The following is a 54341-nucleotide window of genomic DNA, read 5'->3' on the forward strand; positions in this document are numbered from 1 at the left end:
TCGGGGCTTTCCTGGCTGATCGCCCGGTACAGAGAAATCTCGTCCTGAGCAGCCCCGCCTAACAGATTGTAGACCGGCTGGCCGGTTGCCTTGCCCAGCAGGTCCCAGCAGGCGATATCAACCGGCGCCTTGGCATAGGGGTGGCCGCGCAAGGCCGCGTCCATCCGCCGGTTGATGCCGCCGATGTTGAGCGGATCCTGCCCGATCAGATGCGGCGCCAGCTCCTGCAGCCCGGCCCGCACACCCAGCGCAAAGGACGGCAGATAGGCCGAGCCCAGCGGGCAGCATTCAGCGTATCCGGTCAGCCCCTCATCGGTCTCAATGCCGATAACCGTGCTGTCGAAGACATCGATGTAATTGCCGTTGGACCAGCTGTAGCGGCCTTCCTTCAGCGGCAGGTCAACCTGCCAGACCTTGATCGCGGTGATTTTCATGGGCCGCTTCCTCACTTCACCTTTGACAGGAATTTCTGCAGATGCTCCGACTTCGGCGCGCCGAAAAGCTCTTCGGGCGGGCTGATTTCCTCCATGATGCCCTGGTGGAAAAACGCCACCCGGTCCGAGACTTCGCGGGCAAAGCCCATTTCATGGGTGACGCAGATCATAGTCATGCCCTCCTCAGCCAGCAGCCGCATGGTATCCAGCACTTCGCCCACCAGTTCCGGATCCAGCGCCGATGTGGCCTCGTCGAACAGCATGTAGCTGGGCTCCATCGCCAGGGCGCGGGCGATGGCCAGGCGTTGCTGCTGGCCGCCCGACAGGGCCAAGGGGTAATTGTTCAGCTTGTCGCCCAGGCCGACATGCACCAGCTGCTGCTCGGCAATCTCGCGTGCCCGGGCCTTGTCCAGCCCGCGCACGATGCGCGGCGCCAGCGCCACGTTTTCCAGCACCGTCAGATGCGGGAAGCTGTTCCACTGCTGGAACACCATGCCCAAATTCTGGCGCAGCGTGTTGATGTTGGTGCCCTTGGCATGCACGTCGGTGCCGTCCACCAGCACGCTGCCCTGCTGAATCGCCTCCAGCGCGTTGATGCAGTAAAGCAGCGTCGACTTGCCGGAGCCCGAGGCGCCGATGACACTCAGCACCTCGCCCTTTTCAACATCCAGGTTGATGCCTTTCAGCACATGCAGAGCGCCGAAATACTTATGCAGATCGCGGATTTCGATCATTGAGTCCACCTCTTTTCAAGCCGCGCGGCGTAGTGGGAAATCGGATATGACAGGGCAAAGTAGAACGCCCCTGCGATGGCCAGGATCAGGAAGGTTTCCTGGGTGCGGGTGATCAGGATCTGGCTGGCTTTGAGCAGCTCGACATAGCCCAGCACCGACACCAGGGCGCTGTCCTTCATGACGCCCAGTGCGACGCCGATCCAGGCCGGGAACACGGCACGCAGACCGATGGGCCAGACCACATACCGCATGTCCTGCCAGTAGCTCATGCCCAGGCTGCGGGCGGCGCGGCGCATCGGGCCGCCCACGGCCTCGATCCCAGCCTGCGCCACCGTGGCCACATTGGCCGAGGTGTAGACGACCAGCACAATCAGCCCGGCCTCAAACGGGTTCAGCCGCAGCCCGATCATCGGCGCAAAGTTGAAGAACAGCACCAGCTGGATGATCAGCGGCACCGAGCGGAACACATCCAGCACCGGCGCCAGAGTCAGCGCTCCTGCCCTGCGGCTAACGCTGAGCAGCCAGCCGAAGACAACGCCCATGGCACTGCCGAAGGTGATGGCCAGGATGGAAATCCACATAGATTTGAGTGCGGCTTCGCCGAGGAACCAGAGATCGTTCAGCGTGAAGCCGGAAAAGAAAGTTGCGGTAGGTTGCATGCCGGCCCTTCCTCAATATCTGAACAGGCGCACGGCCAGCAGCCGGGAAGCGCCCAGGATGAGCTTGACGATCACGTAGTAGATCACCGCGGTAACCGCGAAATACTCGAAGATCCGGAAGGTCTTGGAGGCAAAGAACTGGGTTTCGCCCGACAGTTCGCGGAACCCCACCAGCATGCCCAGCGACGAGATCAGCACCGCCCAGACCATCTGGTTGGTGATCGGCAGATAGACGATGCGCAGCACCTGCGGGATGACGATCCGGGTATAGGCCTGAAACGCCGTCATGCCGAGGCTGCGGGAGGCGCGGATCTGGGTCTCCGGCACGGCGCCGAAGCCGCCGCGGAAGTTTTCCGCCAGATAGCCTGCGTTGTTGAAGCTCAGCGCCAGGAGCACGATCATATACGGGCTCAGATGCAGCCCGAATGAGCCGAGCCCGAAGCCGAAGAAGAACAGCTGGAACAGCGCCGGCGTGTTGCGGGCCAGCTCGACCCAGGCCGAGGCCAGCCATTTGACCGGCCCGGTCATATGCAGCCGGATCAGCGCCAAGCCCAGCCCGATCACGATGCCGAAGACGATGGAGATGGCAGCGACCTGCAGGGTCAGCAGCGACGCCTCCAAGAGCTCGGGCAGCGCCTTGATCACCGGTTTCCAGTGAAAGTTGTAGTCCACGGGTCTACTCCCTTTGGAACCGCTCCCCGGCCCGATGGCGGACCGGGGAGCGCGGGTGCCGGATCAGTAGTAGACGCCGGGAATGCGCAGCTCGGGCGCTTCACCGCCGACATATTTGCCCCACAGCTCCTGGTAACGGCCGGAGCGCACCTGATGGGTCACAAACAGGTTGAGGTAGTTAAGCCAGGTGACATCGGTGCGCGGGCCGACAACCGAGGTGTAATCGGTACCCCAGGGCATCCGCGGGCCTGCCACCAGGCTGTCATACTGCTGGGTCACCGGCAGCACTGCAGTATTGGTTGTGATGCCCGCATCTGCCTTGCCCTGAGCCACCGCCAGAAAGACTTCGTTTTCGGACTGGTAGCCCTGGTAGTTGCCCTCTTCGCCCCATTCCTTGGCGATCTTCAGCCATTCCTGCTCGGGGACGGTGCCGACAGCCGCCGCCACCCGCTTGCCGCGCAGGTCCTCAAAACTTTGGATGCCGGTGTCGGCGCCAACCACGACCTGCGCATAGTAGATCGCATAAGGTACCGAGAAGCCCACGGTCTTGGCACGCGCCAGCGAATCCGAGGTGCCGCCGAACACCACATCGGCGCGGTTGGTGACGATCACCGGCAGCCGTTCGGCCCAGGTCACCGGAATGATTTCCGCCTCAACCTCCAGCGCTGCTGCCAGGTCAGTGCAATAATCGACGTCAAACCCGGCCGGGTTGTTGTTGGCATCGCGGTAGCCGATCGGAGGGAAATCCAGCACCACACCGCAGCGCAGCACGCCCTCGTCGATCACATCGTCCAGCTTGTCCGCTGCCGCGGCGCCGGCACCAAGCCACAGCGCTGCGGCGGCTGCAGTCAGGATCTTTGTTGCTTTGATCATTTCTCTTCTCCCTGTGTCCACCGGCGTTCCGGTGCAATGGGGGCCTGAGTATCAAGTTGAGCGCAATTTGTCGACATTTTAGTCGACAAATAAGTCGACAGGAAACCGGCAAAATTGGAAGGCGACCTCTTATGCGTTGATAAAAAACAAAAAAGCGCGCCCATTGGCGCGCCCTTACCTTGCTTCATTTCAGGAGATTCACCTCCGGCGGGTCTTAATATTCCACCGAATACCCGGTCATTTGCCGGCTGCCGAGGTAGCTGAGGAATCGCTGCTGCATCTCGATGGTGTGCTCGCGGGCATAGCGCTCGGCCCGCTCCGGATCCCGGGCTTCGATGGCGGCGATCAGATTGTCGTGGCCGCCCAGCAGCTCAACCGGCAGCACATCGCCGTAGGATTTGAAATACAGCCGCAGGAACCGGCGCCCGTCGTCCAGAAGCTGGGCATAGGCCTCTTCCAGGTACTTGTTGTTGGTGGCCTGGGCGATGGCGACATGGAAATCGCGGTTGCACAGGATCATGCCCAGCACATCATTGGCCTTCACCGCATCGACAAACCGCTGCTGTGCCTCTTTGATCAGCTCCAGCCCGCGGTCGCTGCGCACCTCTGCGGCCAGCCGCGAGGCGGCGCGCTGCACCAGGTCCAGCGTGTCGACATATTGCGGAAACTCCTGGATCCGCAGCTGGGCAACAATGGTGCCCTTGTTGGGCAGGGTCTGCAGCAGCGACTCCGACACCAGCCGCACCAAAGCCTCCCGCACCGGCGACCGCGACACCCCGAATCGCGTCGCCAAACGCGACTCATCCACCAGCTCTCCGGGCTGCATTTCCAGCGACAGGATTTCATCCCTGAGCGTCTCGTAAATCGTCAGGGCGCCAAAGCCGCGCGCATTTTTCCGTTTGTCTGTTGCCATTTATCCAACCCGCCTTTCGGCTTCACTATCCCATCTGACAGGTCTGAATTCAAGCTGGACATCCCTGGCCGTCTTTGTTGTATATTGTTTGTCGGCAAGTTTGCATACAAACCGCCGGCATGGCGAACAGGAGAAACAGAATGCGCTTCACCGGAATCTACACCCCGATCATCACCCCGTTCCTCGACGACGGATCGATTGATTGGGACGGCTACGCGGACGTCATCGAATGGCAGATCGAAAACGGCGTGGCCGGGATTATCGTGGGCGGCTCCACCGGCGAGTTTTACGCGCTGTCCAAGGAAGAGCGGATCCAGCAGTTCCGCTTTGCTGCTGAGCGGATCAACGGCCGGGTGGAGCTGATGGCCGGCGTCAACGACATCCGGGTCGAGGAATGCCTGGAGATTGTTGCAGCAGCGAAAGAGGCTGGCGCCCAGTCGCTGCTGGTGGCGGCACCGCCCTATTCGCTGCCCTCCGAGGCCGAGCTGGCGCATCATGTACTCAAGATCGCCGAAGCAGGGCTGCCGATCATGCTCTACAACTACCCGGGCCGCACCGGCGTTGAGATGGGCGAGGAGTTCCTGTCGATCGTGTCGCAAAACCCGCTGGTCTGCGCGATCAAGGAATCCAGCGGCGACTACAGCCGCCTGCCTTTTCTGGCCCGCAACTACCCCGGCATCGAACTGGTTGTCGGCGGCGAGGAGCAGGTGCTGGAGTTCGCCGCCTGGGGCGCCAAGGCCTGGGTCTGCGCCAGCGCCAATATCTTCCCGGCGGAATGCGTGAAGTTTATGGAAATCGCCGCCAGCGGCGCCGATCAGGCGCAGGCACGGCAGCTGATGGCCGCCTTCATGCCCCTGATGGGTATTCTCGAACAGGGCGGCAAGTTCCTGCAATGCGTCAAACACGGCTGCGCCGAACAGGGCCGCCCTTCTGGCATCGTGCGGCCGCCGCTGCTGCCGATGGACGACGCGCTGAAGCAGGAGATGAGCGGCATCACTGCCGCCACACGCCAGGACGTGAACGCAATCCTCAACGCAAAAGGCTGATCCCATGTCCGATCTTTTGACCAAGGAAGACTATCAGGCGGTGGCCGCGGGGCTCAGCCTGCCCACCGAAGCCTTCCTCAACGGCGCCTTCCGCAAGCCTAATGCAGGCAAGACCATGAAGACCGTCAACCCGGCCACCGGCCAGGTGCTGGCGCAGATCTCGGCCTGCGACGCATCCGATGTCGACGATGCGGTGGCCGCCGCCAAGGCCGCCTTCGAGGGCGGCAGCTGGTCGCAGCGCCATCCGGGTGAACGCAAGGCAGTGCTGCTGCAGCTGGCGCAGCTGATAGAGGACAATCAGACCGAACTGGCGGTGCTGGAAAGCCTGGAAAGCGGCAAACCGATCAGCGAATGCGTGCAGACCGATCTGCCGGAAACCATCAGCACCATTCGCTGGCACGCCGAGGCGATCGACAAGCTCTATGATCAGGTGTCGCCGGCCAACGCAGACGGTATCGGGCTGATCGTGCGCGAGCCGCTGGGGGTGGCGGGCTGTGTGCTGCCCTGGAACTTCCCGCTGATGATGCTGGCCTGGAAGATCGGCCCGGCGCTGGCGGGCGGCAACAGTGTGGTGGTGAAACCGGCCGAACAGACCTCTATGACTGCGCTGCGGGTGGCTGAACTGGCGCATCAGGCCGGCATCCCGGCGGGCGTGCTGAACGTGCTGCCGGGCCTCGGTCCGGATGTGGGCGAGCCGATGGGGCGCCATCCGGATATCCAGGCGCTTTCCTTCACCGGCTCGACCGAGGTCGGGCGGCTGTTCCTGGAGTTCTCGGCACAAAGCAACCTCAAGAAAGTGATCCTGGAATGCGGCGGTAAGAACCCCGCGGTGGTGCTGTCGGATGCCGGCAATCTGGACGCTGTGGCCGAACACGCGGTCTTTGCCGCGCTGTGGAACATGGGGCAGAACTGCACCGCCAACTCGCGGCTGATCGTGCACAAGGATCTGGCGGGCGAGCTGCTCGCCAAGGTGCAGGAGAAGCTGGCAGAGTGGCACACCGGCGATCCGCTGGAGCCTTCCAACCAGCTGGGCGCCATCATCTCGCAGGAGCAGTACGGCAAAATCCTTGGCTACATCCAATCGGCCAAGGATCAGGGCGCCGAACTGGCGGCCGGCGGCAAGGCCATCGAACGGGACGGCGGGTTGTTCATCGAGCCGACGCTGTTCACTGGTGTCACGCCGAGCATGACCATCGCCCAGGAAGAAATCTTTGGCCCGGTCTTTGCGATGATGGTTGTCGGCAGCGACGAGGAGGCCATCAAGCTGGCCAATGACACCTGCTACGGGCTGCAGGCCTCGCTTTACACGTCCAATGTGACCAAGGCGCATAAATACGGGCGGATGCTGCAGGCGGGCACGGTCTCGGTGAACTGCTACGGCGAAGGTGACATCACCACGCCCTTCGGCGGCTACAAGCTGTCGGGCTTCGGCGGCCGCGACAACTCGCTGATGGCGCATGACCAGTACACCGAGACCAAGACGCTGTGGATCGACATCAGCGCCGATCCGGCGGCCTGATCCTAAGACTGTACTGGCTGGCGGCCCTACGCTGCCAGCCGGCACCCCGAAAGATTGCACTGAACAGGCCCAGCCAAAAGGACGTCAGCATGCGCTGGAAAAAGACAATCACTATGGTCGAGGCTCATGCAGAGGGCGAAGTCGGCCGCATCGTCACCGGCGGCGTCCTGGACGTGCCCGGCCGGACCATGCTGGACAAGATGAACCACATCAACCAGGTGGACGACAGCCTGCGCCGCTTCCTGGTGAACGAGCCGCGTGGCTGCGCCCAGATGAGCACCAACCTGCTGCTGCCCAAAACCCACTCGGACGCCGACGCCGCCTATATGATCTTTCAGGGCGACAAGGCGCATGCGATGTCCGGCTCCAACAGCATCTGCCTGGTCACCGTGCTGCTGGAAACCGGCATGGTCGAGATGGTCGAGCCGGAAACCATTGTCACGCTGGAAACCCCCGCCGGGCTGGTGCGGGCGCGGGCCGCCTGCAAGGACGGCAAATGCGAGCGGGTGACCCTGGACATGCCGCCCTCTTACGCCGACCAGCTGGATGCGGTGGTCGAGGTTGAGGGGCTGGGCAAGGTCACCGTCGACATTGCTTTTGGCGGCATCTTCTACGGGCTGATCGATCCGGCGCAGTTCGGGTTGCGGATCACACCGGAGAACGCGCGCAAGCTGGTGGAGATCGGCTGCCGGGTACACCGGGCGATCAATGCCCAGCTGGAGGTGCGGCACCCGCAGCTCGAGGGGCTTGAGGGCATCTCCTACACGATGTTTGTCAGCCACGACGATGACGGCACCATGAAAGGCGCCACCATCCTACCGCCCGGGCGCATCGACCGTTCGCCCTGCGGCACCGGCAATTCGGCCCGGCTGGCCTGCATGCATGCGCGCGGCTTGGTCGCCGAGGGCTCCACCCATACCGCCCGCTCGGTCATCGACAGCACCTTTGAGGTGACCGTCACCGGCACAACCGAGGTCGCGGGCCGCCCGGCAATTCTGCCGCGTGTGTCCGGGCGCGGATGGGTGCATGGCATCCACCAGATCGGGCTGGATCCCTCCGACCCCTACCCGCTTGGCTATATGGTCGCCGACTGCTGGGGCGACGCCTTTGACTTGCTGAGCTGACCAGATGAGCACGAAATTCGAAACAGGCGCCTCCATCGCGGTGATCGGCGCCGGCATCGTTGGCGTGGCCAGCGCCTTTGACCTTGCCCGGCGCGGCTATGCGGTGACTGTGTTCGATCCGGCGCCGCCTGGCCAGGGCGGGCCGTCGTGGCGCAATGCCGGGCAGATCGGCGCCTCGGACCTGCAGCCGCTCAGCACCCCCGGCATTGCTCTGACCGGGTTGCGGATGATGCTGCGGAAAGACAGCCCGCTGAGCATCCCAGGCCTTGAGAAGCTGCGGCTGATGCCCTGGTTCTGGCGCTTCCTGGCCACCTCGCGCGGTGAAAACTACCGGAACGCCTGCTCGGCGATGAAAACGCTGGCGCGGCATGCCTTCGAGGACATGTCCGACATGCTGTCTGAGGCAGGCATCCTTGGCAAAATGCGCCGCTCCGGTGCCGGTTTCATCTATGACAGCGCCCAGAGCTTTGCCGCCAGCCAGCCCACCTGGGCGATGAAAGCCAAGGCCGGTTTTGCCGCATACCCGATGAACCGGCAGGACATTGCCGCCCGGTTGCCGGAGATGGATACGGCCTTCACCCACGGTATGCTCTCGGAAAACTGGGGCGATGTATCCGACCCGCTGGAGATCGTTCAGGATCTCGCCAAAGAGCTGCGCCGCCGCGGCGTTGCCTTCCGGGAGAACACTGTCACCGGGCTGACCCCAGCCGAAAAAGGGGTATCGGTGACGACCCCGGCGGGGATTGAGGTGTTCGACGGAGCGGTTGTCGCCGCGGGTATCGCCTCCCGGCAGTTCGCCAAGGCTTTGGGGGAGAAGCTGCCTCTGGTGGCCGAGCGCGGCTACAACCTGACCTTCCCAAACCCGGGCTTCAAACTGGAGTTGCCGCTGATCCTGCCGGACCGCGGCATCGCCATCACCCAGCTGGGCGAAGGGCTGCGGATCGGCGGCTGGGCGGAATATGCCGCCAATCCCGGCCGTCCGGAAAACAAGTCCTATTACCGGGCGCTGTCGCGGATCAGCTCGGAGATCTTCCCAGGCTTGAACCAAAGCGGCGCCATCGCCTGGATGGGCAACCGCCCCTCGCTGCCGGATTCGATACCGGTGATTTCGCGCTCCCTGCGCAGCACCCGCGTGTTCTACAATTGCGGGCACGGCCACTACGGGCTGTCCAATTCGGCCACCTCGGCCCGCATTCTGGGCACGTTGATCGCGGGCGCCGAGCAGCCGCCGGCCCATCGGGCTTTTACTCTCCGGCGCTTCAACTGACGCACCACAAAGCCACAGAAAGGGCCGCAGACCATGAGAATGGCAGGAAAGAATGCTGTCATGACCGCGGCGGGCGGCGGCACCGGCCGGGCCGCCGAGGGCGTAATCGTTTATGCCACCGATGTCGACTAGGCCGCTGGACAGCCAGCCGACCCGCGAAATGGCCATGCCCGAGGATATCGTGCCGATGATTGTCTACTTGGCCAGCGATGCATCCAAAATGGCCACCGGGCAGTTCTTCGTGGTTGATGGCGGGTGGATGATTTGATGGGTGGCGATCTGCGTATCGGGTTAATCGGGCTGGGCACCGTCTGAAACCGCACCCCGGTAGAGGCGCCTCTAGCCGAGGGCGCCACCGAATAACCCAGCGACGGCGAACTGGCCGCCACCAGTGGTGTGATCCTCCGCTGTCTGCCGGGTTCCGGCACCGTTGAGGGGGGCATGATGGAGGTCCTCAGCCCTGGAAAGACCCTGATCAATACCGGCACGTCTTTGCTGCAGCCGACCAAACAGTTGGCACAGGAGCTGGCTGGACGCAGCGTGGAATTCGCTGAAGCGCCTCTGACCGGCGGTATAGCGCAAGCTGCCGCCGGAAAGCTGGGCCATCATCCTGCGATTCCGCCAGTGCAAAGAAGTCACGCTGAATGTGATCAACAACCTGGGCGAGGATACCTCAGTCCACTGGCACGGGCAGATCCTGCCGTTCGGCCAGGACGGCACCCAAACAAAGCAGCATTCCCAGAAATGGAGCAACGGTTTGTGCGGGACGCGCCCCTTTCAGCACGTTGGAGACGTTTTGAGTGACATGCTCTTTCACATCAAAGTTGACCTTGACCGAAAACTCTCCCGGCAGGGGTGGTACCGGTCTGCCATGGGCACGCTGCCGGTCCCAGAAACATGCTTTCCACCTTGGCTGTTCAAGAAGCAGGCGCCGGAAACTGACATCGCCCTGCAGATCAGAGGAGGATGCACGTGCCAAAGCCTCATCAACCCGCGCTTCGGCAGCGGCCTGACTGTTTCGCAAATATTTCACGGCGCGAGCAAGCGAGTGCGTGGCTGGTTTCAGCGGACGGCGCGGTTCATCCCGCCATCCGACAGGATACTCTGGCCATTGATGTAACGCGCCCCATCGGATGCGAGGAAGACGCAGGCTTGTCCAATTTCTTCAAACGTGGCGGTGCGCTGCGCCGGAATGGATTTCCGTGCAAATTCGGACAGGTTTACGTTCTCGCAAAATCCGGGCAGCAGGTTGTTCATCCGGATATTGTGGCGGGCATAGCGGTCGCCATATAGCTTGGAGAAACTGTGCAATGCGCCGCGCAGCATGCTCATCGGGTAGGGCGCGCGCGGTTCAATTGTGTTCATTGACGAGATGTTCACAAAGGCTCCTCCGCCCTGTTTGATCAGGATCGGGGTGACAATGCGGGCAATCTTGACGACGTTCAGTACGTACATGTCCAGGCTTTCGTGCCACAGTTCGTCACTCAGTTCGAGCAGAGGGCCATCAAAGTCGGGGTCAAAGCCAACTGTTTTGATCGCCTCGGGCACAGAGCCGCCGTGCCCCATGTTGCTGACAATCGCGTCAATCCGGCCAAATTTACTCATCGTGCCGTCAACCATCGACTGCAGGTCGTCCGTGTCCAGTACCGAACCGCGCCGGCCGATGCCGCCCAGCTCTTCGGCCAGCTCGACGGACCGGTTGGAGGGCGACATCAGCGATACCTTGTATCCGGCCTTCGCCATCTCGATGGCACAGCCGCGGCCGATCCCCTGACCGGTGCCAGTCATCAATGCGACTTTCAGTTCGGACATTTTACTCTCCTTCGGCGGTTCCTGCCCACGCTGCGCGGGCCTTCCCCGCTGTTTCACGGTGCTTGGTGACGATACTGCCTTTTGCCGCCGGAAACCTATCGAGATTATGGAGTAAAGATGTTAGGTTTTCTCACATCATGGAAAATCTCAGACACCTGCGCGCCCTGCAAGCCTTTGACGAGACCGCGGCCCATTCCAGCCTGAGCAGGGCCGCAGATGCATTAAATGTCACGCATGGCGCCGTGAGCCGCCAGATCAAGCAGCTGGAACTGTACTTAGGCGTGGCCCTGTTCCACCGCCGTCCTAACGGGGTTGAATTGACCAAGGCCGGGGAGCGGCTGCATCAGTCCACAAGGCAGGCCTTCTCCGCTTTGCAGTTGGGTGTACTTGATGTGAAACGGTTGCATCGCAGACAGTCTCTCACGGTTTCCCTGTCGACTTCTCTGGCACTCAAGTGGCTGGTGCCCCGCTTGCCTTCCTTTTACAAAGCACATCCAGGCATTGCCTTGCTCCTGGACACCAATGACGCATTTACGGACTTTGATACCTCTGAAGTTGACGTTGCTCTGCGTTTCGGCGAGCCAGCATGGGAGGGCCTGTACCATGAGCAAATCGCACAGGAAGAGCTGATTGTCGTAGCCTCCCCTGCGCTTATCGGGGACACACCGTTGCCGATGCAGGCCGAGGCCATTTCCAACCTTCCCTTGTTGCACGACGCTTTCAATGTTGGCTGGGACAATTGGGCGGAGGAAGCCGGGATAAGCATGGATCAGATACAATCGCAGCAAACAAAATACGTTGACAGCGCGGTCTTGATTGAAGCCGCGCTGGATCGTCAAGGCGTAGCGCTTACCCGGCATCTGTTAGCGGCCCGGGACCTGGAGCGTGGGCGGCTGGTGCGGTTGGACAATTCCAGGGTCGCGCTGGACCGCGGACTGTTCTTTGTTTGCCGCCGCGGAGATCAGAACCGGGCAACGATCAGGATGTTTAAGAAATGGCTGCTTTCGATTTGAGCGGCCGGGGCTGGACGCACCATACTTATGTTGCTGAAACTGAATGCTATTCTGCAATGCTGGTCTGCCGGTGAGTAGTTTTTTGAGCCGTTGCAGTTTTTTAGGATTGGTGTAGGCATCCTCCGCTTTGCAACTCCTTCTATTTTCGCAAAGCGGCTGGGATGAAAAATCCTGACTGCCTTAGCATCGAAAGACCGGTTGGTCCCGCATAGGCATTGCTTGGGATGAAATGCTGCACCTGGTTGCCAATGGCGGCTTTGGCGATTGTTGTATGTTGTGACGAATGTCCGCAATGGGTCCGGATGCGCTGCTTAGCGCACCAATTTTCGAACAGTTGGGCCGCAACTTTGGCCATGTGTGTTTCATGCCGGCTGGAATGATTTACTGCCCGGCGCCACCCTCTCCTCATGCTAAAACGAGAACCAAACCCGGCTTGGCTGCCGATGCTCGGGGAAGTCGCCGCTTTGGTTAAACCTCAATTCGGAAGGGTCAGAACGCTGGTCAAGGTTGCGGTCGTTGCAAGCACGGCCAGTAGGATTGAGGCTTCAATTTCGATGGAGCGGGCGAGGCGGCTGCCGGCGTGCGCCTTGCCCTCCTGCAAAGCAGGAACAAGACGCAGCTTGTTCAAGGCCGCCAGGATCAGTACCGCGGAAATCAGCATCAGTTTGAGCAGCAGCATTTGGCCATAGCCTGTTGTCAGCAGCTGCTCCGGATGAGCCAGCAGCTGCCAGGCCATCAGCAGCCCGGCAAGGAACAGCCCCGGAACGATCACCATGGCGGCCTGTCCGAACCTGTGGCCGAGCAGTGCCGCGCGGTCCAGATGCTCAGGCCTGCGGGCCAGATCGCGCAGCGGGCTGAGAACGCCGAGCCAGAATGCGATGCCGGCGAGATGCAGGAACAGCAGCAGCTGCAGGCCCGGCTGCCCGGCCGCGGGAATATGGCCAATTCGGGTGAAGGACCAGAGCAGCAGCAACCCGCCGCTCAAGGAGATCCAGGGACCAGTTCGCTGGAAAAGCAGGCCCGTAAGAAGCAGCAAAGCGCCCGCAGCCCGGAAGACCAGCGCATTGCCGGCCGAGGTTTGCCAGAGCAGGCCCAGCATCTCGGGGTCGGCCATGCCGCCGGCGGTACCGGTCAGAGCGGCACCGCGCAGGGCAAAGCCAAACACTGCGGCTGCAAGGGCAGTTCCGGCCAGCACCGCGGTTTGCGCACGGATCCGGGCGTACAGCGGCTCGACCAGCCCCGGGTAGGCCATGCGGATCAGCACCAGACCTGTGGCCCAGGCCGCGCCAACGTACAGCATCAGCTTGACCAGCAGCGCGGCCGTCGCCCAGAAGTCCGGCATGTTCATTCCACCGTGAACTGGAACTCGCCCTGCATCGGATGCCCGTCAATGCCCAGCCCGCGCCATTCGATCCGGTAGGTGCCCTTTCCTGCGCCTTGGAAGGGGAAGCTGAAGCTGCGGGAAAAACTCTTCTGACCGCCGAGATCCAGTACCGCGGGGGCGCTGTCCTGATGGCTTGCTTCCACCCGGGTCAGGCGGATTTCATCTGCAAAATCAAAGGTGATTTCTGATGGCACCCCGGCGACCTGCGCACCGTCAGCGGGGGTCGTTGTGTCCACTTGGGAATGGGCAAGAGCAACAGAGGCAAAAGCGCTGAACGCCAGGCAGGCCGTGATGAGCTTCATTTAAGTGTCCCTTCAGTTAATCCCGTTCTCACGTTGAATAGCGCGAATGTAGCTGATTACCATGGCCACGTCGCCGCGGGTCAGCCCTTCGATACGGGGCATGTCGCCAAAAGGCCAGTGATGACTCCTGACACCTGTGGCGACGGCACGCTGAAAGGCCTCGTCGGCGTGATGTCCGGGCTCATAGATAACGTGGATCAGCGGCGGGCCCGAACCCTGGCGGCCGGTGGCGTTTTCACCATGGCAGGCGGTGCAAAAGCTGTCGAATATCCGTTTGCCGATGACTGCATTGCCGGTTAGCGGCGGCACTGAAACTTCGGTCATGGCGGCACCCGGATCGGGCGCTGGCGGGGCGCTGTCATCAGCCCTTTCGGGCCGCATGATGAGGAAGACAGCAGCAGCCAGCACTGCAGCGGCGGCGAGGACGGGAATTGTCCGGTTCATTGTTCTTTCCTTGTAAAGCAGAAGCGGGCCGCAGTCTGACGCGGCCATGCGGGTGGCAGCCGCCTGCGCGGGCGGCGGCGTCGGCTTTACAGATTGGGTGGGCGGTCACTGCGCTTTGGCGCGGCAGGCGTTGCCATTTGCGCGGCCTGCAAGTCCCATCCGCTGCGGGTCAGCGCAAGCGCGGTGCCCGCGGGCCCGGCCGGCAGGACGGCGGCAAAGCAGGCGAAGGGGTTGCAGCGGTCATGCTCCGGTGTGCCGGCATCGGGGTGCTTGCCGGCGGCTTGGGCATGGGCCGTGTGATCCATGTGGTGGGCTGGAGCCGCGGCGGTGTGGTCCGGGCAGCGGGCTCCGGCGCAGCCGCCGGGGAGCGCATTTGCAAGGCTGCCGAACACCAGCAAAAGAGCCAGCAGCGCCGTCATCAAAGTTGTCATCAGTGCAGAGGTTATTTGCCCGGGCAGTATCACGGCGGCAGCTTATGCCACATCTTGGGACGGGACAATGGCCGCCCGGGCCGCGGGGCTGGTACATTCCGATACAAAACACGCGCGGACCTTTGCAGCGGGGTGCGCTATGGTCTGAAGCCATGACCAATGTCCCTCATATTCTGATTGTCGATGACCATCGTGAAATCCGCACAGCGGTGACCCGTTATCTGGAGATAAACGGGATGCGGGCCACCGGCGTTAAGGATGCGGAAGAAATGGACGCGCTGCTGGTGTCGTCCAAGGTCGACCTGATCGTGCTGGACATCATGATGCCGGGCGAAGACGGGCTGTCGGCCTGCCGCCGGCTGTCGCGCGAGGGGCAGCCGCCGGTTCTGCTGCTAACCGCCCTGGGCGAGGAGGACAGCCGCATCACCGGGCTGGAAAGCGGGGCGGACGATTATCTAGCCAAGCCGTTCAACCCCCGGGAGCTCTTGGCGCGTATCCGCGCGATCCTGCGCCGCACCGCCGGGCAGGAGCCGCCTGCGGGCCGGTTTGCGGGGCAGCGGGTGCGCTTTGCGCACTGGGTGCTGGATTGCGACCGGCGCGCGCTGACCGGCGAGGACGGGCGGGAGACCGGCCTGACCGGGGCGGAGTTCAAACTGCTGGTCACCCTGCTCGAGCGCAACCGGCTGGTGCTGAGCCGCGATCAGCTGATGGAGCTGACGGCCGGGCGGCCTGCCACGCCGACCGACCGGACAATAGACAATCAGATCAGCCGCTTGCGGCGCAAGATAGAAAAGGATCCGCTGCGCCCGCGGCTCATTACAACGGTGCGCAACGCCGGCTATTGCCTGGCGGCCGATATCCAGGCGGCCGGCGAATGAAACCCTTTCCGCAGACCTTGCGCGCCCAATTGATGCTGCTGGTTCTTCTGGCCCTGGCTGCGGCGCAAGCGGTCAACCTGTTCTGGTTCGCGGATGAGCGCAGCCTGGCTGTCCGTGCGGCATTGGGGGCCGAAGCGGCAGAACGGGCTGCCAATGCAGCGCGGCTGCTGGAGGAGGCGCCGCCGTCGCTGCACCCGTCTATCATCCGCGCCGCCAGCACGCCGCTGGTCCGCTTCGATATTGCCGACGCGCCATCAGTGGATCACACGACGCATGATCAGCGGGGCGCCGCAGAAGCAAGGGTCCGGACCCTTCTCGGAGAGCGGTTCGGCGGCGAAGTCCGTGCTGAACTGCACGAGATCGACAGCGCGCAGCTGCCGCTGGCCTATCTGACCCCGGAAATGGCCGAGACCCACCGCGACATGATGCGGGGCCATATGCTGGCAATCGAGCTGAAATTCTCCATTGAGCTAAGCGACGGCCAATGGCTGAATGCGGGCACCCTGTTTGAACGGCCTCCGCTGCAATGGCCTGTGCATTCAGTTGCTACCTTCGTGCTTTCAGCCGGCTTCATCCTGACTGCGGTTTTCTGGTTCGTGCTGGCGCAAGTGGCCAGACCGCTCGGCAAGCTCGCCAGCGCGGCCGAGAAACTGGGACCGGAAGAAAAAATCGCTGTGCTGCCGGCTGCCGGGCCGCAGGAGGTCCGCGAGCTGGCCGCTGCCTTTGACCGGATGCAGGACCGGATCTCTGGGCTGGTGGCGGAGCGGACCAGAATGCTGGCGGCCCTGGGACATGATTTGCGTTCGCCGCTGACCGCGATGCGGGTGCGGGCCGAGCTGATCGACGAGGATGAAACCCGCACCAGCATGATCACGCTGATCGAAGAGATGCAGGAGATGGCGGAAACCACTCTGTCCTTTGCGCGCGGGCTGTCGGTCGCGGGCCGGGCCGAGGATTGTGAACTCGGGCAGTTCCTGGAGGATCTGCGTCGGGAAATGCCGGGGGGATTCCAGCTGGAGCATGGGGGCACGGTTTCAGTCTGCTTGCACCCGGCTGCGATGCGCCGGGCGCTGCGCAATGTTATCGAAAACGCGCAAAACTATGGCGGTGCGGCGCGGGTTTCTTATGTCCTGCAAGAGGGGCGCATAGTCATCACAGTTGCAGACGACGGCCCCGGCATAGCGGAGGCCGATCTCGAAGCGGTTTTTGAACCTTTTCTGCGGCTTGAAAGCTCGCGGTCCCGGGAAACCGGCGGCCACGGGCTGGGGCTGTCGATTGCCCGTACGATTTTGCGCGCGCATGGCGGGAATGTCTCGTTGCGCAACAGCGCTGACGGAGGTCTCTGCGCTGAGCTGACCCTGCCTCTGGGCAACCCCGGGCGCCCGGGCTGATTTGAGGGTGCGGGAATTTTAAGCTACGTGCGGGCTGCTGGAAAATCACTTGCGGCCCCGTCTGATCCCGCCAGGAAGATCAGTATCTCCCTGTAGCGGATCCGCGTATCTTCAAGCTGCTGATAGAAGCGGAACAGCTCTTTGAGCGGGGCCGAGAAATCCTTATGCGCCGCCAGCACCGCGATCAGGGCGCCCAGGGTGATGCGCTCCTCCAGCACGAAATATCCGCCAAGGGAGTAGAACAGGAACGGCGTCAGGGCGGTCAGAAAATTGTTCAGCGCCTTGGCCAGAAACTTCACCCGGTGGATCCGCCTGCGGATCGCCTCCAGCTGCCGCAGCGAGGCCGCCGTTGCCAGTACCTCGCCCGGGTGGTCCTGTACCGGGTCCAGCTGCCCTGCCAGGCCGCGGGCAAGGCGGCGCATCTCCTGAATACGTTCCCGGCTCAGCCGGTTCACGATCCGCTGCAAATAGGGCAGCAAAAACAGTTGCAGCGGCAAAATTGTCAAAGCTGCCGCACCCAGGATCGGGTCCTGGATGAACATGAACAGCAGAATCGTCAGCAGCGTCCCGCCCTGGGTCACCGGCAGCGCCAGCAGATCCGCTGCAAAGCCGCCAATCGGCTCCGCTTCCTGCCCTAGAATCTGGGGAAGTTCGCTTTTGCGGGCACCGCCGGCCTGTTTGCGCCAGTGGCGGTAAATCAGCAGCCGCAACCGTCTGAGGCAGCGTTCGGCAAGCCGCCCCTTCAGCACATTCAGCAGGTACTTCCCGGCGCCGTTCAGCGTGATCGCCAGCAGGAAAACACCACTCAGAACCGCCAAGTGCTGACCAGCGCTGAGATCGTAGCCCAGCAGGTTCAGAGGTGCGTGCGATTTGCTCAGAACGTTGTTCACAATCTGCTTAGGCAGTTCCAGCGAGAGGTACAAAACCGGCAGCAAGGACAGACTGAGGAGCAGCAGGTAAATCTGCTGGCGGCGGGTGGTCTGCAGGACCTGTGCAGTCAGATTGCGGTCAAGGCCCGCGACCTGCCTGCTCGCCGAAGTGCCCTTGCCGGATACAGAATGCGGCAGCCGCAAACGGAGCGCCCGGAACAGCAGGCGCCCGGCAGAGACGGCCAGCAGCGCCGGGGCCAGCAGCAAGACCAGGTGCATCGCCGGATGCACCCATTCCGGCGAGGTTTCGTCATAGCTGAAACCCAGCCAATTGGCGGCCTCATGTGCAAAGGAATGGTAGTGCGGAAAAGGATGCTCGGCGGGCATTGAAACCGGTCTGCTTTTTGGGAGAAAAAACGCGGCAGCCCCTTAGGAACTGCCGCGCCGCGGTGCTGCTGCCTGAGGGGGTAGGCAGCGGCACTCAGCAGATCATTGAACTGCAACCTGGCCGTACATGCCGGACTCATAATGCCCCGGGATCAGGCAGGCGAATTCGAAAGTGCCGCCATTGCTGAAGGTCCAGATGATTTCGCCGCGCTTGCCGGGGGCCAGGGTGACGGCGTTCGGCGTGTTGTGCATTTCCATCTGCTCCGACATGGCCTGCTTGTGCATGGCGTTGCGCTCTTGCGTGTCGAGGACGAATTCATGATCAAGCTCGCCCTTGTTCACCACCATGAAGCGGATGGTCTCGCCCTGTTTGAATTCCATCGCTGCGGGAGAGAAGATCATCTCGCCGTCATCGGTTTCTTTCATTGCCACTTTCACGGTGCGGGACACCTCGCTGCGGTTGCCAGGCTTGCCTGCCGCCATCTGTTCGCCGTGGGCGCCATGGCCGTCGCCGTGGCCCGAAACGCCGGCCAGAACTGGGGTGCCGGCCAGGGCGGCCAGCGCCGCGCAAAGGAAAAGTTTCTTCATTGGTATCTCCTTGATTTCGAGAGGGGAATTTGCCCTTCCGCCGCCGGAACCATGGCAGGAAAGGGAAGCGCCAGGCCGGGCTGTCCCGGCCTGGCGCCAGGGTTCAGAACATCAGACGGGTCCCGAAGACGACCGAGAACACACCGTTCTCTTCACCGCTGGCGCGCAGCAGATCCGCCGTGCCGCCAAAGGATTCCTCGTAATTGACGCCGATGTAGGGAGAGACCGCCCGGTCGATCAGGTCATAGCTGAGCCGTAGCCCAGCCTCGATCGTAGCGCCGCCGGCCGATTGGCCGTAGGCAAGGTCATCCTGCAGCGGCACCGTCAGCTCCAGGTTCGGGACCAGGATCAGGCGGTTGGTCAGCAGCGCCTCATACTCGCCCTCAAAACGGAAGAACGAATAGTCCGACAGGTACAGGTCGGCGTCGATCTCGAACCATTGCGGCGCCAGCCCCTTGAGGCCCAGCACCGCGTTGTAGCGGTCCGGCAGTTCGTCCGGCGTGCTGGCCTGCACCCCCACGACAGCGTCGAAAAAGGTGGAAACCGGGAACTGCAGCCGCAGCTGGTTCTCCAGGGCTTCAAATTCGCCGGAGCCCTGCTCCCGCTCGCCTTCGCTGCGCCAGACGAATTTCAGCTCGTCGGTGCCGATCATGGCGTCGAAGTCCCAGACAAAGGCGTCTTCGCCGTCGCTTTGCCGGTATTCCAGCTGCTCGGCCTGTAGGCCGTAGATCAGTTGCTCTGCTCCGGCGGGGGCGGACCACAGCGCCGCCACACCGGCCGCGGCGGCCGCCGAGATGCGTGTCTTGCTCATGTTTTTGTCTCTTTCTGATCTGGCACGGTCAAGCCGGGCCGCCTTCGATGATCACCTTGCGGAACATGCCCGCATCTGCGTGGTAGGAGAGGTGGCAATGGAAGGCCCACTGGCCGGTCACATCGACTTCGGTCTCGGTATAGACGGTGGTGCCCGGTGCCACGCTGATGGTGTGCTTGATCGGGTCGCGGCGGCCCTTGCCGGTGTCCACGATCGTCCACATGCCGTGCAGGTGCATCGGGTGCGCCATCATGGTTTCATTGACGAATTTGAACCGGACCCGCTCGCCGTACTTCAGCCTCAGCGGCTCGGCTTCCGAGAGCTTCTTGCCGTTGATTGACCAGATGTAGCGCTCCATGTTGCCGGTGAGGCGCAGCTCGATTTCCCGTGTCGCAGGCCGGTCTCTATAGAGCGGCCGGCGGGCGCTGAGGTCATCGTAGGACAGGAACTTGCCGCCGTTTGCCGCGCTTGGGGTAAGGCCGCTGCCCGCCGCATAGAACCCTTCCTGTTCGCCAGCCATCGCCATTTGATGCCCGCCGTGGTTCATCCCGGCCATGCCGCTGTCTTTGGATGCCTTGGCCCCGCCCATGCTGTGCTGACTGTGATCCATACCCGCCATCGGCTCTGCCTTCGCAGGCGCGGCCATATTGTGCTGGCTGTGGTCCATTCCTGCCATGGACTGGCTGTCCGAGGCGGCCTGCATCTGATGCTGGCTGTGATCCATGCCCGACATCATCATCACGCTGTCGGACGAGCCTGTGTCGCTGCGCATCACATGGCCTTCCATGCCCATGCCGCCCATCATGCCGGCCATATCGGCCATCGTCAGCCGCGGCTTGGGCCGCATCGCGGGGACCGGCCCGGCCAGGCCTTCGCGCGGCGCCAGGGTGCCGCGCACCATCGCGGTGCGGCCCATGGATTCCGCCAAAATGCTGTAGGCACGGCTTTCGCGGGGCTGGACAATCACGTCATAGGTCTCCGCCACCGCAATCCGCAGCTCATCCACGGTGACCGGCTTCACGTCATTGCCGTCAGCCTGAACCACGGTCATCTTCAGCCCCGGGATCCGCACATCGAAATAGGCCATCGCAGAGGAGTTGATCAGCCGCAGCCGGACTTTCTCGCCAGGCTTGAATAGCCCGGTCCAGTTCTGCGCCGTGCTCTGGCCGTTGATCATCGGGGTGAATCCTTGGACGTCTTCGATGTCGGTCGGCATCATCCGCATCCGGCCCCACATCTTGCGGTCTTCCAGCGCCGCTTTCAGCCCCATGCTGCCGGAATCCTCGATCAGATCCTGCAGCGAGCGCTGCGAGCGGTTGTAGTAATCCGCCGACATCTTGAGATTGCGCATGATCCGCTTGCCGCGGTGCGGGTGGGTGTCCGTCAGCTGAACCACATAGTCGCGGTCCGCCCGCACTGTCTCTCCGCGTTTCGGCTCGATCACGATGGCGCCATAGGCCCCGTCGGGTTCCTGGAATCCGGAATGGCTGTGGAACCAGTAAGTACCGGCCTGCACGATCGGAAATTTATAGGTGAAGGTCTCGCCCGGCTTGATGCCGTCAAAGCTGATCTCCGGCACCCCGTCCTGGTCAAACGGCAAGATCAGCCCGTGCCAATGGATCGAGGTGTCTTCGCGCAGGTTGTTGGTGACGTTGAGGGTAACCTCTTCGCCCTCGCGGAAGCGCAGGATGGTCGGGGTCTGGCTGTTGTTGTAGCCGACACCGGACTTGCGGAAGTCCCCGGCGTCGATGCGGATCTTGTCCACGGTGATGTCATAGGTCCCGGCCTGGGCCGCGGCAGCGGCGGACAGGGCAAGGGCGGCGCCGGCAATGGCCGCGCGCAAAGATACGATGGGGTTCATCGTCAGTCCTTGTATTGTTTGGGAATTCGTCGGGTGAGCCACTTTGGGCAGCCTCTGGCGCTGTGCTCAGTCAATTGCCGAGACACACGTTCAATGCGCGCGAAGCTTGCCAATGCGCACCGCAGGTTGATGGCGGCACGGCAGCAGTGGATTTAGTCTTGAAGGTTCACGCCTTTGGAGGCGGAATATGCGCCTCGGGCATCGCCGACGCTTGGCCGGAGCCGTTCAGCAGAACGGACAGTTTGCCTGTATTCTCAGCAACGGAAAGCTTTTGCCACGGCTGCAATGCAACGGGCACCTCGCAGGCAGCGGCCTTGTGGCAGGGGCCGGAACCCGTGTGGGTGTGACTGTCTGCCACTTCATGCTGAGCGGCGGCTGCAACCGCAGCCTGGCCTTCGGCCTCTGCAGTCAAGGGCGCAAGCAGCGCGGACATCGCCAGGACCAGTGCCAGCGCAAATGCCGTCCACAATTTCGCCGCCCGCTGGCGCATCCGGAAGCCCTTTCCATTCTTGCCATGTTTAGCTAGCTGCCGCAGGCCGGCAACTCAAGGATACGTTTTGATACATTGCCCTGCAGCTGTTCAACGCGCAGCTTGCGAGCAGGAGCCTGCAAGGACGAGTTATTCGGTGCAGCATAGCTTTGATTGTGACCTCCGCCGAAGAGCCTGACAGTTCGAGTCCATGGCTGAGGTTGGCCAGCTGGAGGCCATCACCTGCACGGCAAGTAAAGATCAATGCTATTGGGCCGTCTATCCGGGTGATGGGCCACCTCGCATGTCCCCACTTCCAAGCTAGAAGCCGTAAACACTCTGCTTGCGACCGCACATGCCTGTTAAAATTCATGCATTTATTGAAGATTCCGGCCCAAAATGGCATTGTTAGCATTATGCTGAAGTTGTTCTCGATAACTTTGGCCCTTTTGGCCCTGACCGCTTTTGTTTCACTGCGGCCGGAGCCTGGCACGGAAACGACTTACCTCTCACACCCTGTAGAGCATGGCCCGCTGATCGAACTTGTAACCGCGACCGGAACCCTGGATGCGCTGGTGAAAGTGGATATCAGCTCTCAAGTTTCAGGTCGGATTGCCGAGGTGAAAGCCGGGTTCAACAGCCGCGTCAGCAAGGGCGAAACCCTGGCCATCATTGACCGTGAAGGGTTTCAGGCACGTGTCGAAGAAGCCAAAGCCGCGGTTGAAATCGCGCTGGCAGCGGTTGAGGTTCAAAGCGCCACACTTGAAAAGGCCGCGGTAGACATTGAAACGGCCCGGCAGGAGCTGAACGTTTTCCACGCCAGAATTGATCAGGCCGCTGCCAGCCTGTCGCTTGCGCGGGCACGGCTTGCCCGCAGGGAGGCCTTGCAGAAGAACGGGACCGTCTCGGCGGCTGATGTGGAAGATGACCAGAGTGCGGTGCTGAGTGCAGAAGCACAGCTGCGCGAAGCGGAAGCGCAGCTGGCAGCGGGCAGCCAGAGGATTGAGGCAGCACGGGCCGAACACGCCCGGGCCCGGGCGGAACTTGCAGGGGCGCGGGCGAATGTGCCTCAGCGCCAGGCGGCCCTGCAACTGGCCCAGGTCGAATTGGAGCGCACCGCGATCCGGGCTCCGATCGATGGTGTTGTCATCGACCGCAGTGTGGATGAGGGGCAAACCGTTGCCGCAACGCTTGAAGCGCCGAAACTGTTTACGATTGCCGAGGAGCTGAGCCGGATGGTCGTTCATGTCAGTGTGGATGAGACCGACATAGGACACATCCGGACCGGCCAGTCAGCCGTGTTCTCCGTTGATGCTTACCCGGCAAAGCAGTTCTCAGGAACCGTGAGCGAAATCAGGAAGTCTGCGAAAGTTTTTCAGAACATCGTCACCTACACTGTGGTTCTGAACACGGAAAATCCTGGCGACTTGCTGTTCCCGGGCATGACAGCATTGGTCGACATCGCAATCCGCGAGACCGACCCGGCCCTGAAAGTGCCAACCAGCGCTTTGGCTTTCCAACCGTCCCAGAACGGCCTGACACAGGAGGCTGGCGGGCAGCCGGCTGTCTGGCGCCTGGATCCATCCGGCACTCCGGAGCCTGTGCCGGTTCTTCCTGGTGAGCAGGACGCCAGCCACACGGCTGTGACCTCGGAGCAACTCAAGGAGGGCGACCTGGTCATCAGCGGTGAAATCAAGACACAAGCCGAAAGCCGGTTGCAGCAGATCTTCCGGAACAGGTGGTAGCACCCATGCTCATTGAGGCGCGGAAAATCTGCAGAAGCTACCGGACCGGCACATCACGGGTTGAGGCAGTGCGCAGCTGTTCCTTTTCTTTGGCGGCCGGCGAGTTCCTGGCAATCACCGGCCCAAGCGGATCCGGAAAATCCACTCTGATGTCCATTCTTGGCCTGCTGGAGCGGCCTGCTTCCGGCTCCCTCTGGTTTCGGGGAAAGGACACAGGGGAGATGTCGGCCGGCATTCGCGCCAGGCTTCGGAACCAGGAGCTTGGGTTTGTGTTCCAGTCGTACAATCTGCTGCCCCGGCTCACCGCCTTGGAGAATGTGGAACTGCCAATGATCTATGCGGGGATGCGGGCGGCCAAGCGCAAGAGCCGGGCGCGTGCTTTGCTCCGCAAGACCGGGCTGGAGGACCGCCGGAACCACTTCCCGAACCAGTTGTCAGGCGGCGAACAGCAGCGGATTGCTATCGCCAGGGCGCTGGCCAACGACCCCGGACTGATCCTGGCGGACGAACCGACCGGTGCGCTCGACAGCGGGAAGGGCCGGCAAATCCTTGCTCTGTTTCAAGAGATCAATGCTGAAGGACGCTCTATAGCGGTCATTACGCATGACGAGGATGTGGCCCGCCGTGCAGACCGCATTCTGCGCATGAAAGACGGTGAAATCATCGGCGATGAACAGGTGGATCCGGACAGCCGGATGCTGCCAGAAACCTCCGCCCGGTTTGTGCGTCATCAGACTGGAGCGGGACAGCTTGCCGCCGGTGAAGGCTCTGGCAAGAGCCGGGGAGGCGGCGATGCCTCTGTTTGAAAGCCTCCGGCTTGCCTTGCGGGCGCTGCGGGCAAACCTGCTGCGCAGTTTCCTGACGATGCTGGGCATTATTGTCGGGGTCACCTCGGTTGTGGCGATGGTGGCCTTCGCGGCTGGTGCACAGCGGGAGATCGACCGGCAGATCAAAACGCTTGGCGCCAATGTGCTGATGATTGTGCCTGAGCTGAACCGGGGAACCGATGCTAAGGCGGGCCTGTACCAAGCGGCCATCCTGCGGGAAGCCGACGCGGACGCGATTGAGGCGCATATCCCTCAGGTCATTGCTGCAGCGCCTTCCACCCGGGCCGAACTGCAAGTGATCAACAGGAACCGAAACACCTGGGTTACCGTCAATGGCACGACTGCGCGCTACTTCTCCATCCGCGAATGGCCTATAAGCCGCGGACGGCTGTTTTCCAGCAAAGAGCAAACAAACGGCGGCAAGGTTGCCCTGCTGGGGCAGGACACTGCCGAAAAACTGTTCGGGGAAAGCGACCCGGTCGGCCAGACCATCCGCATCCTTTCGGTGCCGTTCGAAGTCATCGGAATCCTGGCAGAGAAAGGCACTTCGGGCTCCGGGCGGGCGCAGGATGAGATAATCTTCATTCCGATCAGCACCGCGCAACGCCGGTTGTTCGGGAGTGCAAATCCGGTTCATCGCGGGTCGGTCGACTACATTCTGGCCAAGGCATCTACGGCTGCTGCGGTGCCGCTGGCAGAACAGGAGACCACCCGGCTGCTGCGGCAACGGCACCGGATACCGGCAGGCCGCGCAAACGATTTCCGCATTGTCGACCCGGCCTCGCTGATGGAGGCCCGGCACGCAGCTTCGCGCACTATCGGCTGGCTGCTGGCTGGGATCGCCGGAGTGTCGCTGGTTGTGGGCGGGATCAGCATCATGAACATTATGCTAGTCTCAGTCGCTGAACGCACCCGCGAGATCGGGTTGCGGATGGCCGTCGGCGCCCGGCCCGGAGATGTGCAGTTTCAGTTCCTCATTGAGGCCGTACTGCTGTGTTTCCTGGGCGGGCTGATCGGCCTTGCCGCCGGGGCTGCACTGGCATTTGGCGCCAGCAAACTGGCCGGCTGGCCGGTTTTTCTGAGCCCCCTGTCGCTAATCGGTGCGGTTGGGCTGGCATCGGCCGTGGGGATGGTTTTCGGTTTCTTCCCGGCGAGGCGTGCATCGCGCCTGGATCCGGTAACGGCGCTGCGGATGGAATAAGCGCAAAAAACTGGCGCCCCCACGAGGGGAGGGGCGCCATGCTGATCATCTTTCGGCCGGCCGCTGGACCGGCAAAAGATGCGTCAGTTCGGATCAACATCCCTTGGGTGATCCTCATCCGGCTCGAAGTAGGGGCCGGCAAAGTCCACATTCTTTATGCAGATCCACATTTGTTTTCTATAGCTGTACCGCAGAATTTCGCCATCATTGCCTTCGCCATTGTTACCGCAGCGGCGCTCGGCCAGTTCCCTTTCTGTTGGCTTGTTGCCATTATCGTTGCCTGCAATTGCAGCAGGTGCGATAAACCCGATTATGAGTGCGGTACCCACGAGAATTTTTTTCATAACAGCCTCCACCAGTTAACAAAGACATTCTGCGAAACAGTAAGCACCCAGAAGGATTGGGGTCTTCTGCTTCCAGACGGGTATCAATCCGGCACGTTTCCTGAGTTGCCAGGGTCCTGATCACGCGGATGGTCTTCGGATGCGTTCGGCCCCTTGATGCACTTGAATCCGCGACGCGTCAGGATAACAGCTTCTGCACCGTTGCCATGACCGTGATTGGTGCATTTGGCGATAGCCAGCAGGTAAGGGTTCTGCCCAACCTTCAAACCATTGTCTGCAATTGCTGCAGGTGCGCTGAACCCGGCTATAAGAGCCGTAGCAATGAATAGTTTCTTCATAACAGCCTCCACAGTTAACGAACTCCGCCACTGAACCAGAAACACCCGCACGCCGCATCGCTCAGATAGCCGGGCTGCGGCACAGGTAATGGCCCTCAAACTAGTGGTGGATTTCGCGCCCGCCTTGAACCTGCCTCCAGTATGAAACGGGAGGTTGCGCTCGCACTGCAATTGCTTGGAATCAGTCACAAAACTTGACCGAATTGCTGCGCCGCCGAAGGAAATGCTGCAGCCTTGCCTCGGAAACTAATGCTCCATATGCGCAAGCAGCGAGACCAGCTCTCCCTGGCGATGCGTATTGGTCTTTTGAAAGACCGCGCGTAAATGACTGCGCGCGGTCCAGATGGAAATGTTCAGGTGCTGGGCGGCCTGTTTGAGGCTCAGCCCTTTTGACAGCTGCACGGCTACGGATGCCTCGGCAGGCGTGAGGTGGAACTCCTGCTGCAGCAATTCCGGGCAGAGCCCTGGCTGGTTCTCCACTTCCCTAATGCTGAGCAAGGACAGCGCCCCGTCCAGTTTCTGCCGGAAAGCAGGCGGCAGAGGGATTACATCAATGTAGACGGACTTCTCGTCGGATATTGGCAGTCTGACCGGCGGCGGCAGGGGTTTTGCAGAGGTTTCATCATACTCCATACCAGCCCGGATCAGACGGGACAGTTTCGCGTTTTGCAACGTGTCGCGGATCCGTATGTTTTTCCAGTGCAGCACCAGCTGGCAGGCGGGGCTGCCATTCAGCACGAGATCCAGATGAGCCAGATTTCCGCTTTCGTCCAAGGCCATCAAGCCATAGCTCTTGCCGCCGAGAAGTTCGGTCCATTCTTCCAGCCAAACAGAAGCCAACGTGCTGCCCCCTTCATCACGTTCCGCGGTAATCGCAACCGGCTCGACCTGGCCTCGGGCGTGAAATGCTATAGGGAAGCCGCTGCGGCAAAAGATGTTTGGCGAAGAGAAAAGTTCATTGCCCCAAGCTTAGTCAGCGGGCAGGCACTCACGTCTGGCAGTAAAGCCCTGCGTTCCACTTGCACTTCTTACACATTCCATACTTCATATGCACGGAAATGTAAATCAGAGGGTTCCGGGGCGCAGTGAGGCGTTCAAAAAGTGGAGTCTGTATTCTGAATGCTTTCAACTACTTAACTTGCAGATTGATGAACGGAAAGAATATGGCAGCCTGCAAAGGCCGCCGGTGTGTTTGCCATTCCTATATTCAACCAGGTGCAATACTGCTCATCCTTGGCGGATTTGGTCTGCTGGCAGATGTGGGGAAAACAGCACGCCCAGAAGCTGCCCGGCTTCGATGGCGTGCAGATAGTGCTGTGCAGGCATGGAGCAAGATAAGCGTATTCACGGGTTGGGCTTGTTCCAGTCATCCTCCGCGCCAGGCGTGAATGACGACAGGCAGCCCGAAACGGACGTGGCCCTCCTGTCTATTTAGCGAAAAGCACACCTTCGCGAAGGCTTCGCTGAACTTCCATACTACAGACCAAGCCAACATGGGCCGAACGGCGGCTATTAATTCCGATCTCTTGCTGTGTCATTGCCAGAATGAGCACCCTCGAGGAAACCAGCCCCCATGCAGGCCGTCTACCGATCAGCAGCGGGGGGTGTTTACGCGATTGGCGAGTAGGATTGCAGTTTTGAAGATAGGTGACCGGTGGTCTCTTGTTTGGCGGCCGATGGTTTCCTTTGTGTCGTGTGCAGCAACCCGGACATGAGAGACAAACAATGAAGCGAAGGCTCTGAAAGGAGAAAGTGATGGCATTCCAAAGGGCTCGCCAAGCGTATCAGATCGCGGAGCGCCGTGCCTCTATTCTGAAGCAGGCCCGTGCCTTATGCGCCGAGTTCGGGGTCATGGACTGGTCTTTGAATGAACTAGGGCGGAGGTCGGATGTTACGAAGTCCAATCTGTACCGGTACTTCAGTAGTCGCGAAGAAATCCTCTTGGTTCTGATGCATGAGGAAACCCGTCTCTTTGCCAGCCGGCTCCATGCGGAAACCAAAGACCGGCAGGAGATGAGCGTGGCAGAGCTCAGTGTGCTGATCGCATCGCTCTATGGCAGGCAGAGCTTGCTCTGTGATCTGCTTTGCGTTTCAGCCTCTTTGTTGGAAAACCACGCAGAGCTGGAGACTATCCGCGGCATCAAACTATCCGGCTTTGAAGACAGCGCTATGGTGGCATCGGCCATTGCGCGTGTCCTGCGCGCTGTTGACGAAGAACAAGCGTCCCAGATTGCATTTATCTCTGGGATCATGGATTCGGGGCTTTGGCCGATGGCCCGAGCCGGTGCACCGGTCCAACGGTTCGCCGACTTGGACGGGTTGGAGCGCCTCAAGATGGACTTTCCTACTGAACTTAAGAGGATGCTTGAGGCGTAAATTATTGGAATCGTGGAGCAAAACTTAAACAGCAGTGCAGGCTGACAAAGCATAGTTTCGTTGCGATACCGCAATTTGACGGCTTGGGCGTACAGCGCCCAACTTTTGGTCCCATCTGTATGTCCGTTTGCAGGAACTGCCAGACTTTGCAACGGCCGCTATCTGCGCACAGCGGACGCAAGTGGGTACCTAAGCAGCGCGTGCAACGGATTTCATTTTCATTTTGCCGAGGCGCTTTGGAGGGAGAGTGGAACACGTAGATCCATCTCATTCCCGAAATCTGGGCAGGATTAAATAGGATTTGAGAATGCGTATTATATCAAATATGCCTGTGACAAACATGTTTGGAGCGATTCCCATGGCAGATACGCAGCCAAAGCGGCCTAAAATGTTCGACGTCACCGCGGCAGAGATCAGCAGGCTGGTCACGGTTTTCTATGCCCGCATCCGCCAGCATGAGGAATTGGGGCCAGTCTTTGATGCGGCGGTCGCCGACTGGCCTGCGCATGAGGCAAAGATCGCGGCGTTCTGGCGCGGGGCAATTCTGCGGGAGGAGGGATACAGCGGCAATCCGATGCAAATGCATCTGGCGAATACCGCGATCCTGCCTGAGCACTTTCCCCTCTGGCTGGATTTGTTCCGGGATACCGCACAGCGGGAGCTGGATCCGGAAACTGCGCATGCTTTTGCAAATCTCGCTGACCGGATCGGCAAGGGGCTGTCCTACGGGATTGAAAACTTCCGGCAGCCCGATGGGGCGCCTCCGGTTCTGACCTAGGCAAGCTGCTAGCGGCAGGGGCCGGGCAGTTCCTCAAATTATGGTAATGTTGAGTTCTCCATCTGTCCGGACGGCTGCAATAAAGGAGATTGGGAATGACAGAAAATGTCTACTCCAAGGCGCGGGTGATCACCGAGGATCCCGGACATGTCGTGCAGCGCTGGCTGATCGCCGGATGGCGGGACCTGCGGGGCAACCTCGGGTTTTCCTTGTTCTACGGCTTTGCACTGGTGCTGGCCGGCTGGGGGATGATCTGGTTCCTGGCAGCCAGCGGCATGGCTTGGATGCTGCTGCCGCTGCTGGCGGGCGGGGTGCTGGTGGGGCCGGTGGCAACGGTGGGCCTTTACGCCGTGGCCAGCGGCAAGCGGGAGGTGGCCTCGAAAGGGCAGATTGCGCTGGTGGGGGCGATCCTGATGGTCTTTGCCTTGACCTGGATCCGGGCCGCCACGGTGCTGTTTGCCATTGTCTACGGGCTGCGCCCCTTTGCCGGTTTCACCGAGACGCTGCAGCTGCTGCTGAGCACGCAGGAAGGCTGGGTTTTGATGGTGGCGGGATCGCTGACAGGCGGGCTGTTTGCAGCGCTTGGCTTTGCGGTCTCGGCCTTTTCACTGCCGATGCTGGTGGACCGCAAGATCGACGGCTTCTCGGCCATGGGGCTGAGCTTTAACGCCGCCACTCATAACTTCTGGCTTTGCGTCTGGTGGGGCGCGGCCATCACCTTCCTGACCGCCCTGGGCATTCTGACCGGACTGCTGGGGCTTGCGATTGTCTTTCCGCTGCTTGGCTACGCCACTTGGCATGCCTACGCGGATCTGTTCCATGGAGATGCATGAATGTCTGAGGCTCTTCCCAAAGGCGCGGTGCATTACGCCACCTCGCGGTTCACGCAGGACACCTTGCCGGAGAAACTGCGCCAGGATCACAGCACCAAGGCAGGCGTCTGGGGCCAGCTGGCGGTGCACAACGGCCGGCTGCGGTTCCGGCGCGAGGACAAGGCGGAGGTGATCGTTGAGGCGGGTGGCACCGCTGTCTTTGCCCCGCAGGAGGTGCATTCGGTCGAAGCGCTTGGCGCTGTGGAATTCGAGGTCCGGTTCCACCGGGAGGAGGCCCCCGATGCAGCGTAGCGTGAATTTTGAAAATGCGGGCCTCCTTGCAGCCCTGTCCCTGGTGCTGCTGGGCGGGCTGGCCATTCTGGGCTGGGGCGTGCCGCTGGGATATGTGCTGCACGGCTGGCTGATTGCGCTGGCGGCGGGCTGGGGCATCCTGTGGATGCTGAACCGGATCAGCGACGGGCCGGCAGAGGTGCCGCTGGAATATAATGACAAGGTCATCCGCTACGGTGTCATTGCGGCGCTGATCTGGGGGATCATCGGCTTTGCGGTGGGAGACATCTTGGCATGGCAACTGGCCATTCCGTCGCTCAACGGCGATATGTCCTGGTCTAATTTCGGGCGGCTGCGGCCGGTGCATACCTCAGGCGTCATCTTCGGCTTTGGCGGCAACGCGCTGATCGCCACATCCTTTTACGTGGTGCAGCGGACCTCGCGGGCGCGGCTGGCCAGCGAAACGCTGCCCTGGCTGGTGTTCTGGGGCTACAACCTGTTCCTGGTGGTGGCCGCCTCCGGCTATCCGCTGGGCATCACCCAGTCCAAGGAATACGCCGAGCCCGAGTGGTATGCGGATCTGCTGCTGCTGGTCATCTGGATCGGCTATCTGATCCTGTACCTGCGCACGCTGGCGCGGCGGGCCGAGCCGCATATCTACGTGGCCAACTGGTACTACCTGGCCTTCATCGTGGTGATTGCGATGCTGCACACGGTGAACAACCTCTCGGTGCCGGCCTCGATCGCCTATCCCAAGAGCTATTCGCTGTTCTCCGGCACCCAGGATGCGATGACACAATGGTGGTACGGCCACAACGCAGTGGGCTTCCTGCTGACGGCCGGTTTCCTGGGGATGCTCTATTACTTCCTGCCCAAGGCGGTGAATCGGCCGGTCTATTCCTACCGGATGTCGATTGTCGGCTTCTGGGGGATTACGTTCCTCTACCTTTGGGCCGGCTCGCATCACCTGCATTACACGGCCCTGCCGGATTGGGTGCAGTACCTGGGCATGACCATGTCGATTATCCTGCTGGTGCCCAGCTGGGCCTCGGTCTTCAACGGCATCCTCACCATCAACGGCGCTTGGGACAAAGTACGCACCGACCCGGCGGTCCGCTTCATGATGGTGGCGGTGCTGTTTTACGGGCTGTCGACATTCGAGGGCTCCTTCATGGCGATCCGCCCGGTGAACTCGCTGAGCCATTACACCGACTGGACCGTGGGCCATGTGCATGCAGGTGCCTTGGGCTGGGTCGCCTTCATCACCTTTGGCGCCATGTACAAGATGGTGCCTTGGGTCTGGAAGCGCGAAGGGGTCTATTCGCTGAAGCTGGAGGCCTGGCACTTCTGGCTCGCCCTGTCGGGCACGCTGATCTACGTCGGCGCGATGTGGAACAGCGGTATCACCCAATCGCTGATGTGGCAGACCTATGATGCCGATGGCGCCTTTCTCTATTCCTTCCTCGACAGCGTGATCGAGATGCACCCCTACTACGTGGCCAGGGCGGTCGGCGGGCTGCTCTACCTGATCGGGGCCTGCATCGGCGCCTACAATATCTACATGACGGTGAGCGGGCCGCGGAAAACCGAGACCCGGCAAACCGGGCCCCTGGCCCAGCCTGCGGAGTAACGCCCATGAGCACAGCACATCAGAAGCTTGAACGCCATTCGCTGGGATTTGCCATGATGATCCTGGTCGTGGCCTCGATCGGCGGCATTGTGGAAATTGCACCGCTGTTCACCATCGAAAACACGGTGGAGGAGGTCGACGGCATGCGGCCTTATACACCGCTGGAGCTGGCCGGGCGCGACATCTATGTGCGCGAGGGCTGCTATGCCTGCCACAGCCAGATGATCCGCACCCTGCGATCGGACGTGGAACGCTACGGGCATTACAGCCTGGCCGCCGAAAGCATCTATGACCACCCGTTCCAATGGGGCTCGAAACGCACCGGACCGGACCTGGCCCGGATCGGCGGCAAGTATTCGGATGACTGGCATGTGGCGCATCTGGAGGCGCCGCGCGAGCTGGTTCCCGGTTCGGTGATGCCTGGCTATGCCTTCCTGTCTGACACCCGTTTGTCCACCGGCCACCTGCCTGCGGCGCTGAAAGCGCTGAGCCGGGCAGGGGTGCCCTACACGGACGCCCAGATCGAAAACGCCGAAAAGGACGCGGTCTGGCAGGCGGATTTCGAGCAGAACTATGAGGGCGAGCTGCAGGAGAGCTATGGCGCAAACGTGCAGGTCCGCGACTTTGATGGCCAGCCCGGGCGGTTAACGGAAATGGACGCACTGGTGGCCTATCTGCAGATGCTGGGCACCCTGGTCGATTTCGACTCACTGAACATGGAGGAGGTGAACCGATGACCCATGATGCAGTATTGGTTTTCTCCAAGACCTGGGGTGCGATCTACCTGCTGACCGTCTTTCTGGCTGCGGTGGTCTGGGTCTACTGGCCCTCGCGGCGGCGGATGTACGACGATGCGGCGCAGTCCCCGCTGGACGGGCGGGAGGACCAGCCATGGCGGTAAGGGAAAAGGATCCGGTCTCGGGTACCGAGCTGACGGGCCACGAGTGGGACGGGATCAAGGAGATGGACTCGCCGGTACCCTGGGCCTCCCGCTGGGCGCTGTGGATCAGCATAGCGGTGTCGGTCCTTTACTGGATCCTCTACCCGTCCTTTCCGCTGGTTTCGGAGTATGCACGGGGCGTGCTTGGCTATTCCTCGCGGGCAGAGGTGACGGCAGCGGTGACCGCGGCGGATGCCGGGCGGAAGCAGGCCTTTGCGCCGTTTGCCTCCGAAGACATTGAGGCCCTGGCTGCGGACACATCGCTGGAGGCGCGTTATGGCGCGTCTATCGCCAAGCTCTACGCGGACAATTGCGCGGCTTGCCATACCGAGAACCTGAAGGGGCAGCCCGGGTTCCCCAGCCTGGCGGACGGGCATTGGCTGTGGTCAGGCACCCCGGAAGAGATCGAGTACACTATCCGCTATGGCATTAACACCCTGCATGACGAGACGCGGATTGCCCAGATGCTGGCCTTTGGCGCCGACGGGATGATCGAAAAGCCGCAGGTCAAAGAGGTGACTGAATTTGTGCTGTCGCTGTCAGGGCAAGACCATGATGCGGTGGCGGCTGAGGCGGGCAGGGTGGTTTTTGAAGAGAACTGCGCCTCCTGCCATGGCGATGACGGCCGTGGCGGCTATGAAAACGGCGCGCCGGATCTGGGGGATGGCCATTGGATCTACGGCGGCAGCCGGGAGGACATCTATCAAAGCGTCTATTACGGCAGGCAGGGAGTCATGCCCGCCTGGGAAGGCCGGTTGAGCGATGCGCAAATCCGGATGCTGACGCTCTATCTGCTGTGGAACGCTGAAGATGCCCCAAGCTGAGGAAAACCCGCGGTTCCGCAGGGCCATGTATCTGCTGATACTGGTCCTGCTGGCCGGTTACATCGGTTTCAAGGCCTGGCACTTGTCTGTGGCGTTTGATGCCTGGGAAGATCAGCCGTTGAAAGACGTGGTTTCGGGCGCCGCCAAGTAGGCTTCTTGCGGAATATATGCGCATGCTGTTTGCGTATTAGCGGCTTCAAGCAGCTCCGCGGCCCGCCTCCAGCGCCCGAATCAGGTTCTTCATGCCGCGGTTTCCGTTCAGAACATCCTGCAAAGTCTTGCTGTCGAGCGCGGCAAAGAACACTTCCTGCGCTTCGTTCAGAATCGGCAGCAGCCCGCAGGCCGGAGTCATCACGCAGCAGCCGCCATCCTCTTTCATGCACTCCACCAGCGGTGTGCCGCGTTCGGATTTGCGCAGCAGCCCGCCGATGGAGATCGCCTCCGGCGGCAGCGCCAAACGCATGCCTCCATTGCGACCGCGGATGGATTCCACATAGCCCTCGTGGGTCAGCCACTGGGAGATTTTGGCCAAGTGGTTGAAGGGCAGGTTCTGCATCCCGGCGATCTCGCGGGTCGACATCAGCCCCTCCTCGTGAGTGGCGAGGTGGATCAGGATGCGCAGGGCGTAGTCTGAGAACTTGGTGATCTGCATAAGCGTTCATCCCACAAAAAATACGTTTTGAAAATACGTATTTTATTGACTCGGGCTGGGCGTAGCAAATAATAGGCATTGAAAATACCGATTAAGGGAGACTGCACATGCAGCCAGTTGTTCTATTGATCTCGCTGATCCTGATGGCGGCGCTGACGGCGGCCTTCTGGCTGGCGGCCCGTGCGTCGCGCGGGGAAGCGCCCGGTCCGAAGGCAAACAGCAAACGCACCGGTTTGATCTGGGCGATGACAATCGCGGGCGTAATCATCTCTGTTGGTTCGCTGCGGCAGTGGCCGCATGCGCTGGCCAGCACCGGCGATGCGCTGGAGGTGCACGTCAGCGGCGGCCAGTGGTGGTGGGATATCGACACTACCGAAATCCCGGCCGGAACGCCGGTCAATTTCAATGTGACAACCGAGGACGTGACCCACGGCATGGGCATCTATGACAGCGGCCTCACGCTGCTGACCCAGGTGCAGGCGATCCCCGGCTATACCACCAAGGTCACCTACACCTTCACAGAACCGGGGACCTATCAAGTTCTGTGCATGGAGTTCTGCGGAGTGGCCCACCACGACATGGTCAATGAATTCGAAGTTGTAGCGGCGGAGGAATAAATGAGCACTGCATCTGAACCTGCTGCGGCCGGGCATGCCGCAGTTGAACCCTCAGCGGCCCCTCAGGCCGGAGCGGTCAAGCTGACGATGATCCTGTCGGGCGCGGTTTTTGCGCTGATGATGGTCTTTGGCCTGATCATGCGCGCGGCCCAGGGCCAGTGGATCGAGCTGGACCCGGCGCTGTTCTATCAGATCCTGACCGCGCATGGCGCGGGCATGGTCGGCACTGCGGCGCTCTCGGGCGCGGCCATCCTGTGGTATTTCAGCGGCCGCCATGTGGTGCTGACCGCGGGTATCTTCTGGGCCTTCCTTGGCCTGTTCCTGCTGGGGGTCGTGCTGATCCTGGGCGCGATCTTCGTCGGCGGCTACGGCGGTGCTTGGACCTTCCTGTTCCCGCTGCCCGCCCTGTCCGGCGGCGCCTGGGAAGCTGGGGCAGCCGCGGCCTTCATGTTGGGCTATGTCTCCATTGGCGTCGGCTTTCTGCTGTATTATCTTGAGCTTGGCCGCCAGATCCATGCCCGTTACGGCAGTCTGGCGCGGGCGCTTGGCTGGAACCTGATCCTGGGGCGCGAGGACAAAAACCCGCCGCCGCCGACCATCGTAGCCGCCGCAGCTGTGACCATCTTCAACTCGATCGGCATCATCCTGGGTGCAGCCGTTCTGGTGGCCAGCCTGGTGCATCTTCTGGTGCCGGGGTTCGAGGTCGACGCGCTTCTGGCCAAGAACCTGATCTATTTCTTCGGCCATGTCTTCATCAACGCCTCGATCTATATGGCGGTGACAGCTGTCTACGAGATCCTGCCGGAATACACCGGGCGTCCGTGGAAATCGAACCGGCTGTTTGCCATTGCCTGGAATGCGGTGCTGATCTTCGTGATGGCGGTCTACTGGCACCACCTGCTGCAGGATGTGGTGATGCCGCCCTGGATGCTGGTGGTGGGGCAGCTGGTCTCCTACTTCAGCGGCATTCCCCTGATCGCGGTCACGGCCTTTTCCACCTTCCTTTATGTGCGCGGTTCCAGGATGACCTGGGACCTGGCGTCATCGCTCTTGGTGCTGTCGGTGGCAGGCTGGTCGGTGGGGTCGATCCCGGCTTCCATCGACGGGATGATCAGCGTCAACAAGGTGATGCATAACACCATGTGGGTGCCGGGGCACTTCCACACCTACCTGCTGCTGGGCGAGGTTGCGATGGCCTTTGGCTTTATGGCCTGGCTGGTGCGCGGCAAAACGATCTCGCAGATGGGCGGTTTGGATCGTGCGGCCTTTGTCACCTATCTGGCGGGTGCGGCTGGCTTCGTGACGGTGTTTCTGTTCTCGGGTGCCGCCTCGATCCCGCGCCGCTGGGCGGTGCATTACGAGGAGTGGCTGACCCATGACCGCATCGGCACCCTGTTCAGTGTGCTGGTGGTGCTGGGGACGATGGTTTTCGTGCTGCGCTTCGTGGCGCGGCTGGGGCGGAGCGGCGACTGATGCTGGCTCGGGTTCTCCCCTCAGTTCTCGCCGCCGCGGTCGGTGGCGGGATTCTGTGGCAGGCCACTGACGGGGCGCAGGCCTTCACCAGCGAGGCGGCCCGTCGGCTGGATGTGGTGCGCGCGCCCCGTGCCGTTCCGGAGGTGCGGCTGGAGGATATGGCCGGCCGGCAGGTGCCGCTGCTGCCGCAGGCGGGCGAGGTGGTGCTGGTTGAGTTCATCTACACGGTCTGCGGCGATATCTGCCAGATTGCCGCCGCGGACTTTGCCGAGATCCGCGACCGCCTGCAGGCGCGGGGGCTGAGGGTCCGGCTGCTCTCGGTCAGCTTCGACCCGGAGCGGGACACGCCGGAGCAGATGGCGATCTATGGCGATGCGCATGACGCTGACGGCGCCATGTGGACCGTTGCGCGGCCATTGCAAAAGGATCTTCCGGACCTGCTGGAGCTGTTTGACGTGACCGTCATCCCGGATGAATGGGGCGGCTACCAGCACAATGCCGCGATCCATGTGATCACCAGCGATAGCCGGTTTTCCGCCGTCTATGACACGGATGCGGTGGAAGCCGTGCTGGCCCATGTCGGCGGGGTGCAGCCATGAGGATGATCTGCCTCGCCCTGCTTGCCTTTGCCGAAGCGGTTGCGCTGCGGGAGGCGGCAGTGGCCAGCCCGGTCCAGCATGTTCTGGTGCAGATGCCCTTGCTGGTGCTGGCAGGTTTCATGGCGGCCTGGGACCTGAAAGCGCCGCGCGGCTGGGCTGTGCCGTTGCTGCTGTTGGCGCTGACCGCTTTCCTGTTCTGGATGCTGCCGCGCAATGTGGACTGGGCGCTGTCCCTGGCGGGAGAAGCGGCCAAATACATCACCCTGCCGCTGCTGCTGGGACTGCCCCTGCGACTCTCCTGGCCCTGGCTTGGCCCCATTCTGCGGGGCTTTTTGAAAGCCAATGCGCTGTCGATGCTGGGGGTGCTCGGGTTCCTTTACACCCACGCGCCGGTGCGGATCTGCAATTCTTACCTGGTTTCAGCCCAGCAGGACCTGGGTTTTGCCTTCCTTTACCTTGCCGCGGCTCTGGCCTGCCTCTGGGCTATCCCGGTTTTGTTCGGGCATCCGCGCTGCGGGCCGCTTGGCGCAGCCGGATGCTCAAGATGCGGAGCTTGAAGTGACATGACCTATGCCGAAACCGTCCTGGGATTTGCGCAGCTGGCGCAGAAGAAGGGGGAGGCTCTGCGGAACGATCTGCTGGCCTTTCTGATCCTGGCCATGAAAGCGGGTGCATTTGTTGGCGCGGGCATCCTGCTGATCTTTTCCGTGGGGCAGGGGGTGGACGGTGCTATCCGGCCTATCGTGATGGGCGCGAGCTTTGGGATCGCGCTGACGCTGGTGGTGTTTGCAGGCGCCGAGCTGTTCACCGGCCACACCATGTATATGACCCACGGCCTGCTGACCGGGCAGAGCGGGCTGGGCGATCTTTTGCGCTGTTGGGCGGCCAGTTGGGCGGGCAACCTGGCGGGCGCCCTGCTGCTGGCGCTGCTGTTCGTGGCAGGTGGCGGGGGCCTGATCCTGGGCGCGGGCGAAGACGCGCTGCTGTACAAGGTGGCGGCCAAGAAGATGCACGGAACCGGTCTTCAGCTCTTTGCCAAGGCGGTGCTGTGCAACTGGTTGGTCTGCCTTGCCTTATGGTGTTCGGCGCGGGCCAAGGATGACGTGACTAAATGCATTGTGATCTTCTGGTGTCTCTACGCCTTTATTGCTGCCGGTTTCGAGCATAGCGTGGCCAATATGACCGTGTTCTCATTGGCGCTGCTGTCCAGCCACCCGGACAGCATCTCGGTCGCGGGCGCAGCCCATAACCTGCTGTTTGTCACCTTGGGCAACGCTGCCGCCGGCGTCGGCATCATGGGCTACGGCTACTGGCGTGCTGCCTCCCGCCCGCGGGTTCCGGGCGTCGCGCCGGTTCCGCCGGCCAACAGCAGCATTGAACAAAACAGGCAGCAAAATGGCTGAAAATCAAATGCCAGCCGGTGCCGCCTGCACAAAGGTAGGCCCCCCGGCTGCCAAGGGAATCGAAAACGCCGCCCGGAGTCTGTTATTCACCTGGGCTGGCGGAGCAATTGCCGGCAATATGATCGCGGCGCCCGCCAAATTCCAGGCGCCGTCTCTGACACTGCCGGTGGCGTTGGAGGTGGGCCGGGCGCAGTTCTTCTGGCTCGGCGTGGCCGAAGCTGTTTGTGCTTGCGCGCTCCTGCTGCTGCTGTGTGCTGCGCGGCGGCGCCCCTCCTTGCCCCTAGCGGCGGCCCTGAGCCTGTTTGCAGTGCAGAGGTTATGGATCATGCCGGTTCTGGACACTCGAACCCTTGCCATCATCACCGGCGGACAGGTGGCGGAAAGTTCTTTCCATCTGGTCTATGTCGCTTGCGAAATACTGAAAATCTGTTGCCTGATCTGGGCAGGCTCCGGGGCAAAGCCAGCGAAAATGGCAGCCTTGTCCCGCTCAGCCGTCTTTCTTTAGGCACCTTAAAAAGGCGGCTTAGTGCAGATTTCAGACTGCTGGACTCGCCAAGAGGCGCCCGGAGGTAGATGACCGCATCCACACAGGAAGTTCGCGGTGTTGTTCCGCATGCGGTGTCTGCATACAGTAGACTCAGAAGCTGGCCTGAATTGCAACCGCAGCAAACGACGGCTCTGTCCCGGCTGTGAATTCGATCATCTCCAGATTTTGCACGCTCGGCGAATGGCCGGTAAGCGGGCTGCGGCTGCAGCACATTTCGCCCGTAGTGGGCGGCGGTTTAAGGTCGATTTTGCGAGCGGATTGGCAATATCCTAATTTATAGCTTAGGGGTTTACTTGCTGTTTCGTCTCTCTTGAAATCAAAGTTTTGACCAACTGTGCCGCCATACTTTGCTACAAGTTTCGACCCAAATCCCGCCTCTTCGCGGGCTTCTCTACAGCAAGCAATAAGAAGCCGCACTTGCGCTTCCGGAATGTCTTTGACAGTCAGATTTTTCATAGCCGAGCTCCTTCCAGAAACATCGGCCATCGCACGCGTTCATTCCGTAGAGCCTACAGACGTCTTTGATCGGTGATGTGGACGAGACAATAAAGTTGCTAAAGGCGAAACGGTCCATCCCGGATGCGAACAGGCATGCAATTTTGACCCCTTAGTGGGGAAATCGGCGTTCAAAAATGACCCCCTTACACCGATGTGAATCATGCCCCCGAGGTTATCGGGGAGCACAGATTGGGATGTTGGTCGTGGAGACGATAGCAAAGATCCGGCGCGCGTGTTTTCAGGACAGGAAGCCGATCAAGCAAATCTGCCGGGAACTGCTGGTATCGCGGAATACGGTGCGGAACGTGGTCCGGTCGGGTGTGACGGAAGTGACCTACGAACGCAGGGTTCAGCCTCTGCCAAAGATCGGGCCGTGGAAAGACAAGCTCGAAGAGATGCTGGCGGCGAATGCGAGGAAGCCAAAGCGCGAGGGGTTAACCCGCATCCGGATCTTCGAAGAACTGAGAGCCCTTGGATATGACGGCGTCTATGACGCTGTCCGGCGTTACGCGGCCACGTGGTCCAAGGAAGAACAAGAGGCCTCCGCGGCCGCCTATGTCCCGCTGATTTTCGATCCGGGCGAGGCCTGCCAATTTGACTGGAGCCACGAGATTGTTGTGATCGACGGCGCGGCCACCACTGTGAAGGTGGCGCATGTCCGGCTCTGCCACAGCCGCATGCTGTTTGTCCGGGCCTATCCGCGCGAGACGCAGGAGATGGTGTTCGATGCCCATGACAAGGCCTTCGCCTTCTTCAGCGGGGCCTGCACGCGCGGGATCTACGACAACATGAAGACGGCGGTAGACACGATCTTCGTTGGCCGCGACCGGGCCTACAATCGGCGCGTCCAGCAGATGTGCGGGCATTATCTTGTCGATCCCGTTGCCTGCACACCGGCGTCTGGCTGGGAGAAAGGGCAGGTCGAGAACCAGGTCGGCGTTGTCCGGCGACGCTTCTTCGTGCCCAGGTCCAAGTTTAAGAGTTACGCCGAACTCAACGCCTGGCTCGAGGACCGCTGCGTTGCTTGGGCCAAGTCCCATCCGCATCAGGAGCTTCGAGACCGCACGATCTGGGAGGTTTTCGAGGACGAGCGGGCGAGTCTGGTGCCATACGTCGGCCCCTTTGATGGTTTCCACGCTGTGCCGGCATCAGTCTCGAAGACCTGTCTCGTCCGGTTCTACAAAAACCGCTACTCGGTGGATGGCCGCGCCGTCGGCCGGCCAGTCGAGATCCGCGCCTATGCCGAGCGGGTCGAGTTCTGGCGGGACGGCAAGATCGTAGGGCGGCATGAACGAGCCTTCGGGCGCGACAAGGCCATCTACGATCCGCTGCACTACATCCCGGTGCTGGCCCGGAAGCCTGGCGCTCTCAGGAATGGGGCTCCCTTCAAGGACTGGGAGCTGCCATCAGCGATCAGGCGCATTCAGCGCAAACTGGGCAAGGTGCCCAATGGCGACCGGCAGATGGTCCAGATCCTGAGCATGATCCCCACCGATGGGCTGGGTGCAGTGGATGCTGCCTGTGCCGAAGCGCTGAACGAAGGGCCCCCCGCGGCCTCGGTCGTCATCAACATTCTGGCCCGGCATCGTCAGCCGCCGCCGCCGCTGACCATCGATACGCCCGACGCGCTGCGACTGACCTGCGAGCCCGTGACCGACTGCAAACGCTATGACAGCCTAAGGAGACACATCCATGGAAAGATCACAGGTGCTGGACGCGATGACCCAGCTGAAGCTCTACGGCATGAAGGCCGCCTACGATGAGACCATCGCCACGGCGGCGAAGCGTCAGCACGAACCCTCGCGCAGATAGACTGTCAACGCCGGAAGTTATTCATCAACATATAGAGGAGCGCAACGTCGGTCTGAGGAGGACTTAGATACCTGTGTAACGGGCATTGCGTTGGCTTCAGTCGCTCTGAGGAAATATCCCTGTGCCCCTTTAGCGGATGTTTTGCGCATCCGTTCTTCAAGCACGACCTGCGGGATCAGGTCACCGCCTTTGAAGCCCTGAGCATTCCCAGTTTCCGCGACGCGCAGCCCTCATGGTAGTCGTCTTTTCTGGTGGAGGTACCGCATGCTATGGTCGAACTTGTCGTCGATGGCTGTGATTTCGCGGATGTCTGTTTCCAGTTGGTCCCAGCAGGTGGAGTAATAGTCCCAGATCACATTCGGGTCGATATCACCTTGCCAGTGGTCGCGAAGCTGCGCGTCGGCGTTCTTGCCGTGTCGTTTGGCTAAAACCTCTGTCACTCGGCGGCTCAAATGGCTGCTCGCAAACAGCAGATGGATATGAATAGATTTGTTGCCCGACCACACGACAGTGTAGCCTCGGTAATCGCGATATAGCTGAGCTAGGTGCTGATCGAGTTTGTCCAGCAAGGTTTGACCCGTTGTGTCTTTCGACCAAATCCAATCACATTGATCTTGCAATGGAGTTTCGTCAGCCTCGAACGTACACGCCCAAAATGGAGCCACCGCACAGCGTTCTTTCGGTCGTTGCCACGTCGCATCATCATACCGAAATGTGGGCTGTTGCATTTGTTTCCGGCGCAGGCGGCCGGTATCCCAAGGCGCTGTTCCGACACTTTCATTTCGCTGCGTATCAGCTCGATGCAGGCGCGCCGACGGGCGGGGCTCAGAAGTTTCCCCGAGCCGCCTCCTTCAGGATGAGTTTGTCCAAGGTCAGGTCCGAGACGGCTTTCCGCAGCCGTTCGTTCTCCTTCTGAAGCCGTTTGAGTTCTTTCAGTTGGTCGGTTCCCATCCCGCCATACTGTTTGCGCCAGCGGTAGTAGGTCTGCTCAGTGATGCGCACTTCGCGGATCGCATCCACGCGCTGCATCCCCTGGCCGACAAGCACATCAACTTGCCGCAGCTTCTGAACTATTTCCTCCGGCTTGTGCCGCTTGTTCGCCATTCTCAGTCCTCCGTTTCCTAAACATAACGGTGGACCAGTTCAGATGGGGCATTCCAGGCGGGGTCCATGTGCAGCTTGCGCTTAAGGAAGCCTCCCTCCCCAGGCGCGCCGGTAATTTCGCCGTCGTTCCAGATGGTGCGGCCGCGCAGGATAGTGCGGACCGGCCAGCCCTTTACAACGGTGCCTTCGTAAGGCGAGTAGTCGCAGCCGTCGTGCAGGTTTGCGTGTTTGATCTCGACTTCGCGTTCCGCATCCCACAATGCGAAATCCGCGTCGGAGCCGATGGCGATTGTCCCCTTCTGAGGGTAGATCCCATAGAGCTTGGCCGCATTGGTGGAGGTAAGCGCAACGAAGCGGTTGATATCCAGCCGGCCGTTCGAAACCATCTCGTTGAACATCAGCGGCAGCCGCACCTCGATCCCCGGCACGCCGGGTGCAATGCATTTGAAATGCGGGTGGCCGCCTTCGTGCGCGTGGTACTGCTTGCCTGCGTCCCCTTCGTAGGAATAGGGGCAGTGGTCCGAATGCACCACGTCGAACACACCGTTCTTGATTGCCTGCCACAGCTTGCCCTGGTTGCTCTCTTCGCGCGGCGGCGGCGAGCAGATGAACTTGGATCCCTCCCAGCCGGGCCGGTCGAAATCCTCCTCCTTCAGATAGAGGTACTGCGGGCAGGTTTCGGCGTGGATGTTCAGCCCCTTGGATTGCGCCCAGCGGACCTGCTCCATCGCCTCGGCTGAAGAGACATGCACGATCAGGATCGGGGTGTCGACAATCTCGGACAGCGAGATGGCCCGGTGGGTGGCTTCCCGCTCCACCACATGGCCGTGGGCCTTGGCATAGTATTTGGGTTCGGTCTGGCCCAGCTCTTCCAGCTTGCTGCCCAGCCAGGAAATGCAGTGGTCGTTTTCCGCATGGATCATGACCAGCGCGCCTTCCTGCCGGGCAGTGCCCAGAACATCCAGGATCTGGCGGTCGTCGATCATCACGTCTGAGTAGCACATGAAGACCTTGAAGGAGGTGAAACCGTCCTGGATCGCCTGCGGCAGCTCGCGCGAGATCACATCGGGCGTGGCGTCCGAGACGATCAGGTGAAAGCCATAATCGATGTAGGAGTTGCCTTCGGCAAGCTTGCGGTAATCCTCGATTGCCTCCAGCAGCGACTGCCCCCGGGCCTGGTTGGCAAAGGGGATGAAAGTGGTGTTGCCGCCGCAGGCTGCCGAGCGGGAGCCGGTCTCAAACGTGTCGGCGCTTTCGACCTTGCCGATTGGGGGCTCGTTGATATGGCAATGGGCTTCGACGCCGCCCGGCAGAACGAACTTGCCTGAGGCGTCGATCACTTCCTCAGCGCCTTCGAGGTGCTCGGCGATTGCGATGATCTTGCCGCCTTTCACGCCTATGTCGGCGCGATAGGTATCCGAGGCAGTGGCGATGGTGCCATTCTGGATGATCAGGTCATAGGACATGGAACAGTCTCGTCAGTAAGCGGGAGGAGCATCAGGATTGGTGCTCGTAAGCCCCTAGAAGTTTAGGCAGGTTTCCGAAGATGCCGATCAGGCCGAAGACCAGAAAGGACAATAGGATGAACACAACCGAAGCCGAAGCGATGGTGGGTGAATAGCCGCCGCGCAGGCTCGAGAAGATCTGCACTGGCAGGGTCACCACTTGCGATTGGCCGACGAAAAAGGAGATCACGAACTCGTTCATCGACAGCACAAAGACAAAAGCAAAGCTGGATACCAGGAAGGGCGCCACGATCGGCAGCACTACGGTGGTGAAGACTTCGCGCCGGTTGGCTCCCATGGTTTCCGCGGCTTCCAGCAGCTCTTTGGAAATGGATTCAAATCCCAGAGAGATCATCGCCAGCGGCATCGCCAGCAGGAAGATCATATGGCCCAGCACCACGTTTTCGATGGCGCCGACATGGCCCAGGCTGACCCACAGCAGCAGCATGCCCATGGCAGTGATCACCGGCGGGAAGGCGAAGGGCAAGAGGCCGACAGTAAACAGGATCTTGGCGTAGACGATCTTGTAACGCCACAGGAAGTAGGCCACCGGCAGTGCCACTGCGAGCGCCAGCAGGGCGGTCATCACCGCCACGGCCAGGCTTGTCATCAGCGGTTCGAACCACTGCGGGTTTACGAACAGCTCGCTGTACCATTTGCCAGAGACGCCGCGCGGCGGGAAAAACAGAACTTTCTTTTCGTTCAGCGAGACGCCGAACACGATTACCAGCGGCAGCATCAGGATGGTCAGGAAGATACCGGTGTAGACGTATTTCAAGCGGTCGATCATCGGGTCTCTCCTTTCTCATTGCCGGCCATCTTGTTGGCCACGGTCACCAGGACGACGGTCACCAGCAGGAACACAACTGACAGTGCTGCCGCGAAGGGAATGTTGCCGAGCTGGACCGCCTGCTTGCTGATATGCACCGCCAGCATCCACTGATCCGGCTTGCCCAGCCATTGCGGTGTGACCACCGCGCCCATGGTAAAGACAAACAGCACAATCCACGTTGAAATCAGCGGTTTCCGCAAGATCGGCAGGATGATCTTGTAGCTGGTGCGCAGCGGCGAGGTGCCCATGGTGCGCGCGGCCTCGGTATAAGAGGGGTCCAGCCGGGTGCAGTGCGGATAAAGGATCAGGATTGCAATCGACAGATTGAAGTAGCTGAGCGCAATCAGGATTGCCGGCAGGCCGCGGGCCCAGGACGCCGGACGGTCCATGACGCCAAGCCAGACGAACAGGTTGCTGATGCCGGCAGGCCGCGACAGCGCGTTGGACCAGGAGAAGGCGACGATCACTTCAGACAGGGACAAAACGCCCAGCACGATTACCAGGATTACCGTCTGCACCCGCCGCGAGTAGCCAGCCAGGAAGTAAGTGAAGGGAAAGGCCAGCATCACAGCCAGGGTCGCGGCGATGACCGAAAGCCGCACCGTGTTCCACATGGCGCTGAGGTACAGCCAGTCAAAGGCGCGCAGGTAATGGGTGAATTCAAACCCGCGCTCATAGTAGGTTTCGGTGCGATGATAGAAGGAGCTGGCCAGCATGATCGCCATCGGCACCGCAAAACCGATGAACAGCAGAATTGCGGGATAACTGAGCAAAGTCGCGCGGGTGAGGTTGAGAGGTCTGCCGCTCATGACAGATGCACCCGGATATCGGCAGGGTCGAAGTACAGCACGACTTCATCGCTTTCCTTTAGCGTCGGGTTGGACTTCGGCATCCATTTGGCAATGATGCGTGTGCCGCCGACCGTCACATGCGCCTCAACCTCAGCCCCCAGATCACGCATGAAGCTGACGGTGCCGGGAATGCAGTTTTCCTTGCCTTGGCTTTCCGTGCTCAGCTCCACATCTTCGGGGCGGATCGAAAGAGTCACCTCGGTGCCCGCCGCATTGGCGCCTGCGGCATGCTCGGCCTTCAGGCGGCGGCCGAAAGCCTCAACCGAGGTCGCATCAGCGATGCGCGCGCCCTCTATCAGGTTGTTGCTGCCGACAAAACCGGCCACGAATTTATTGGCCGGGTACTGGTAGACCTCCAGCGGGTGGCCGATTTGCTCGACCCGGCCCGCGCTCATCACCACAATCACGTCGGCGGCAGTCATCGCTTCGCTTTGGTCATGGGTCACCATCACCGTGGTCACGCCCAGGCGGCGCTGCAGCTGTTTCAGCTCCACCTGCATGTCCTCGCGCAGGTTTGCATCCAGCGCCGACAGCGGCTCGTCCAGCAGGAACAGTTTCGGCTTCAGAGCCAGGGCGCGGGCAATCGCCACTCGCTGGCGCTGGCCGCCCGACAGTTCGGTGATAGTGCGCTTCGCAATGTGCGGCAGCTGCACCAGCTCCAAAAGCTCTTGCGCGCGGGCCAGAGCCTCGGCCTTCGGCACCTTGCGCAGGCGCATGCCATAGGCCACATTTTCCGCAACATTCAAATGCGGGAACAATGCCAAAGACTGGAACACAACGCCGGTTTCACGCTTGTGCGCGGGCAGGCTGGTCACATCATCGCCATCCACCAGAATCCGTCCGGCGGAGGGCAGTTCCAGCCCGGCAATCATCCGCAACAGGGTGGTTTTGCCGCACCCGGACGGCCCCAGAAAGCAGACAAAGCTGCCGTCATCCAGTTTCAGATTGGCATTCTTCACGGCGGTGAATTTGCCGTACTTCTTGTCGATATTTTGCAGGACTAGCTCGGTCATGCGGCACCTGTTCCTTAACTGCGGCTGGCGGCCTGCTGCCCGCGGGCCGCCGCTTTCCGGGTTACGCGGCTGCCAGGATCTTGGCCCATTCCTCGGTCACCCAATCGGCCTCTTTCAGCTGGAACTGATAGTCCACAAAGATCGGGTCGATCGGGCTGGAGACCAGCGCGAACTCTTCGTCCGACATGCCTGCAGCGGACTGTGAGACCACCGGTGCGGTGCCAATTGCGCGGCTCATGTCGCCCTGCACGGTCGGATCGCAGCAGTAGTTCAGGAATTGTTCAGCGGCATCGGTGCGCTGAGACCCTTTCAGAATGCCCCAGGAGCCGAAGTCTATCACGCCGCCCTCTTTCGGGAACACTGAAGTGACCGGGAAGCCATCGGCGATCATGATTTGGGTCACGTCGTGGTAATACTGCCCTGCCGGGATCTCGCCGGACTGCAGCCCCTGCTGGAACTGGCCCTCGTCACGGTACCAGAGCGTCACGTTGTCCTTCAGTTCGGCGATCTTCATCAGCAGTTCGCGGGCCCCTTCGCGGCTGGCCAGCATGTGCTGACCTTCGAAGAAGGTGCGCTGGGTGATTTCCAGCAGGCCGGATATGGTGATGTCCTCGGTCCAGCCCAGCGAGTTGGAGAACTTGGGATCCCAGATGTCCGCCCAGGACTGGATCGGGTCGGGGAAGTAGTCTGTGTTCTGAACGAAGGTGGAGTACCAGGCCAGCACAGCGGTGGCATAAGGCGCACCGTCCTCGCCGCGGGCGACAAAATCTTCGCTCAAGTTGCCCAGGTTCGGCACATTCTTCGGGTTGAAGCGGTGGAACACATCCTGGAAGCGCAGGATTTCGCCGCCGCCGGTCATGCCCACGTCGATTGGCGGATTGCCCGAGGCAACGGCTGGTCGGATGCCCGCGTAATATGCTGTGCCGGAGGATGTCGCGACCGAGCTGGCCGGAATGCCTGTGGCCTCGGTGAATTTCGGCAGCACTTTTTCGCGTACCGAGTCTTCAAAATAGCCGCCAAAGCTGCCCACGATCAGCGGCTCGGCCGCCCAGGCTTGTTTCAGGTAAACCGGGCTTGCCAGCGTTGCGGTGGCAGCTGCCGTGGTCTGCAAAAAGGCGCGTCTGTTCAGTTTCATTGGTCTCTCCGCTGCTGTGTCCTCCGCTTGGTTCATGCCGGAGCTGGACCGCGGAAGTTTCGGCCAATGTCCCTGTGAATACCCGTCCGCACAATCGAAGTATTTGCACTCCTTCTGTGAGTAAAATTCACATTGAGAGGGGGTTTCTGGAAGTTTCTTTTTCTAAATAGCGGGGTAGATTGGCCCTTTGCTTGTTCATGACACTATTTCTGACGATGGTGTGAAATTTCGGCACAAGTTGTGTGCTCCTATTTCGATTGTGCCGGCTCCGGCGCCTCCTAGGGTATTGGCCAGTGATACTGCCCGGAACCGTTCAGAAACGGGCATGGAACCCAAGACAGGAGCAGACAGTGGCGCGATTTGTAAAAGTGGCGGCAGCCCAAATGGGGCCGGTTCAGCGCAGCGAAGACCGGGCGTCGGTCGTGAAGCGGCTGGTCAGGATGATGCAGGAGGCGCATGGCTGGGGCTGCGACATCGTTGTTTTCCCCGAACTGGCGCTGACCACATTCTTCCCGCGCTGGCTGATCGAGGACGAAGACGAACTCGATTCCTACTATGAGACAGCCATGCCGAACACGGATGTGCAGCCGTTGTTTGACGAAGCCAAAAAGCTGGGGATCGGATTTTGCCTTGGCTATTGCGAGATCGTCCATGAAAACGGCCGCAAGCGGCGGTTCAATACCTCCATCACCGTGGACAAGTCCGGCGAAATCATCGGCAAATACCGCAAGATCCACATGCCGGGTAACAGCGAAGTCTGGGACAAGCCTGCCCAGCATCTGGAGAAGCGCTATTTTGAAATTGGCGACCTGGGCTTCCCGGTCTTCGAAGGCTTCGGCGGCAAGCTGGGCATGGCCATCTGCAATGACCGCCGCTGGCCGGAAACCTACCGCTGCATGGGGCTGCAAGGTGTCGAGATGGTGATGATCGGCTACAACACCCCGGTTGGCATCGACTATAACTTCGACCACGATGTGCTGGCGTCCTTCCACAACCACCTGGTGCTGCAGGCCGGCGCGCATCAGAACTCGACCTGGGTTGTTGCCGTCGCCAAATGCGGGATTGAGGAAAGCTCCAAGATGATCGGCCAAAGCTGCATCATCGCGCCGTCCGGCGAAATTGTCGCCATGTCCTCGACGCTGGGGGATGAGGTGATCGTTCACAAATGCGATCTGGACGCGGGCCTCTCCTACAAGGAAGATCTTTTCAATCTCGGCCTGCACCGCCGCCCGGAGCATTACGGGCTGATCGTCGAGACCGCCGGTCCGGTGACCCCTCAGAAATAGGAAGTTCAGATGGCAGATTTCATTTGGCCCGATGGCGCCCGCTGCGCGGTGATGCTGACCTGCGATTTCGACTCGGAGTCGCTGTGGTTCTCCGAGGACGCAACGGCTCACCGCAAACCTTCAATCCTGTCGCAAGGCACTTACGGGCCCAAGCGCGGCGTCTACAAGATGCTGGACGTATTCAGGGATTTCGAAGTTCCGGCCAGTTTCTATGTGCCTGGGTGGACGGCAGAACAGCACACAGCAGCGATCGAGGCCATTCTCAAGAACGGGCACGAGGTGGGGCACCACGGGCATATGCACAAGTGGATCGATCCGGCGAATTACGAGGAAGAAGTCGAGGAAATGGACAAGGGCCTCGAGGCCCTGAAACGCACTGTAGGCGTCGTGCCCAAGGGCTACCGGGCGCCCGCGGGCACCTCCAGCGACCGCACGCTGGAGCTCGTCCGGGACCGGGGGTTCCTCTACAACAGCGGCTTCCTGGATGATTATGTGCCTTACCGCCATACCCTGGCCGATGGCAGCGAAGGTCCGATTGAGCTGCCCTTCCATTGGCAGCTCGATGACTCCGCGCTGTCGCTCTACATCATCCAGGAGCAATCCACGATCCTGACCAACGATCATATTTTCCAGGTCTGGAAGGAAGAGTTCGACGCGCTTTACGAATGGGGCGGCCTGGCAAACTATACCCTGCACCCGCAGATATCCGGGCGGCCCGCGCGCAACATGCTGCTGCGGCGGATCGTTGAATACATGCGCTCCAAGGAAGACGTTTGGTTTGCCACAGGCACTGAGGTTGCCGAAGCTTTCGCTGCCGGAACAGCACGTCCGGCCGCATAGCAACGCGCAAAACCGGCTCCGGTCCCGCTCTCAGGCCGGAGCCGGCCTATTCCACAGTGGTGATCCAGTCGATGAACGCCTGGGACCGCTGCGTCTTCTGATCGTCTTTTCCTGAAATCACATAGTAGGAATAGGGCGATCGGATTGTGTTTTTGAAAGGCCGGATCAGGGCGCCGCTCTTCAGGAAATGGCGGGCCGTGACCGTGTCGCCAAGGGCGACGCCCAGGCCTTCGCGGGCAGCGATGAGCAGCTGATGCACATCGGTTATATAGTGGTTGGACTTGACCGACTGCATCCCGGCCCGGGCTGACACTAGCCACTTCGCCCACAGCGCGCCGCTGTCTTCATGCAGCAAGGGGAACCGCTTCAGGTCCGAGACTTTGGCCAGGGGATTGCGGCCAAGGGTCAGTTCTGGGCTGCAAACCGGGAACAGCGAAATGTCCCTTAGCAGCGTCACGTCCCGGTCCGGCCAGTTCGGGCGCCCGTAGCGGACGGTCACGTCAATCGCCGCATCCGGTTCGCGCAGCATCTCCGGCGAGGATTCCAGTTTGAGGGAAATCTCCGGATAAAGCGTGGTAAATTCCGGCAGCCGCGGCATCAGCCAATAGGCAGCAAAGGCAGGCGGCATCAGCAGGCGCAGTTCGCCGGACAGTTCGTCCTGATTGCCTTCTGACAAGGTCCCGATCAGGGTTTGCAGCACCTCTGCGACCGCCTTGTGGACCCGCTGGCCGCGCGAGGTCAGGCGGACCTCGGTGGAGGTGCGGATAAACAGCTGCGCGCGGTAAAACTCCTCCAGTTGGCGGATCTGCTTGCTGACGGCGCCATGGGTGAGGTTCAGTTCTTCGGCCGCTTTGACAAACCGGCCATGGCGGGCGACCGCGTCCAAGGCGCGCAAGGCGTTGATCGGGGGAAGGTGCTGCATGGTGTGCCCGCCTCGTGAAATTTCGTCACATAGGCCCTTACATCAATTCGCTTGTGTGTGAAAGTTTGGCTTTCTATCACTTCCTTAAGTCAAGGGAGGCAGCCGTGAAGCTTGTCATCAAAAACGCCCGTATCCTGGCGGATGCTGCTAGTGAAGAAATCGTTCGGGGCGACATCGTCTGCGAAGACGGAAAGATCACCGCTATCGGCCGCAGTGCTGTCAGTGATGGGCTGCCTTCCGGCCATTGCAAAGTCATTGAGGCCAATGGCCAGCTGGCGATGCCGGGTCTGGTGAATGCCCATTTCCATTCGACAAGTGCATTTATGCGCGGTGCTATCCCCGGGTCGCACCTCGAGCCCTACATGATGCTGGAGGCACCGCTGGATAGCTTCTCCCATTCCCCGCGGCTCTATTATCTGCGGGCGATGCTGTCGGCCATCGGCATGCTGCGCCAGGGTGTGACCGCGCTACGGGACGATGTGCATTTCTTTGGTGGCCCAACGCTGGAGAACGCCGATGCGATATTCCGTGCCTATCAGGAGACCGGCCTGCGCAGCTCGGTTGGCTTCGGCATTCCGAACGTGCTGGAGTACACCAAGGTTCCGTTCCTGACAGATTTCCTGACACCAGAGCAGAAAGCGCAGATGGAAGCGGAGCGCTGGCCGTCGCAAAAGGAAATCCTGGATTTCTACGAGGCTGTTTTTGCCAAGTGGCATAAAGCAGAAGGCGGGAGACTGACGGTTCACACGTCCTGCTCCACCCCGCATAGGGTGGACGCAGAGACTTTGGCGGCCCTGTCGGATCTCGCGGTAAGGCGCAATGTGTCCCTGGACACGCATCTGCTGGAGACAAAGACCCAGGCCATTCACAGCCACCGGCGCGACGGCAAGACGCTGGTGCAGTTCCTGCAGGATCTTGGCGTGCTGAACGAACATTTGGTGGCCATTCACTCGATCTGGCTGGATGACGGGGATCTGGATTTGCTTGCAGTCTCCGGAGCCGTGGTTGCTCATAACCCGGTGTCAAATCTGAAACTGGGCAGCGGCGTCATGCCGATGATCGGAATGCTCCGCCGCGGCATCCCGCTTTGCCTTGGAACGGACGAGGCTGCCGTTGACGAGGCAAACAACCTGTGGATCAACGCCAAGCTGGGCATGCTGCTGCAAAACATCACCAGCCCGGACGCCAGCACCTGGCCAGGCCCGGAGCCGCTGCTGAAGGCAATGACCCAGGGCGGCGCCCGGGCGATGCGGCGCAACGCGGCCGGGACATTGGCGGCAGGACAGGATGCAGACATCATTCTGCTGGATCTCGACCCGGCCGCGCATCTGCCCTTCAATCAGCTGCCCCTGCATCTTGCCGGCGCAGAAACAGGCCAGTCCGTCACTGCCGCAATTGTGGCAGGGGAAGTGATGATGGAGAACGGCCGCCTGACCCGCATTGATGAAGGCGCTATCCTCGAAGAAATCCGCGGCATCTGGGACCGCTATTCGGACCTGCGGGATCAGGCCAATTCCGACACGGCGGGTCTGGTAACGGCTTATACGCAAGCCGCAAACCGGGCGCAGGCTGAACATTTGGGTTTCAGCCGCCATGTCACCGGCAAGATGGGAAACTACTGATGCGCATTCTGGTTTTGAACCCCAACAGCAACCCTGAGTTTTCCGCCCAGATGGACAAGGCGGTCGAGCCGCTGCGCTTTGGCGGCGCTGTGCGGATCGACTGCATCTCGCTGACCGGAACGCCACTCGGCATTGAAACCCAGCGCGACATTGATGCGGTGCTTGATCCGGTGTGCGATGCCATCGCTGCAAAAGAGGCTGAGTATGATGCTTTTGTGGTTGCCTGTTTTGCCGACACCGGCGTGGCCTCTGCCCGCGAGGTGACCAGCAAGCCAGTGCTGGGCATCTGCGAAGGCGGGCTCAGTGCAGCGCTAAATGCCGGTGAAAGGTTCGGTGTGATTTCCACGTCCAACGAAGCCCGCAACGCCGAGCTGCGCCTGATCCGCAGCCACGCACTAATGGAACGCTGTGCGGGCATGGAGCCGGTTAACATTCCGGTTGTTGAGATGATGCACTCGAATGAATTGGCTGAACGGATGGTTTCTGCAGGTCGCAGGCTGGCCGCCCAAGGCGCTGAGGTCGTTGTCTTGGGCTGTGCTGGCATGACGCGGCATCAGGCTCTGCTGCAAGACGAGCTGGGAATTCCAGTCCTCGATCCTGTAGTGTCCACGGCAGCTATGGCTCTGGGAGCAATTGCCGGCCGGGGCTGAGGAATGCTGAGAAACTGTGAGGCGGCGCAAAATCTCTGCTATGCGGGATGCTTGTTCTGGCAAGAGAGTGCTGTGTCCGCCAGACGCTTTATAGCCCTTGCACAGCCTGTCATGGTTTCATCTTCAGCCGCAGATGCTGCAAAAACAGGCTGACTCGGCGGGGCTGAAAGGCTCTATTTGGATAGACTGCAAACACGCCCACATCCGGGAAACGAGCATCCAGAGCCACCGGGCTAAGCAATCCGGCTTCGACCAGGTCTGCGGCCATGATTTCCGGCAAGAGCCCAATGCCCATGCCTCTCACCAGCGCGTCGCGGTAGATATGGGTCTGGTTCATCACCAGCCGCCAGGGCTGGCGCAGCTTCTGCACGCCGGTTTGACTGACCAGGGGCCAGCTGTCTCCGAAACGGGATCCACCGAAGGCAAGGCAGGCGTGGCTGCCGAGATCCGAAACGCCCGCGGGTGTTCCATTCTTCTCCAGATATGAGGGCGCGGCAAACAGGCCCAGGCGGGTGTTTGAAAGTTTGGAAACAATCAGGGAGCTGTCTTCAAGCGAAATCGCCAGCCGCACTGCAATATCCACATTGGCACTGACGAAATCGGTCTGGGCATTATCGAAGATCAGATCGAACAGCACCTCAGGGTATTGCGCCTGAAAGCTTTCGGCTGCGTCCAGCAGCAGCGAACCCAACCCCTCAGGCGCGGCCAGCCGGATGATGCCCGCGGGCCGGCTGCCGTGCTGATCCGAAACCTCCTGCTCCAGAGCATCCAGCTGTACGAGCATGGCTTTGCAGCCGTGATAATACCGCTGCCCTGCTTCGGTGATCTCCATCGAACGGGTCGTGCGGTTGATCAAGCGCTGGTCCAGCATCGCCTCCAGATCCGCCACATGGCGGCCGACAATCGCCGGGGTGACATTCTGATCCGCAGCGGCGGCGGCAAAGCTGCCCAATTCGACCACACGGGCGAAGACCGCCATTTTCCGCAGCTTGT

General features: G+C 61.1%; 61 protein-coding genes and 3 pseudogenes (2 of these 64 only partly in view). 33 read left to right on the forward strand and 31 right to left on the reverse strand.

Features of this window, described 5'->3' with window-relative positions; genetic code table 11:
- The 6 genes from RA19_RS17260 to RA19_RS17285 form a co-directional block, all read right to left on the reverse strand.
- Window positions 1-434, reverse strand: partial view of a cis-3-hydroxy-L-proline dehydratase gene (locus RA19_RS17260; RefSeq protein WP_039164861.1) — the start only. Its footprint begins 670 nt before the window's first position; only the first 434 of its 1104 coding nucleotides appear in the window; the start codon lies at window positions 432-434; its stop codon lies off the left edge, out of view.
- A gap of 11 nt (window positions 435-445) precedes the next feature.
- Window positions 446-1168, reverse strand: a complete 723-nt coding sequence (locus RA19_RS17265; RefSeq protein ID WP_039164863.1) for an amino acid ABC transporter ATP-binding protein — start codon at window positions 1166-1168, stop codon at window positions 446-448.
- Entirely contained in the window at window positions 1165-1827 is a 663-nt protein-coding gene (locus tag RA19_RS17270; protein WP_039164866.1) for an amino acid ABC transporter permease, read from the reverse strand. Before RA19_RS17270 ends, RA19_RS17265 begins: the two co-directional genes overlap by 4 nt.
- A gap of 12 nt (window positions 1828-1839) precedes the next feature.
- On the reverse strand, window positions 1840-2499 hold the full coding sequence (locus RA19_RS17275) for an amino acid ABC transporter permease (protein ID WP_039164869.1): 660 nt from the start codon (window positions 2497-2499) through the stop codon (window positions 1840-1842).
- 63 nt (window positions 2500-2562) lie between these two features.
- Window positions 2563-3372: a transporter substrate-binding domain-containing protein gene (locus tag RA19_RS17280; RefSeq protein ID WP_039164872.1), complete on the reverse strand. Its 810-nt coding sequence runs from the start codon at window positions 3370-3372 to the stop codon at window positions 2563-2565.
- A 214-nt stretch (window positions 3373-3586) separates the two neighbouring features.
- On the reverse strand, window positions 3587-4285 hold the full coding sequence (locus RA19_RS17285) for a GntR family transcriptional regulator (protein WP_039164874.1): 699 nt from the start codon (window positions 4283-4285) through the stop codon (window positions 3587-3589).
- A 140-nt stretch (window positions 4286-4425) separates the two neighbouring features.
- On the opposite strand from RA19_RS17285, the gene RA19_RS17290 reads away from it, so the two are divergent.
- From RA19_RS17290 to RA19_RS27780, 6 genes and pseudogenes are all read left to right on the forward strand, one after another.
- Window positions 4426-5331, forward strand: coding sequence for a dihydrodipicolinate synthase family protein (locus tag RA19_RS17290; RefSeq protein ID WP_039164876.1), 906 nt, complete (start codon window positions 4426-4428; stop codon window positions 5329-5331).
- Window positions 5332-5335: 4 nt separating this feature from the next.
- Window positions 5336-6850, forward strand: a complete 1515-nt coding sequence (locus RA19_RS17295; RefSeq protein ID WP_039164877.1) for an aldehyde dehydrogenase — start codon at window positions 5336-5338, stop codon at window positions 6848-6850.
- Window positions 6851-6939: 89 nt separating this feature from the next.
- A complete protein-coding gene (locus RA19_RS17300) occupies window positions 6940-7974 on the forward strand; it encodes a proline racemase family protein (protein WP_039164879.1) in 1035 nt (344 codons plus the stop codon).
- 4 nt (window positions 7975-7978) lie between these two features.
- Window positions 7979-9241, forward strand: coding sequence for an NAD(P)/FAD-dependent oxidoreductase (locus RA19_RS17305; RefSeq protein ID WP_039164881.1), 1263 nt, complete (start codon window positions 7979-7981; stop codon window positions 9239-9241).
- A 121-nt stretch (window positions 9242-9362) separates the two neighbouring features.
- The gene (locus RA19_RS26230) at window positions 9363-9509 is read left to right on the forward strand and encodes an SDR family oxidoreductase (RefSeq protein ID WP_241479087.1); all 147 of its coding nucleotides are present in this window, start codon (window positions 9363-9365) and stop codon (window positions 9507-9509) included.
- Between the two features lie 128 nt (window positions 9510-9637).
- Window positions 9638-9829, forward strand: a pseudogene (locus RA19_RS27780) (NAD(P)-binding domain-containing protein); the annotation flags it as partial.
- An 85-nt stretch (window positions 9830-9914) separates the two neighbouring features.
- On the opposite strand, the gene RA19_RS27480 reads toward RA19_RS27780, so the two are convergent.
- Both RA19_RS27480 and RA19_RS17320 read right to left on the reverse strand, forming a co-directional pair.
- Window positions 9915-10274, reverse strand: coding sequence for a hypothetical protein (locus RA19_RS27480; RefSeq protein WP_241479095.1), 360 nt, complete (start codon window positions 10272-10274; stop codon window positions 9915-9917).
- A 29-nt stretch (window positions 10275-10303) separates the two neighbouring features.
- Entirely contained in the window at window positions 10304-11053 is a 750-nt protein-coding gene (locus RA19_RS17320; protein ID WP_039164889.1) for an SDR family oxidoreductase, read from the reverse strand.
- A 137-nt stretch (window positions 11054-11190) separates the two neighbouring features.
- Here RA19_RS17320 and RA19_RS17325 point away from each other — a divergent pair, with 137 nt between their 5' ends.
- The gene (locus tag RA19_RS17325; protein WP_039164892.1) at window positions 11191-12066 is read left to right on the forward strand and encodes a LysR substrate-binding domain-containing protein; all 876 of its coding nucleotides are present in this window, start codon (window positions 11191-11193) and stop codon (window positions 12064-12066) included.
- A gap of 475 nt (window positions 12067-12541) precedes the next feature.
- Here the strand turns inward: RA19_RS17325 and RA19_RS17330 are convergent, their stop codons facing one another.
- The 4 genes from RA19_RS17330 to RA19_RS17345 form a co-directional block, all read right to left on the reverse strand.
- Window positions 12542-13408 (reverse strand): copper resistance D family protein, encoded by an 867-nt coding sequence (locus RA19_RS17330; protein ID WP_039165082.1) that lies wholly within the window; start codon window positions 13406-13408, stop codon window positions 12542-12544.
- Window positions 13409-13410: 2 nt separating this feature from the next.
- Window positions 13411-13752 (reverse strand): copper resistance CopC family protein, encoded by a 342-nt coding sequence (locus RA19_RS17335; protein ID WP_039164894.1) that lies wholly within the window; start codon window positions 13750-13752, stop codon window positions 13411-13413.
- A gap of 12 nt (window positions 13753-13764) precedes the next feature.
- Window positions 13765-14196, reverse strand: coding sequence for a c-type cytochrome (locus tag RA19_RS17340; protein ID WP_039164897.1), 432 nt, complete (start codon window positions 14194-14196; stop codon window positions 13765-13767).
- Between the two features lie 86 nt (window positions 14197-14282).
- Window positions 14283-14627: a hypothetical protein gene (locus RA19_RS17345; protein WP_039164900.1), complete on the reverse strand. Its 345-nt coding sequence runs from the start codon at window positions 14625-14627 to the stop codon at window positions 14283-14285.
- 152 nt (window positions 14628-14779) lie between these two features.
- On the opposite strand from RA19_RS17345, the gene RA19_RS17350 reads away from it, so the two are divergent.
- Together RA19_RS17350 and RA19_RS17355 are read left to right on the forward strand one after the other, a co-directional pair.
- The gene (locus RA19_RS17350) at window positions 14780-15505 is read left to right on the forward strand and encodes a response regulator (RefSeq protein ID WP_039164903.1); all 726 of its coding nucleotides are present in this window, start codon (window positions 14780-14782) and stop codon (window positions 15503-15505) included.
- The gene (locus tag RA19_RS17355; protein ID WP_039164905.1) at window positions 15502-16896 is read left to right on the forward strand and encodes an ATP-binding protein; all 1395 of its coding nucleotides are present in this window, start codon (window positions 15502-15504) and stop codon (window positions 16894-16896) included. The genes RA19_RS17350 and RA19_RS17355 overlap by 4 nt, the downstream gene beginning before the upstream one ends.
- 23 nt (window positions 16897-16919) lie before the next feature.
- Here the strand turns inward: RA19_RS17355 and RA19_RS17360 are convergent, their stop codons facing one another.
- The 5 genes from RA19_RS17360 to RA19_RS17380 form a co-directional block, all read right to left on the reverse strand.
- Window positions 16920-18152, reverse strand: a complete 1233-nt coding sequence (locus RA19_RS17360; RefSeq protein ID WP_241479088.1) for an ABC transporter transmembrane domain-containing protein — start codon at window positions 18150-18152, stop codon at window positions 16920-16922.
- Window positions 18153-18254: 102 nt separating this feature from the next.
- On the reverse strand, window positions 18255-18740 hold the full coding sequence (locus RA19_RS17365) for a cupredoxin domain-containing protein (protein ID WP_039164907.1): 486 nt from the start codon (window positions 18738-18740) through the stop codon (window positions 18255-18257).
- A 103-nt stretch (window positions 18741-18843) separates the two neighbouring features.
- Window positions 18844-19551, reverse strand: coding sequence for a copper resistance protein B (locus tag RA19_RS17370; protein WP_039164910.1), 708 nt, complete (start codon window positions 19549-19551; stop codon window positions 18844-18846).
- A 28-nt stretch (window positions 19552-19579) separates the two neighbouring features.
- A complete protein-coding gene (locus RA19_RS17375) occupies window positions 19580-21412 on the reverse strand; it encodes a copper resistance system multicopper oxidase (RefSeq protein ID WP_039164912.1) in 1833 nt (610 codons plus the stop codon).
- A gap of 166 nt (window positions 21413-21578) precedes the next feature.
- Window positions 21579-21902: a hypothetical protein gene (locus RA19_RS17380; RefSeq protein WP_039164914.1), complete on the reverse strand. Its 324-nt coding sequence runs from the start codon at window positions 21900-21902 to the stop codon at window positions 21579-21581.
- A 155-nt stretch (window positions 21903-22057) separates the two neighbouring features.
- On the opposite strand from RA19_RS17380, the gene RA19_RS17385 reads away from it, so the two are divergent.
- Genes RA19_RS17385 through RA19_RS17395 form a run of 3 tightly spaced genes read left to right on the forward strand, consistent with a single transcriptional unit; the run spans window position 22058 to window position 25654 of the window.
- Window positions 22058-23626 carry an efflux RND transporter periplasmic adaptor subunit gene (locus tag RA19_RS17385; RefSeq protein ID WP_152615797.1) on the forward strand — a complete coding sequence of 523 codons (1569 nt, stop codon included), beginning with the start codon at window positions 22058-22060 and terminating at the stop codon, window positions 23624-23626.
- 5 nt (window positions 23627-23631) lie between these two features.
- On the forward strand, window positions 23632-24432 hold the full coding sequence (locus RA19_RS17390) for an ABC transporter ATP-binding protein (protein WP_082020584.1): 801 nt from the start codon (window positions 23632-23634) through the stop codon (window positions 24430-24432).
- On the forward strand, window positions 24419-25654 hold the full coding sequence (locus RA19_RS17395; RefSeq protein WP_039164917.1) for an ABC transporter permease: 1236 nt from the start codon (window positions 24419-24421) through the stop codon (window positions 25652-25654). The genes RA19_RS17390 and RA19_RS17395 overlap by 14 nt, the downstream gene beginning before the upstream one ends.
- Window positions 25655-25737: 83 nt before the next feature.
- Here the strand turns inward: RA19_RS17395 and RA19_RS17400 are convergent, their stop codons facing one another.
- From RA19_RS17400 to RA19_RS17410, 3 genes are all read right to left on the reverse strand, one after another.
- Complete coding sequence (locus RA19_RS17400) at window positions 25738-25998, reverse strand: hypothetical protein (protein WP_039164920.1); 261 nt, start codon at window positions 25996-25998, stop codon at window positions 25738-25740.
- Between the two features lie 83 nt (window positions 25999-26081).
- The gene (locus tag RA19_RS17405) at window positions 26082-26336 is read right to left on the reverse strand and encodes a hypothetical protein (protein ID WP_152615800.1); all 255 of its coding nucleotides are present in this window, start codon (window positions 26334-26336) and stop codon (window positions 26082-26084) included.
- A gap of 246 nt (window positions 26337-26582) precedes the next feature.
- The gene (locus tag RA19_RS17410) at window positions 26583-27116 is read right to left on the reverse strand and encodes a helix-turn-helix transcriptional regulator (protein ID WP_152615801.1); all 534 of its coding nucleotides are present in this window, start codon (window positions 27114-27116) and stop codon (window positions 26583-26585) included.
- Window positions 27117-28091: 975 nt separating this feature from the next.
- Between RA19_RS17410 and RA19_RS25890 the strand changes: the two genes are divergently transcribed.
- From RA19_RS25890 to RA19_RS27685, 9 genes are all read left to right on the forward strand, one after another.
- Window positions 28092-28712: a TetR family transcriptional regulator gene (locus RA19_RS25890; protein ID WP_052261868.1), complete on the forward strand. Its 621-nt coding sequence runs from the start codon at window positions 28092-28094 to the stop codon at window positions 28710-28712.
- A 358-nt stretch (window positions 28713-29070) separates the two neighbouring features.
- Window positions 29071-29490, forward strand: coding sequence for a group III truncated hemoglobin (locus RA19_RS17420; protein WP_039164927.1), 420 nt, complete (start codon window positions 29071-29073; stop codon window positions 29488-29490).
- A gap of 95 nt (window positions 29491-29585) precedes the next feature.
- Window positions 29586-30323: a DUF2189 domain-containing protein gene (locus tag RA19_RS17425; protein ID WP_039164929.1), complete on the forward strand. Its 738-nt coding sequence runs from the start codon at window positions 29586-29588 to the stop codon at window positions 30321-30323.
- Window positions 30324-30614 (forward strand): DUF1971 domain-containing protein, encoded by a 291-nt coding sequence (locus RA19_RS17430; RefSeq protein WP_039164932.1) that lies wholly within the window; start codon window positions 30324-30326, stop codon window positions 30612-30614.
- Entirely contained in the window at window positions 30604-32223 is a 1620-nt protein-coding gene (gene ccoN, locus RA19_RS17435) for a cytochrome-c oxidase, cbb3-type subunit I (RefSeq protein ID WP_052261869.1), read from the forward strand. The genes RA19_RS17430 and ccoN overlap by 11 nt, the downstream gene beginning before the upstream one ends.
- Before the next feature lie 5 nt (window positions 32224-32228).
- Window positions 32229-32960, forward strand: coding sequence for a cytochrome-c oxidase, cbb3-type subunit II (gene ccoO / locus RA19_RS17440; protein WP_039164934.1), 732 nt, complete (start codon window positions 32229-32231; stop codon window positions 32958-32960).
- On the forward strand, window positions 32957-33124 hold the full coding sequence (locus RA19_RS17445; protein WP_024096594.1) for a cbb3-type cytochrome c oxidase subunit 3: 168 nt from the start codon (window positions 32957-32959) through the stop codon (window positions 33122-33124). The genes ccoO and RA19_RS17445 overlap by 4 nt, the downstream gene beginning before the upstream one ends.
- Window positions 33115-33987, forward strand: a complete 873-nt coding sequence (gene ccoP, locus RA19_RS17450) for a cytochrome-c oxidase, cbb3-type subunit III (RefSeq protein WP_039164936.1) — start codon at window positions 33115-33117, stop codon at window positions 33985-33987. Before RA19_RS17445 ends, ccoP begins: the two co-directional genes overlap by 10 nt.
- Before the next feature lie 25 nt (window positions 33988-34012).
- Window positions 34013-34138 carry a hypothetical protein gene (locus RA19_RS27685; RefSeq protein ID WP_275041745.1) on the forward strand — a complete coding sequence of 42 codons (126 nt, stop codon included), beginning with the start codon at window positions 34013-34015 and terminating at the stop codon, window positions 34136-34138.
- Between the two features lie 45 nt (window positions 34139-34183).
- Here RA19_RS27685 and RA19_RS17455 read toward each other — a convergent pair whose 3' ends face one another.
- A complete protein-coding gene (locus RA19_RS17455) occupies window positions 34184-34639 on the reverse strand; it encodes an RrF2 family transcriptional regulator (protein WP_039132372.1) in 456 nt (151 codons plus the stop codon).
- 107 nt (window positions 34640-34746) lie between these two features.
- Between RA19_RS17455 and RA19_RS17460 the strand changes: the two genes are divergently transcribed.
- The 6 genes from RA19_RS17460 to RA19_RS26635 all read left to right on the forward strand — a co-directional run bounded on the left by RA19_RS17460 (window position 34747) and on the right by RA19_RS26635 (window position 39236).
- On the forward strand, window positions 34747-35256 hold the full coding sequence (locus RA19_RS17460) for a cytochrome c oxidase subunit I (protein ID WP_039164940.1): 510 nt from the start codon (window positions 34747-34749) through the stop codon (window positions 35254-35256).
- Window positions 35257-36729, forward strand: a complete 1473-nt coding sequence (locus tag RA19_RS17465; protein WP_039164943.1) for a cbb3-type cytochrome c oxidase subunit I — start codon at window positions 35257-35259, stop codon at window positions 36727-36729.
- Entirely contained in the window at window positions 36729-37328 is a 600-nt protein-coding gene (locus tag RA19_RS17470; protein ID WP_039164945.1) for an SCO family protein, read from the forward strand. The genes RA19_RS17465 and RA19_RS17470 overlap by 1 nt, the downstream gene beginning before the upstream one ends.
- Window positions 37325-37885, forward strand: a complete 561-nt coding sequence (locus RA19_RS17475; protein ID WP_039164948.1) for a hypothetical protein — start codon at window positions 37325-37327, stop codon at window positions 37883-37885. The genes RA19_RS17470 and RA19_RS17475 overlap by 4 nt, the downstream gene beginning before the upstream one ends.
- Window positions 37886-37891: 6 nt before the next feature.
- Window positions 37892-38731 carry a formate/nitrite transporter family protein gene (locus tag RA19_RS17480; RefSeq protein ID WP_052261870.1) on the forward strand — a complete coding sequence of 280 codons (840 nt, stop codon included), beginning with the start codon at window positions 37892-37894 and terminating at the stop codon, window positions 38729-38731.
- A gap of 325 nt (window positions 38732-39056) precedes the next feature.
- Window positions 39057-39236, forward strand: coding sequence for a hypothetical protein (locus RA19_RS26635; RefSeq protein WP_152615802.1), 180 nt, complete (start codon window positions 39057-39059; stop codon window positions 39234-39236).
- Between the two features lie 132 nt (window positions 39237-39368).
- Here RA19_RS26635 and RA19_RS26640 read toward each other — a convergent pair whose 3' ends face one another.
- Complete coding sequence (locus RA19_RS26640; protein ID WP_152615803.1) at window positions 39369-39734, reverse strand: hypothetical protein; 366 nt, start codon at window positions 39732-39734, stop codon at window positions 39369-39371.
- A gap of 236 nt (window positions 39735-39970) precedes the next feature.
- Here RA19_RS26640 and istA point away from each other — a divergent pair, with 236 nt between their 5' ends.
- A complete protein-coding gene (istA, locus tag RA19_RS17490) occupies window positions 39971-41539 on the forward strand; it encodes an IS21 family transposase (RefSeq protein ID WP_039164951.1) in 1569 nt (522 codons plus the stop codon).
- Window positions 41505-41582 (forward strand): annotated as a pseudogene (locus RA19_RS27485) (ATPase); the annotation flags it as partial. The gene istA and the pseudogene RA19_RS27485, both read left to right, overlap by 35 nt.
- A 236-nt stretch (window positions 41583-41818) precedes the next feature.
- Here the strand turns inward: RA19_RS27485 and RA19_RS26645 are convergent.
- From RA19_RS26645 to RA19_RS17525, 7 genes and pseudogenes are all read right to left on the reverse strand, one after another.
- Entirely contained in the window at window positions 41819-42316 is a 498-nt protein-coding gene (locus RA19_RS26645) for a hypothetical protein (RefSeq protein WP_039164954.1), read from the reverse strand.
- A gap of 32 nt (window positions 42317-42348) precedes the next feature.
- Window positions 42349-42692: pseudogene (locus tag RA19_RS17500) on the reverse strand (transposase); the annotation flags it as partial.
- Window positions 42693-42709: 17 nt separating this feature from the next.
- Window positions 42710-44158, reverse strand: coding sequence for a dihydropyrimidinase (gene hydA, locus RA19_RS17505; RefSeq protein WP_052261872.1), 1449 nt, complete (start codon window positions 44156-44158; stop codon window positions 42710-42712).
- Window positions 44159-44189: 31 nt separating this feature from the next.
- On the reverse strand, window positions 44190-44987 hold the full coding sequence (locus tag RA19_RS17510) for an ABC transporter permease (protein ID WP_039164960.1): 798 nt from the start codon (window positions 44985-44987) through the stop codon (window positions 44190-44192).
- On the reverse strand, window positions 44984-45838 hold the full coding sequence (locus tag RA19_RS17515) for an ABC transporter permease (RefSeq protein ID WP_039164962.1): 855 nt from the start codon (window positions 45836-45838) through the stop codon (window positions 44984-44986). The genes RA19_RS17510 and RA19_RS17515 overlap by 4 nt, the downstream gene beginning before the upstream one ends.
- On the reverse strand, window positions 45835-46893 hold the full coding sequence (locus RA19_RS17520; protein ID WP_039164964.1) for an ABC transporter ATP-binding protein: 1059 nt from the start codon (window positions 46891-46893) through the stop codon (window positions 45835-45837). Before RA19_RS17520 ends, RA19_RS17515 begins: the two co-directional genes overlap by 4 nt.
- Before the next feature lie 61 nt (window positions 46894-46954).
- A complete protein-coding gene (locus RA19_RS17525; RefSeq protein WP_039164966.1) occupies window positions 46955-48028 on the reverse strand; it encodes an ABC transporter substrate-binding protein in 1074 nt (357 codons plus the stop codon).
- A 350-nt stretch (window positions 48029-48378) separates the two neighbouring features.
- Here RA19_RS17525 and RA19_RS17530 point away from each other — a divergent pair, with 350 nt between their 5' ends.
- Both RA19_RS17530 and RA19_RS17535 read left to right on the forward strand, forming a co-directional pair.
- Entirely contained in the window at window positions 48379-49314 is a 936-nt protein-coding gene (locus RA19_RS17530; protein ID WP_039164968.1) for an N-carbamoyl-D-amino-acid hydrolase, read from the forward strand.
- A gap of 9 nt (window positions 49315-49323) precedes the next feature.
- The gene (locus tag RA19_RS17535) at window positions 49324-50154 is read left to right on the forward strand and encodes a polysaccharide deacetylase family protein (RefSeq protein WP_039164971.1); all 831 of its coding nucleotides are present in this window, start codon (window positions 49324-49326) and stop codon (window positions 50152-50154) included.
- 46 nt (window positions 50155-50200) lie between these two features.
- Here RA19_RS17535 and RA19_RS17540 read toward each other — a convergent pair whose 3' ends face one another.
- Window positions 50201-51076, reverse strand: a complete 876-nt coding sequence (locus RA19_RS17540; protein WP_039164972.1) for a LysR substrate-binding domain-containing protein — start codon at window positions 51074-51076, stop codon at window positions 50201-50203.
- A 104-nt stretch (window positions 51077-51180) separates the two neighbouring features.
- Between RA19_RS17540 and RA19_RS17545 the strand changes: the two genes are divergently transcribed.
- The gene (locus RA19_RS17545) at window positions 51181-52698 is read left to right on the forward strand and encodes an amidohydrolase family protein (RefSeq protein WP_052261874.1); all 1518 of its coding nucleotides are present in this window, start codon (window positions 51181-51183) and stop codon (window positions 52696-52698) included.
- The gene (locus tag RA19_RS17550) at window positions 52698-53348 is read left to right on the forward strand and encodes an aspartate/glutamate racemase family protein (RefSeq protein ID WP_039164973.1); all 651 of its coding nucleotides are present in this window, start codon (window positions 52698-52700) and stop codon (window positions 53346-53348) included. The genes RA19_RS17545 and RA19_RS17550 overlap by 1 nt, the downstream gene beginning before the upstream one ends.
- 109 nt (window positions 53349-53457) lie before the next feature.
- Here the strand turns inward: RA19_RS17550 and RA19_RS17555 are convergent, their stop codons facing one another.
- Window positions 53458-54341, reverse strand: the 3' portion of a protein-coding gene (locus RA19_RS17555) for a LysR family transcriptional regulator (protein ID WP_039164977.1). It continues 4 nt past the right edge of the window; the window shows 884 of its 888 coding nt (coding positions 5-888); its start codon lies off the right edge, out of view; the stop codon is at window positions 53458-53460.

Source organism: Leisingera sp. ANG-M1, assembly GCF_000813745.1.
GTDB lineage: Bacteria > Pseudomonadota > Alphaproteobacteria > Rhodobacterales > Rhodobacteraceae > Leisingera.

Coding starts and splice junctions, on each gene's coding strand:
- RA19_RS17265 (WP_039164863.1), bottom strand. CDS start 1,168: ATGATCGAAATCCGCGATCTGCATAAGTATTTCGGCGCTCTGCATGTG.
- RA19_RS17270 (WP_039164866.1), bottom strand. CDS start 1,827: ATGCAACCTACCGCAACTTTCTTTTCCGGCTTCACGCTGAACGATCTC.
- RA19_RS17280 (WP_039164872.1), bottom strand. CDS start 3,372: ATGATCAAAGCAACAAAGATCCTGACTGCAGCCGCCGCAGCGCTGTGG.
- RA19_RS17285 (WP_039164874.1), bottom strand. CDS start 4,285: ATGGCAACAGACAAACGGAAAAATGCGCGCGGCTTTGGCGCCCTGACG.
- RA19_RS17290 (WP_039164876.1), top strand. CDS start 4,426: ATGCGCTTCACCGGAATCTACACCCCGATCATCACCCCGTTCCTCGAC.
- RA19_RS17295 (WP_039164877.1), top strand. CDS start 5,336: ATGTCCGATCTTTTGACCAAGGAAGACTATCAGGCGGTGGCCGCGGGG.
- RA19_RS17300 (WP_039164879.1), top strand. CDS start 6,940: ATGCGCTGGAAAAAGACAATCACTATGGTCGAGGCTCATGCAGAGGGC.
- RA19_RS17305 (WP_039164881.1), top strand. CDS start 7,979: ATGAGCACGAAATTCGAAACAGGCGCCTCCATCGCGGTGATCGGCGCC.
- RA19_RS26230 (WP_241479087.1), top strand. CDS start 9,363: ATGTCGACTAGGCCGCTGGACAGCCAGCCGACCCGCGAAATGGCCATG.
- RA19_RS17320 (WP_039164889.1), bottom strand. CDS start 11,053: ATGTCCGAACTGAAAGTCGCATTGATGACTGGCACCGGTCAGGGGATC.
- RA19_RS17325 (WP_039164892.1), top strand. CDS start 11,191: ATGGAAAATCTCAGACACCTGCGCGCCCTGCAAGCCTTTGACGAGACC.
- RA19_RS17330 (WP_039165082.1), bottom strand. CDS start 13,408: ATGCCGGACTTCTGGGCGACGGCCGCGCTGCTGGTCAAGCTGATGCTG.
- RA19_RS17335 (WP_039164894.1), bottom strand. CDS start 13,752: ATGAAGCTCATCACGGCCTGCCTGGCGTTCAGCGCTTTTGCCTCTGTT.
- RA19_RS17340 (WP_039164897.1), bottom strand. CDS start 14,196: ATGAACCGGACAATTCCCGTCCTCGCCGCCGCTGCAGTGCTGGCTGCT.
- RA19_RS17345 (WP_039164900.1), bottom strand. CDS start 14,627: ATGACAACTTTGATGACGGCGCTGCTGGCTCTTTTGCTGGTGTTCGGC.
- RA19_RS17350 (WP_039164903.1), top strand. CDS start 14,780: ATGACCAATGTCCCTCATATTCTGATTGTCGATGACCATCGTGAAATC.
- RA19_RS17355 (WP_039164905.1), top strand. CDS start 15,502: ATGAAACCCTTTCCGCAGACCTTGCGCGCCCAATTGATGCTGCTGGTT.
- RA19_RS17360 (WP_241479088.1), bottom strand. CDS start 18,152: ATGCCCGCCGAGCATCCTTTTCCGCACTACCATTCCTTTGCACATGAG.
- RA19_RS17365 (WP_039164907.1), bottom strand. CDS start 18,740: ATGAAGAAACTTTTCCTTTGCGCGGCGCTGGCCGCCCTGGCCGGCACC.
- RA19_RS17370 (WP_039164910.1), bottom strand. CDS start 19,551: ATGAGCAAGACACGCATCTCGGCGGCCGCCGCGGCCGGTGTGGCGGCG.
- RA19_RS17375 (WP_039164912.1), bottom strand. CDS start 21,412: ATGAACCCCATCGTATCTTTGCGCGCGGCCATTGCCGGCGCCGCCCTT.
- RA19_RS17380 (WP_039164914.1), bottom strand. CDS start 21,902: ATGCGCCAGCGGGCGGCGAAATTGTGGACGGCATTTGCGCTGGCACTG.
- RA19_RS17390 (WP_082020584.1), top strand. CDS start 23,632: ATGCTCATTGAGGCGCGGAAAATCTGCAGAAGCTACCGGACCGGCACA.
- RA19_RS17395 (WP_039164917.1), top strand. CDS start 24,419: ATGCCTCTGTTTGAAAGCCTCCGGCTTGCCTTGCGGGCGCTGCGGGCA.
- RA19_RS17400 (WP_039164920.1), bottom strand. CDS start 25,998: ATGAAAAAAATTCTCGTGGGTACCGCACTCATAATCGGGTTTATCGCA.
- RA19_RS17405 (WP_152615800.1), bottom strand. CDS start 26,336: ATGAAGAAACTATTCATTGCTACGGCTCTTATAGCCGGGTTCAGCGCA.
- RA19_RS17410 (WP_152615801.1), bottom strand. CDS start 27,116: ATGGCCTTGGACGAAAGCGGAAATCTGGCTCATCTGGATCTCGTGCTG.
- RA19_RS25890 (WP_052261868.1), top strand. CDS start 28,092: ATGGCATTCCAAAGGGCTCGCCAAGCGTATCAGATCGCGGAGCGCCGT.
- RA19_RS17420 (WP_039164927.1), top strand. CDS start 29,071: ATGGCAGATACGCAGCCAAAGCGGCCTAAAATGTTCGACGTCACCGCG.
- RA19_RS17425 (WP_039164929.1), top strand. CDS start 29,586: ATGACAGAAAATGTCTACTCCAAGGCGCGGGTGATCACCGAGGATCCC.
- RA19_RS17430 (WP_039164932.1), top strand. CDS start 30,324: ATGTCTGAGGCTCTTCCCAAAGGCGCGGTGCATTACGCCACCTCGCGG.
- ccoN (WP_052261869.1), top strand. CDS start 30,604: ATGCAGCGTAGCGTGAATTTTGAAAATGCGGGCCTCCTTGCAGCCCTG.
- ccoO (WP_039164934.1), top strand. CDS start 32,229: ATGAGCACAGCACATCAGAAGCTTGAACGCCATTCGCTGGGATTTGCC.
- RA19_RS17445 (WP_024096594.1), top strand. CDS start 32,957: ATGACCCATGATGCAGTATTGGTTTTCTCCAAGACCTGGGGTGCGATC.
- ccoP (WP_039164936.1), top strand. CDS start 33,115: ATGGCGGTAAGGGAAAAGGATCCGGTCTCGGGTACCGAGCTGACGGGC.
- RA19_RS27685 (WP_275041745.1), top strand. CDS start 34,013: ATGTATCTGCTGATACTGGTCCTGCTGGCCGGTTACATCGGTTTCAAG.
- RA19_RS17455 (WP_039132372.1), bottom strand. CDS start 34,639: ATGCAGATCACCAAGTTCTCAGACTACGCCCTGCGCATCCTGATCCAC.
- RA19_RS17460 (WP_039164940.1), top strand. CDS start 34,747: ATGCAGCCAGTTGTTCTATTGATCTCGCTGATCCTGATGGCGGCGCTG.
- RA19_RS17465 (WP_039164943.1), top strand. CDS start 35,257: ATGAGCACTGCATCTGAACCTGCTGCGGCCGGGCATGCCGCAGTTGAA.
- RA19_RS17470 (WP_039164945.1), top strand. CDS start 36,729: ATGCTGGCTCGGGTTCTCCCCTCAGTTCTCGCCGCCGCGGTCGGTGGC.
- RA19_RS17475 (WP_039164948.1), top strand. CDS start 37,325: ATGAGGATGATCTGCCTCGCCCTGCTTGCCTTTGCCGAAGCGGTTGCG.
- RA19_RS17480 (WP_052261870.1), top strand. CDS start 37,892: ATGACCTATGCCGAAACCGTCCTGGGATTTGCGCAGCTGGCGCAGAAG.
- RA19_RS26635 (WP_152615802.1), top strand. CDS start 39,057: ATGCCGGTTCTGGACACTCGAACCCTTGCCATCATCACCGGCGGACAG.
- RA19_RS26640 (WP_152615803.1), bottom strand. CDS start 39,734: ATGAAAAATCTGACTGTCAAAGACATTCCGGAAGCGCAAGTGCGGCTT.
- istA (WP_039164951.1), top strand. CDS start 39,971: ATGTTGGTCGTGGAGACGATAGCAAAGATCCGGCGCGCGTGTTTTCAG.
- RA19_RS26645 (WP_039164954.1), bottom strand. CDS start 42,316: ATGCAACAGCCCACATTTCGGTATGATGATGCGACGTGGCAACGACCG.
- hydA (WP_052261872.1), bottom strand. CDS start 44,158: ATGTCCTATGACCTGATCATCCAGAATGGCACCATCGCCACTGCCTCG.
- RA19_RS17510 (WP_039164960.1), bottom strand. CDS start 44,987: ATGATCGACCGCTTGAAATACGTCTACACCGGTATCTTCCTGACCATC.
- RA19_RS17515 (WP_039164962.1), bottom strand. CDS start 45,838: ATGAGCGGCAGACCTCTCAACCTCACCCGCGCGACTTTGCTCAGTTAT.
- RA19_RS17520 (WP_039164964.1), bottom strand. CDS start 46,893: ATGACCGAGCTAGTCCTGCAAAATATCGACAAGAAGTACGGCAAATTC.
- RA19_RS17525 (WP_039164966.1), bottom strand. CDS start 48,028: ATGAAACTGAACAGACGCGCCTTTTTGCAGACCACGGCAGCTGCCACC.
- RA19_RS17535 (WP_039164971.1), top strand. CDS start 49,324: ATGGCAGATTTCATTTGGCCCGATGGCGCCCGCTGCGCGGTGATGCTG.
- RA19_RS17540 (WP_039164972.1), bottom strand. CDS start 51,076: ATGCAGCACCTTCCCCCGATCAACGCCTTGCGCGCCTTGGACGCGGTC.
- RA19_RS17550 (WP_039164973.1), top strand. CDS start 52,698: ATGCGCATTCTGGTTTTGAACCCCAACAGCAACCCTGAGTTTTCCGCC.